General features: G+C 71.0%; 42 protein-coding genes and 1 pseudogene (2 of these 43 running past the window's edge). 17 read left to right on the top strand and 26 right to left on the bottom strand.

The genetic code is table 11. The features are described from left to right. Positions 1 to 150, top strand: a pseudogene (locus tag ACF1B9_RS17905) (DUF3291 domain-containing protein) (its annotated part extends 114 nt beyond the left edge of the window); the annotation flags it as partial. An 86-nt stretch (positions 151 to 236) separates the two neighbouring features. On the opposite strand, the gene ACF1B9_RS17900 reads toward ACF1B9_RS17905, so the two are convergent. Further along, complete coding sequence (locus tag ACF1B9_RS17900; protein ID WP_391741780.1) at positions 237 to 1358, bottom strand: ferritin-like domain-containing protein; 1122 nt, start codon at positions 1356 to 1358, stop codon at positions 237 to 239. 178 nt (positions 1359 to 1536) lie between these two features. Here ACF1B9_RS17900 and ACF1B9_RS17895 point away from each other — a divergent pair, with 178 nt between their 5' ends. From ACF1B9_RS17895 to ACF1B9_RS17875, 5 genes are all read left to right on the top strand, one after another. Beyond that, positions 1537 to 2472 (top strand): diiron oxygenase, encoded by a 936-nt coding sequence (locus ACF1B9_RS17895; RefSeq protein ID WP_391741778.1) that lies wholly within the window; start codon positions 1537 to 1539, stop codon positions 2470 to 2472. Between the two features lie 116 nt (positions 2473 to 2588). Continuing rightward, the gene (locus ACF1B9_RS17890) at positions 2589 to 3338 is read left to right on the top strand and encodes a TetR/AcrR family transcriptional regulator (protein ID WP_391741776.1); all 750 of its coding nucleotides are present in this window, start codon (positions 2589 to 2591) and stop codon (positions 3336 to 3338) included. Positions 3339 to 3355: 17 nt separating this feature from the next. Then, positions 3356 to 3622: a hypothetical protein gene (locus tag ACF1B9_RS17885; RefSeq protein ID WP_391741775.1), complete on the top strand. Its 267-nt coding sequence runs from the start codon at positions 3356 to 3358 to the stop codon at positions 3620 to 3622. A gap of 93 nt (positions 3623 to 3715) precedes the next feature. Next, positions 3716 to 6319, top strand: a complete 2604-nt coding sequence (locus ACF1B9_RS17880) for a PQQ-binding-like beta-propeller repeat protein (protein WP_391741773.1) — start codon at positions 3716 to 3718, stop codon at positions 6317 to 6319. A gap of 268 nt (positions 6320 to 6587) precedes the next feature. Next, a complete protein-coding gene (locus tag ACF1B9_RS17875; RefSeq protein ID WP_391741771.1) occupies positions 6588 to 7769 on the top strand; it encodes an NlpC/P60 family protein in 1182 nt (393 codons plus the stop codon). A gap of 411 nt (positions 7770 to 8180) precedes the next feature. Here the strand turns inward: ACF1B9_RS17875 and ACF1B9_RS17870 are convergent, their stop codons facing one another. From ACF1B9_RS17870 to ACF1B9_RS17850, 5 genes are all read right to left on the bottom strand, one after another. Further along, positions 8181 to 9419, bottom strand: a complete 1239-nt coding sequence (locus ACF1B9_RS17870; protein WP_391741769.1) for a styrene monooxygenase/indole monooxygenase family protein — start codon at positions 9417 to 9419, stop codon at positions 8181 to 8183. Positions 9420 to 9549: 130 nt separating this feature from the next. Then, entirely contained in the window at positions 9550 to 10200 is a 651-nt protein-coding gene (locus ACF1B9_RS17865; protein ID WP_391741767.1) for an ATP/GTP-binding protein, read from the bottom strand. Continuing rightward, a complete protein-coding gene (locus tag ACF1B9_RS17860; RefSeq protein WP_391741765.1) occupies positions 10181 to 10591 on the bottom strand; it encodes a DUF742 domain-containing protein in 411 nt (136 codons plus the stop codon). The genes ACF1B9_RS17865 and ACF1B9_RS17860 overlap by 20 nt, the downstream gene beginning before the upstream one ends. Beyond that, positions 10591 to 11070 (bottom strand): roadblock/LC7 domain-containing protein, encoded by a 480-nt coding sequence (locus ACF1B9_RS17855; protein WP_376272056.1) that lies wholly within the window; start codon positions 11068 to 11070, stop codon positions 10591 to 10593. Before ACF1B9_RS17855 ends, ACF1B9_RS17860 begins: the two co-directional genes overlap by 1 nt. Then, a complete protein-coding gene (locus ACF1B9_RS17850) occupies positions 11067 to 14027 on the bottom strand; it encodes a nitrate- and nitrite sensing domain-containing protein (protein WP_391741763.1) in 2961 nt (986 codons plus the stop codon). The genes ACF1B9_RS17855 and ACF1B9_RS17850 overlap by 4 nt, the downstream gene beginning before the upstream one ends. A gap of 364 nt (positions 14028 to 14391) precedes the next feature. On the opposite strand from ACF1B9_RS17850, the gene ACF1B9_RS17845 reads away from it, so the two are divergent. Beyond that, a complete protein-coding gene (locus ACF1B9_RS17845; protein ID WP_391741762.1) occupies positions 14392 to 15177 on the top strand; it encodes a hypothetical protein in 786 nt (261 codons plus the stop codon). Between the two features lie 48 nt (positions 15178 to 15225). Here ACF1B9_RS17845 and ACF1B9_RS17840 read toward each other — a convergent pair whose 3' ends face one another. Then, positions 15226 to 15723 carry a MarR family winged helix-turn-helix transcriptional regulator gene (locus tag ACF1B9_RS17840; protein ID WP_391741761.1) on the bottom strand — a complete coding sequence of 166 codons (498 nt, stop codon included), beginning with the start codon at positions 15721 to 15723 and terminating at the stop codon, positions 15226 to 15228. Positions 15724 to 15950: 227 nt separating this feature from the next. On the opposite strand from ACF1B9_RS17840, the gene ACF1B9_RS17835 reads away from it, so the two are divergent. Next, complete coding sequence (locus tag ACF1B9_RS17835; protein ID WP_391741760.1) at positions 15951 to 16808, top strand: lysozyme; 858 nt, start codon at positions 15951 to 15953, stop codon at positions 16806 to 16808. 226 nt (positions 16809 to 17034) lie between these two features. Then, positions 17035 to 17793: a polysaccharide deacetylase family protein gene (locus tag ACF1B9_RS17830; protein WP_391741908.1), complete on the top strand. Its 759-nt coding sequence runs from the start codon at positions 17035 to 17037 to the stop codon at positions 17791 to 17793. Between the two features lie 232 nt (positions 17794 to 18025). On the opposite strand, the gene lon is transcribed toward ACF1B9_RS17830, so the two are convergent. After that, the gene (lon, locus tag ACF1B9_RS17825) at positions 18026 to 20458 is read right to left on the bottom strand and encodes an endopeptidase La (protein ID WP_391741759.1); all 2433 of its coding nucleotides are present in this window, start codon (positions 20456 to 20458) and stop codon (positions 18026 to 18028) included. A 206-nt stretch (positions 20459 to 20664) separates the two neighbouring features. Next, complete coding sequence (locus ACF1B9_RS17820) at positions 20665 to 21537, bottom strand: rhomboid-like protein (protein WP_391741758.1); 873 nt, start codon at positions 21535 to 21537, stop codon at positions 20665 to 20667. A gap of 297 nt (positions 21538 to 21834) precedes the next feature. Here ACF1B9_RS17820 and ACF1B9_RS17815 point away from each other — a divergent pair, with 297 nt between their 5' ends. The 5 genes from ACF1B9_RS17815 (at position 21835) to ACF1B9_RS17795 (ending at position 30467) form a co-directional block, all read left to right on the top strand. Further along, complete coding sequence (locus ACF1B9_RS17815) at positions 21835 to 22530, top strand: spermidine synthase (RefSeq protein ID WP_391741757.1); 696 nt, start codon at positions 21835 to 21837, stop codon at positions 22528 to 22530. Positions 22531 to 22750: 220 nt separating this feature from the next. Next, on the top strand, positions 22751 to 23488 hold the full coding sequence (locus tag ACF1B9_RS17810) for a response regulator transcription factor (RefSeq protein WP_014154105.1): 738 nt from the start codon (positions 22751 to 22753) through the stop codon (positions 23486 to 23488). Beyond that, a complete protein-coding gene (locus tag ACF1B9_RS17805) occupies positions 23485 to 24561 on the top strand; it encodes an ATP-binding protein (protein WP_391741756.1) in 1077 nt (358 codons plus the stop codon). The genes ACF1B9_RS17810 and ACF1B9_RS17805 overlap by 4 nt, the downstream gene beginning before the upstream one ends. A 257-nt stretch (positions 24562 to 24818) precedes the next feature. After that, a complete protein-coding gene (locus ACF1B9_RS17800) occupies positions 24819 to 28649 on the top strand; it encodes a multifunctional oxoglutarate decarboxylase/oxoglutarate dehydrogenase thiamine pyrophosphate-binding subunit/dihydrolipoyllysine-residue succinyltransferase subunit (RefSeq protein ID WP_391741755.1) in 3831 nt (1276 codons plus the stop codon). Positions 28650 to 29675: 1026 nt separating this feature from the next. Then, positions 29676 to 30467, top strand: coding sequence for a BTAD domain-containing putative transcriptional regulator (locus ACF1B9_RS17795; RefSeq protein WP_391741753.1), 792 nt, complete (start codon positions 29676 to 29678; stop codon positions 30465 to 30467). 74 nt (positions 30468 to 30541) lie between these two features. On the opposite strand, the gene ACF1B9_RS17790 is transcribed toward ACF1B9_RS17795, so the two are convergent. The 16 genes from ACF1B9_RS17790 to ACF1B9_RS17715 form a co-directional block, all read right to left on the bottom strand. After that, positions 30542 to 31423, bottom strand: a complete 882-nt coding sequence (locus ACF1B9_RS17790) for an ABC transporter permease subunit (protein ID WP_391741752.1) — start codon at positions 31421 to 31423, stop codon at positions 30542 to 30544. Further along, the gene (locus ACF1B9_RS17785) at positions 31420 to 32361 is read right to left on the bottom strand and encodes an ABC transporter ATP-binding protein (protein ID WP_391741751.1); all 942 of its coding nucleotides are present in this window, start codon (positions 32359 to 32361) and stop codon (positions 31420 to 31422) included. Before ACF1B9_RS17785 ends, ACF1B9_RS17790 begins: the two co-directional genes overlap by 4 nt. Positions 32362 to 32437: 76 nt before the next feature. Next, a complete protein-coding gene (locus ACF1B9_RS17780; RefSeq protein ID WP_391741750.1) occupies positions 32438 to 32947 on the bottom strand; it encodes a multidrug transporter in 510 nt (169 codons plus the stop codon). A gap of 60 nt (positions 32948 to 33007) precedes the next feature. Next, entirely contained in the window at positions 33008 to 35155 is a 2148-nt protein-coding gene (locus ACF1B9_RS17775) for a peptidase domain-containing ABC transporter (RefSeq protein ID WP_391741749.1), read from the bottom strand. Continuing rightward, positions 35152 to 35667: a hypothetical protein gene (locus tag ACF1B9_RS17770; RefSeq protein WP_391741748.1), complete on the bottom strand. Its 516-nt coding sequence runs from the start codon at positions 35665 to 35667 to the stop codon at positions 35152 to 35154. The genes ACF1B9_RS17775 and ACF1B9_RS17770 overlap by 4 nt, the downstream gene beginning before the upstream one ends. Continuing rightward, positions 35664 to 38981: a type 2 lanthipeptide synthetase LanM family protein gene (locus tag ACF1B9_RS17765; protein WP_391741747.1), complete on the bottom strand. Its 3318-nt coding sequence runs from the start codon at positions 38979 to 38981 to the stop codon at positions 35664 to 35666. Before ACF1B9_RS17765 ends, ACF1B9_RS17770 begins: the two co-directional genes overlap by 4 nt. 91 nt (positions 38982 to 39072) lie before the next feature. Next, the gene (locus ACF1B9_RS17760; RefSeq protein ID WP_391741745.1) at positions 39073 to 39312 is read right to left on the bottom strand and encodes a mersacidin/lichenicidin family type 2 lantibiotic; all 240 of its coding nucleotides are present in this window, start codon (positions 39310 to 39312) and stop codon (positions 39073 to 39075) included. Between the two features lie 25 nt (positions 39313 to 39337). Next, positions 39338 to 39559, bottom strand: coding sequence for a mersacidin/lichenicidin family type 2 lantibiotic (locus tag ACF1B9_RS17755; RefSeq protein WP_189542286.1), 222 nt, complete (start codon positions 39557 to 39559; stop codon positions 39338 to 39340). Positions 39560 to 40267: 708 nt separating this feature from the next. Continuing rightward, positions 40268 to 43261: an FxSxx-COOH system tetratricopeptide repeat protein gene (gene fxsT, locus ACF1B9_RS17750; protein ID WP_391741744.1), complete on the bottom strand. Its 2994-nt coding sequence runs from the start codon at positions 43259 to 43261 to the stop codon at positions 40268 to 40270. Positions 43262 to 43342: 81 nt separating this feature from the next. Then, a complete protein-coding gene (locus ACF1B9_RS17745) occupies positions 43343 to 44734 on the bottom strand; it encodes an aKG-HExxH-type peptide beta-hydroxylase (RefSeq protein ID WP_391741742.1) in 1392 nt (463 codons plus the stop codon). Beyond that, entirely contained in the window at positions 44731 to 45888 is a 1158-nt protein-coding gene (locus ACF1B9_RS17740) for an FxsB family cyclophane-forming radical SAM/SPASM peptide maturase (RefSeq protein ID WP_391741907.1), read from the bottom strand. The genes ACF1B9_RS17745 and ACF1B9_RS17740 overlap by 4 nt, the downstream gene beginning before the upstream one ends. A gap of 238 nt (positions 45889 to 46126) precedes the next feature. Then, a complete protein-coding gene (gene fxsA / locus ACF1B9_RS17735; RefSeq protein WP_391741741.1) occupies positions 46127 to 46324 on the bottom strand; it encodes an FxSxx-COOH cyclophane-containing RiPP peptide in 198 nt (65 codons plus the stop codon). Positions 46325 to 46752: 428 nt separating this feature from the next. Beyond that, positions 46753 to 50118: an SAV_2336 N-terminal domain-related protein gene (locus tag ACF1B9_RS17730; protein ID WP_391795924.1), complete on the bottom strand. Its 3366-nt coding sequence runs from the start codon at positions 50116 to 50118 to the stop codon at positions 46753 to 46755. A 247-nt stretch (positions 50119 to 50365) separates the two neighbouring features. Beyond that, positions 50366 to 51397, bottom strand: a complete 1032-nt coding sequence (locus ACF1B9_RS17725; protein WP_391741739.1) for an AAA family ATPase — start codon at positions 51395 to 51397, stop codon at positions 50366 to 50368. 106 nt (positions 51398 to 51503) lie between these two features. Beyond that, entirely contained in the window at positions 51504 to 53615 is a 2112-nt protein-coding gene (locus ACF1B9_RS17720; RefSeq protein ID WP_391741738.1) for a trypsin-like peptidase domain-containing protein, read from the bottom strand. Further along, on the bottom strand, positions 53612 to 54424 hold the full coding sequence (locus ACF1B9_RS17715; RefSeq protein ID WP_391741737.1) for a CU044_2847 family protein: 813 nt from the start codon (positions 54422 to 54424) through the stop codon (positions 53612 to 53614). Before ACF1B9_RS17715 ends, ACF1B9_RS17720 begins: the two co-directional genes overlap by 4 nt. Positions 54425 to 54620: 196 nt before the next feature. On the opposite strand from ACF1B9_RS17715, the gene ACF1B9_RS17710 reads away from it, so the two are divergent. Beyond that, positions 54621 to 54803 (top strand): DUF6104 family protein, encoded by a 183-nt coding sequence (locus ACF1B9_RS17710; protein WP_003961784.1) that lies wholly within the window; start codon positions 54621 to 54623, stop codon positions 54801 to 54803. A gap of 106 nt (positions 54804 to 54909) precedes the next feature. Here ACF1B9_RS17710 and ACF1B9_RS17705 read toward each other — a convergent pair whose 3' ends face one another. Further along, positions 54910 to 55758, bottom strand: coding sequence for a hypothetical protein (locus ACF1B9_RS17705; RefSeq protein ID WP_391741736.1), 849 nt, complete (start codon positions 55756 to 55758; stop codon positions 54910 to 54912). A 161-nt stretch (positions 55759 to 55919) separates the two neighbouring features. Between ACF1B9_RS17705 and ACF1B9_RS17700 the strand changes: the two genes are divergently transcribed. Together ACF1B9_RS17700 and ACF1B9_RS17695 are read left to right on the top strand one after the other, a co-directional pair. Further along, on the top strand, positions 55920 to 56777 hold the full coding sequence (locus ACF1B9_RS17700; RefSeq protein ID WP_391741735.1) for a DUF4097 domain-containing protein: 858 nt from the start codon (positions 55920 to 55922) through the stop codon (positions 56775 to 56777). Between the two features lies 1 nt (position 56778). Beyond that, positions 56779 to 57671: the 5' portion of a helix-turn-helix transcriptional regulator gene (locus tag ACF1B9_RS17695; RefSeq protein ID WP_391741734.1), read on the top strand. The gene runs 103 nt beyond the window's last position; the window shows 893 of its 996 coding nt (coding positions 1–893); the start codon lies at positions 56779 to 56781; its stop codon lies off the right edge, out of view.

Raw genomic sequence — 57671 nt, 5'->3', positions numbered from 1 at the left:
GACCCGGTGAACGCGGTCGCCGACGCAGCGGCCGGTTTCGTCCGGCGGCGGCGGAGCGAGACCGGCAACGCCACCGACGTACCGGTCTTTGGAGACAGCCGGCTGATCGTGAACATGTCGGTGTGGCGCGACACGGACGCGCTGGCGGCGTTGGCACGCCTGTCGCCACGGGTTGACCGGGCGGGGCGGGCGGTGCCTGCCGCCCTCCGCCTCCCCCGGTGGCCGCGCCCGCCGCCTCATTGCGCCGCCGGGTCCGCCTCGGCGCCCTGCGCCATCGACTCTTCGACCTCGGCGACCCTGGCCTGCTCCTCGGCCGCGAACCGGTCGCGGTCGAGTTGCTCGGCGGTCTCCTCGTCCTGGGCCATGAGCAGGTCCAGGCTGGAGTCGCCGAGCTCGAAGACGCCCATGTCGACGTAGGCCTTCTGAAGCCGTTCACCCCACAGGCCGATGTCCTTGACGCACGGCACTATCCGGCTGAACAGCAGCTTGCGGAAGAGCTGCAGGAACGGCGACTGCTCCGAGAGGGCGTCGGCCTCCCGCCTGCCGATGCCGAAGTTCTCCAGCACCTCGACGCCCCGGAGCCGGTCCCGCATCAGGTAGCAGCCCTCGATGACGAACTCCTCGCGCTCGCGCAGTTCGGCGTCGCTCAACTGCTTGTAGTAGTCCCGCAGCGCCATCCTCCCGAAGGCGACGTGCCGGGCCTCGTCCTGCATGACGTACGCCAGGATCTGCTTGGGCAACGGCTTGTTCGTCGTGTCGCGGATCATGCCGAACGCCGCCAGTGCGAGCCCTTCGATGAGGACCTGCATGCCGAGATACGGCATGTCCCAGCGCGAGTCGCGCAGGGTGTCGCCGAGCAGCCCCTGGAGGTTGTCGTTGACCGGGTAGAGCATCCCGACCTTCTCGTGCAGGAACCGGCCGTATATCTCCGCGTGCCGGGCCTCGTCCATGACCTGGGTCGCGGAGTAGAACTTCGCGTCCAGGTCGGGCACGGACTCCACGATCCTGGCCGCGCAGACCATGGCGCCCTGCTCACCGTGGAGGAACTGGCTGAACTGCCAGGCGGTGTAGTGCTTGCGCAGCTCGCCCCGGTCCTTCTCGGTCATCTTCGCCCAGTGCGGGGTGCCGTACAGGGTGAGGGCATCGTCGGGGGTGCCGAGCGGGTCGGCGGGGTCGACCTCAAGGGACCAGTCGATGCGCTTGTTGCCGTCCCACTGCTTGTCCTTGCCCTTCTGGTAGAGGGCGAGCAGGCGTTCGCGGCCGTCGTCGTACTCCCAGCTGAAGCGGGCGGCGCCGGAGGCGGGCACCTGCCACAGCGGCGTGTCGGGGGCGGTGGTGTAGAGGTCGTGTGTCGACACGGACGGCTCCTTCGCCTTGCGTGCTCCGATAAGTTCCGCGGCGGTTGACTCAGTTGGCAGGTTCACACGTTGCTAGACACCGGGTCAACAAGTAACGCGCAAGGGATTGACGGCCTTGCTGACGAGCAGTCTCATAAGAAGTGACCGCAGGTAACCCACAGGTGAGGTGCCCTCAGCCATGACGACAGTGTCCGAACGCGACGTGCGGTTGCTCCGCGACGCACTCGGCCCGCTCCGGGACCGCGAACAGATCGCCGAGCGGCTGCTCGAATCCTCGGCCAAGCACTCGTTCGACCCGGACAAGGAACTCGACTGGGACGCGCCGACCGAGGACGGCAAATGGTTCTGGCCGCCCGAGCTCGTCTCGCTCTACGACACGCCGCTGTGGCGGAAGATGTCCGAGGAGCAGCGGATGGACCTGTCCAGGCACGAGGCGGCGTCACTGGCCTCGCTGGGCATCTGGTTCGAGATCATCCTCATGCAGCTGCTGGTCCGGCACATCTACGACAAGCCGCCGACCAGCAACCACGTCCGTTACGCGCTCACCGAGATAGCCGACGAGTGCCGGCACTCGATGATGTTCGGCCGCATGATCAAGTGGAGCCGGGCGCCCGACTATCCGGTGCCGCGCGTCTATCACAACCTCGCACGCGTACTGAAGACCGTCTCCACCACGCCCGGTTCGTTCGCGGCGACCCTGCTCGGCGAGGAGATCCTCGACTGGATGCAGCGGCTGACGTTCCCGGACGAGCGCGTCCAGACGCTGGTGCGCGGGGTGACCCGCATCCATGTCGTCGAGGAGGCCCGGCACGTCCGGTACGCCCGCGAGGAGCTGCGCCGCCAGATGGTGACCGCCCCTCGCTGGGAGCGCGAGCTCACCCGGGTGAGCTGCGGCGAAGCGGCCCGGGTCTTCAGCGTCTGCTTCATCAATCCACAGGCCTACGAGAACGTCGGCCTGGACCGGCGCGAGGCCGTCGCCCAGGTGAGGGCGAGCGGCCACCGGGCGGAGGTGATGCAGAGCGGCGCGAAGCGGCTGACGGACTTCCTCGACGACATCGGGGTGCTCAACGGGGTGGGACGCAGGCTGTGGAAGAGCTCGGGACTGCTGGCCTGAGGCGGAGGGACGTCCGCGCACTGGATGTATGCGGACGTTCCGACAGCGCGGCGAGGTGCCGCAGCTGTCGTCGTGCGCCCGCCAGGGGTGGCGGGACAGCCCTTACGCTTCGACACATGACCTCCGCCGCCACAGCCCCGCCGACCCGCGCCTACCGAAGGCTCAGCGTCGAGGAACGCCGCACCCAGCTCCTCGGTGCGGCGCTCACCCTCTTCGCACACCGGGCCCCCGACGAGGTCTCGCTCGACGAGGTGGCGACGGTCGCCGGGGTCTCCCGCCCCCTCGTCTACCGCTACTTCCCGGGCGGGCGGCAGCAGTTGTACGAGGCCGCGCTCCGGTCCGCCGCCGAGAAGCTGATCCTGTGCTTCAGCGAGCCACCCGCGGGAGCGCCGACCGAACGTGTGCAGCGGGTGCTCGACCGCTATCTCGCCTTCGTCGACGAGCACGACGCCGGGTTCAGCGCACTGCTGCGCGGCGGCAGTGTCGTCGGAACCTCCCGTACGACGGCGATCGTCGACGAGGTACGACGGGCGGCGGCCGAGCAGATCCTGCTGCACCTGGGCCGGGACGGCACGGCTCCCGGGCCCCGGCTGCGGATGATGGTGCGCACCTGGATCGCGGCCGTCGAGGCGGCGTCCCTCATCTGGCTGGACGAGGGGAAGCGGCCCGCCGCGTCCGATCTGCGCGACTGGCTGGTCGACCAGCTGATCGTGCTGCTGGCCGCCACGGCGGCGACGGACCGGGAGACCGCCTCGGCGGTCACGGAGCTGCTGCCGCTGGAGACCGCCGCGGGCCCGGCCGGACGGCTGGCGGAGCGGCTGATCCCGGTGGTCGGCGGAGCGGCCCATCTGCTGCCCGAGAACTGATCGGTCAGACTGGGACGGTGCGAAGCGAGAACACCCCCTTCACCGGCGGCCCCCTGGACGGGCGGGTCCTGCCCGTGCTCGTCGGCCCGACCGGCCATCCGCCCAAGTGGTACGAGGTACCGGTACCGGCCGCCGACGGCGGACCCGCCACCGTGCACGCGTACCGCAGGGTCCCGGCCGGTCACTCCAAGCGGCTGGGGCTCCCGCGCGGCTGGGTGTACGAGTACGCCCCCGAGGGCCGTGAGCGGCACAGCCCCAAGTGGCCCTGGTCGAAGCCGGACTGAGGAGCGCGGGCCAGCGCGGCCGTGGGGCTGCTCGGACCGGCCGGTCTAAGATCGACGCTCTGGTGCCGGGCACGGTCAGCAAGGGGGTGCGCCATGGAGGCGCTGCGTCAGGACGATCCACGCCGCATCGGTCCGTACGCCGTACTGGCGCGGTTCCGCGAGACCGCGAGCGCCGTGCAGTACGTCGCACACGACCCGGCCGACGACAGACCCGTGGTGGTGACCGCCGCCCGTCCCCGACTCGCCGCGCTGCCCGCCTTCCGGCGCCGTTTCCAGGCGGAGGCCCGCACCGCGGAGCTGCTGGCCGGCGGCTGGGTCCAGCCGCGGCTGGGCGCCTTTGCCGAAGACGCGGACGACGTCCCGCCGTGGACGGCCGTCCCCTACACCCCCGCTCTGACGCTCGCCGAGGCGATCGAGGTCACGGGTCCGCTCCCCGAGCGTGCCGTACGGATACTGGGCGCGGGCATCGCCGAGACGCTCTCCCGGGTGCACGCCACCGGAGCCGTGCTCCAGGGCCTCGCCCCCCGGACGGTGCTGCTGGCCGAGGACGGGCCGCGGCTCACCGCGTTCGGCCCGCTGGGCGCCGCAGCAACCGCCGAGGCCCGGCCCGGTGGACAGTTGTCCGTTCGGCTCGGCTATCTCACCCCGGAACAGGTCGAGGGCGAGGAACCCGGGCCGGCCTCCGATCTCTTCGTCCTGGGCCTGCTGCTGGCGTACGCGGCGACCGGCACGACCCCGCTCGCCGACGGTCCGGCCGCACAGGGCGCCGAGCGGATCGCCCGCACCGATCCCGAACTCGGCGCCGTACCGGCGCAGTTGCGCGGTCTGATCGCGCGCTGCCTGGCGAAGGACCCGGCCGACCGGCCGACTGCGGGAACGGTCGCGGCGGAACTCGCCCTGGAGGGAGCGGCGGGTTCGGCGAAGGGCGGCTGGCTGCCTGGGCGGGTGGCGGCCGCGGTGAAGGAACAGGGCGTACGAGTAGAGGAGTTGGCCGCTTCCGGTCATCCGGTCGACGCGCCGGTGCGCGGACCGGCCGACGGGGCCGTCGACGGACCCGAGGATGCCGCCCCGGGCGGTGAGCCGGCCGATGCTCCCGTCACCACGCCCTCGGACGCGACGGCCGGCCCGGCCGCCCATGGCCCCGCCTCGGCCGCGGGACCCCTCCCCGCCCAGGACACCAGTACCGCACAGCTCGGGGACATCGGGCGCCGAGCATCGAGGACCGACCGGCCCACGACCCAGCTGTCCGTTCCGCGCGAGCTCACCGGACCCGGCGCGGGGACGCCCGCCGAACCTCCCGTCGCGCTCCCCGCCGTACTCCCGCCGGTACCGCTGCCGGTCCCCGTACGTCCCGCACCCTCCCCCTCCCCCTCCTCCGCCGTCGACCGGCGTGCTCTGTTCATCGGGCTCGCCGCCGGGGCCGCGGGGCTGGTCGTCGGCGGAGGCGGGGCGCTCGCGTTCGGATCCGGGGACGGCGGCACGACGGACGACCCCAAACCCGTGCCGAGCCGCAGCGGCCCCGCCGTCGCGGGCCTGCCCCCGCAGCCGCGCTGGGTGTACACGCACCCGGCGACCGAACCGTCACCGCTCACCGCCGCCCTCTGGAACGACCGGTTGCTCGTGCTGACCGGCGAGAACGGGGCCTCCGGCGTCGATCTGCGCACCGGGCGCCGGGTCTGGGAGAGCGCCGACGCCGCCAAGGGGCAGGCCGCACTGCCGGCCGGGAAGGACCTCTGCTTCGTCGCCGGTCCGTCCGAGTTCCTGTGGCTGTCGCCGAAGGACGGCAAGGTGGCCCACCGGGTCGGCTACGCGGACCGGTTCACCGGGGTGCCGAATCTCGCGGTGGCGGAGATCGTCGGCGGCTTTGGACCGGTGGTCTGGTTCACCGGCTCCAACGAGGTCACCGTCAAGGCCCCGCCCCCGAAGAAGGGCAAGAAGCGCGGCAAGGATCAGAAGGCGGTCAGGTCCTATCTCTTCGCCTACGACATCCTGCGGCGCAAGGAGCTGTGGCGGACCGTCGTACCCACCGGACGCGGCCCCGCCGCCCCCGTCTACCGGCTGATCGCGGTCGGGCGGGACGACCTCGTCGTACGTCAGAGCCCGGCCACCCTCACCTCCGGCGACGTGAAGTCCGCCAAGGGGAAAGCCGTCTTCCGGGGCTTCGACCGGAAGACCGGGAAGCTGCTCTGGAGCAGGTCGTTCGGTGCGGTCGCGCCCGACGGTGCGGCGATGGGTGACGACCGTGGCGTCGTGTACGCGGCGGTGGGCGACGACCTCCAGGCGTTCGAACTCCCGGAGGGCAAGCCGAAGTGGACGGTGAACGGCACCACCGGGACCGCGTACGGGACCTCCGTCACCTCCGGGACCCTGCTGCACACCACCAACCGCAACCAGGAAGTAGGGGCGGTCGAGCGGGAGACGGGGCGGCTGCGCTGGCGGCGCTCGACGGAGGCGGCACCCGGCCCCGCCGCCCCCGCGGTGACGCTCAGCGCGTCCGGAAAGACGTTGCTGGCCGCGGACACGGCCCAGGTCACCGCGTTCGCGGCGGAGGACGGGCGGCGGCTGTGGAAGTTCCAGGACATCGGGTCCCAGGACCCGAAGGGGCCCACGATCACCGCGCCGTACCGGGTGCTGGTGACCGGGAGGACGGTCGTCGTCCGGCGCGACCGGATCTTCTACGCGTTCCCGGTGACCTAAGGGCTGCCCCGATCCGCTCCGGTCCGGTCCGGCTCGGTCCGAACGTGACCCGACCCGATTCGATCCGGTCCGTTCCGTTCCGTTCCGGAAGAAGGGCAGCCCCTGCCTGAAACCCCTGGGGACGCATCCGCCCACCGCCTTCCGGGCGAACTCGCGGGCCGCCACACCGCGGGGTCCTTGCATCTCCTGACACTGAGTGACCGTATTGTTACATTGCGCTCGCTTTTGGGGTATTCCCATGATTCGCCCCGTCACCGGAGGTGATGTCGTGTCAGGCAGAGTCCTGTGTGCGGTCTGCACCGCGGCCCTGGCCACGCTCCTCGTAACCCCGCGGGCAGCCGCCGCGCCGGTGGTCCCGGACCCCGCGAAGGGCGGCAGCGCGAAGCCGTCCGCCGCCCGTGCCCCGACGGCCGCGAACAAGAGCGTCGCCCAGCTGCTGACCCAGCTCCAGAAGCTGTACCAGCAGGCCGAGGAGGCGGCCGAGACGTACAACGGAACCGCGGTGGAGCTGAAGAAGCGCACGGCGGAGGCGAAGCGGCTCAACGCCTCCCTGGCCGCTGCCCGGAGCGCGCTGGCCGACAGCCACGACCAGGCGGGGCAGCTGGCCCGGGAGCAGTACCAGGGGCGGTCCGACTTCTCCTCGTACCTGCAGCTGCTGCTCGCCCGTGATCCCGAGCACTTCCTGGACCAGGAGCATGTGCTGCGGCGTGCGGCGGCCGAGCGGGCGGCGACCGTGAAGCGGCTCACCGGTGCCGAGAAACGCGCCCACGACCTGGCAACCGAATCCCGCAAGGTACTGGACCGGCAGCAGGTTCTGGCCGCGAGGCAGAGGCAGCAGCGGGACGACGTACGGTCGCGGCTCAGGACCGTCGAGGCGAAACTGGCCACGCTCTCCGCCGCGCAGCTCGCCGAGCTGTCCCGGCTGGAGCAGCAGGGCATGGCGAAGGCTCAGGGCGCCCTGGTCACCTCGGGCGCCCTGTCCTCGACCAGGCCACCGTCCGAGGCGGGCGGCGCGGCGGTGAAGTACGCGATCGGGCAGATCGGGAAGCCGTACGTGTGGGGCGCGGAGGGGCCGGACTCGTTCGACTGCTCGGGACTCACCTCGCAGGCCTGGGCGAAGGCGGGCCGGGGCATTCCCCGGACCTCGCAGGAACAGTGGCGGCAGCTGCCGAAGGTGCCGCTGAACGCGCTGCGCCCCGGTGACCTGGTGATCTACTTCCCGAAGGCCACTCATGTGGCGCTGTACATCGGCAACGGGCTGGTGGTCCAGGCGCCCCGGCCCGGCGCCCAGGTGAAGGTCTCGCCCGTGGCGTCGAATCCGCTGCTGGGCGCCGTACGGCCGGATCCGCAGAGCGAGCCGCTCTCCGCGTACCGGCTGCCGCAGCTCCCGCAGAGCGCGTCCACCGGCTCGGACTCGGGGTACAGCTCGTCGTCGGCGCCCCAGGCCTAGGGTCTTTCGTTTGCATCACGCCGGGCTCGCGTGCCCCGGCCCGCGCCCCGCTCGCCTCGGAAGCCCCTCACCTGCGAACTCTCGGCAGATGAGGGGCTCCTGACGTTCAGTGGGCCGCGTATGGCCGTCAGCCCCGAATCGGACCCTGCCGCAGGGCGCTGCGATGGCCTCTCGCGTGCGCTCCAGGCTGCTGGGCAGGAGGTGGGGTGAGCCACTTCTCCGCGTATTGCCTGAAGCCCGACCGGCCCGCTCCCGGGCCGCGATCAGGAGTGGTCTCGGCTCTCCCGCACCCGGTCGGTCACGAGGGTCGCGATCGTCTCCGCCCGTGGAAAACCTCCCGGAGGGCGTCCGAGGGCGGCCCACAGACACCGACGTTCACCAAAGTTGACCGCTGATTCGCAGGTCAGGCGCTTACGCGGCGCCCGACACCTCGGCGAGGTACGCGTTGGCCTTCTCCGGCTCGAAGAAGAAGTTCTCGAAGTCCGCCGGGTTGTTGAAGCCGTTGGCGAAGCGGTCGGCGACCGGCTGGAGCTGGCCGGCGGCGCCGATCAGGTTCAGCACGTGCTCCGGCGGTACGCCGAGCATCGCGTTGGTCCACTTCACGACGTGCTGCGTGTTCTCCCAGTGCCGGTCGAACGTGGCCTGCATCCACTCGGCGTCGAACTCGCGGTCGCCGTGCTCGATGATCGAGTTCAGGTAGGAGTTCGCGCACTTGGAGGCCGTGTTGGAGCCCTGGCCGGTGACCGGGTCGTTGGCGACGACCACGTCTCCCACGCCGAGGACCAGCCCGCCGCCGGGCAGCCGGCCGATCGGCTTGCGGACGGTCGGGGCGTAACGGCCCGCCAGGGTGCCGTTGGCGTCGGTCAGTTCGACCTTGGTGGCACGGGCGTACTCCCAGGGCAGGAAACGCTCCATGAGCTCCAGCGTCTTGGCGAGGTGCTCGGAGGGGTCCTTGATGTCCCGGAACGCGTCGACCGGGCCGCCCGGGACGCCTTCCCAGAACAGGATGTCGGCGCGGCCGGAGGTGGTCAGGGTCGGCATCACGAAGAGCTCGCCGACGCCGGGGACCAGGTTGCAGCGGACCGCGTCGAACTCGGGGTGCTCGGGGCGCGGGCCCAGGCCGTGGACGTACGCGACGGCCAGGGCGCGCTGCGGGGCGTCGAACGGCGAACGGGACGCGTCCCGGCCGAACATGGAGACCAGCTCACCCTTGCCCGCGGAGACCATCACGAGGTCGTAGGTGCGGGAGAAGTAGTCCAGGTCCGAGACGGCGGCGCCGTGGATGACGAGCTGTCCGCCGCGCTGGGCGAACGTCTCCATCCAGCCGGCCATCTTCACGCGCTGGTCGATGGACTGGGCGAAGCCGTCGAGCTTGCCGACCCAGTCGACGGCGCGCGAGGAGTCCGGCGCCGCGACCGAGACGCCGAGACCCTCGATGCGCGGGGCCTGGGACTCCCAGAAGTTGAGCTGGTAGTCGCGCTCGTACTGCAGCGCCGTGTGGAACATGCACTGCGTCGACATGACCCGGCCGGAGCGGATCTCGTCGGCGGTCCGGTTGGACATGAGGGTGACTTCGTAGCCTCTGGACTGCAGTCCGAGGGCGAGCTGGAGACCGGACTGGCCGGCTCCGACTATGAGTATCTTCCGCATCGCGGTTCTCCGTTACGTGTGACGTGCGAGCCGGGAGGGCGCTTCGGCGCGCTCCCAGGGCCTCTCGATTGGATCATGCCGGGCTCGGGTGCACCGCTCGCCGGTCCGGCCCGATCCGAACGAAAGGCCCTTACGCCGGGGTGGCGTCGAGGGCGTGACCGACGAGGGCCAGCAGCGACTCGACGACAGTGATCCTGTTACGCGCGTCCATGATCACAACTGGTACGTGCGGAGGTACGGTCAGGGCCTCCCGGACGTCCTCGGCCTCGTACCCCGGTGTGCCCTCGAAGTGGTTGACGGCGACGATGTACGGCAGTCCGCAGCTCTCGAAGTAGTCGAGCGCGGGGAAGCAGTCGGCGAGCCGCCGGGTGTCGGCGAGCACGACGGCGCCGATGGCGCCGCGCACCAGGTCGTCCCACATGAACCAGAAACGCTGCTGGCCCGGTGTGCCGAACACGTACAGCACCAGGTCGTCGTCGAGCGTGAGCCTGCCGAAGTCCATCGCGACGGTCGTGGTGACCTTGTCGGGCGTCGCGGTGAGATCGTCGGTCTCCTCGCTGGCCTGCGTCATCATCGCTTCGGTCTGCAGTGGAGTGATCTCGGAGACCGACCCCACGAAGGTCGTCTTGCCCACGCCGAACCCGCCCGCGACCACGATCTTCGTCGCGATGGGGGCCCTGGTGTGATCCAACTGCCAGGCCTGCAGCGATTCTTCGGCCTGGTCCTTGGCCCCGGGCTGGCGCGGGGCGAAGAGTGGCGACTCAGAGACGGCGGAGTCCATTGAGCACCCTTTCGAGCAGTGCGCGGTCGGGCTGGCCGGTGCCGTGACCGGTCCCGTACACGCGGATCTTTCCCTGGTCGGCCAAGTCGCTGAGCAGCACCCGGACCACACCGAGCGGCATCTTCAACAGGGCGGAGATCTCCGCGACCGTACGCATCCGGCGGCAGAGTTCGACGATGGCCTGGAGCTCCGGCATGACGCGGGTGGCCAGGTTGCCGTTGGTCAGCTCACGGCGTTCCTCGGGTGCTTCGAGCGCGGCGACGAACGTCTCGACGAGCAGGACGTGGCCGAAGCGGGTACGGCCGCCGGTGAGGGAGTACGGGCGGACCCGTGCGGGCCTTCGGTCGGACCCGCGGACGGGCAGCCTGCGGGCGGGTTCAGCAGCGGACATCACTGGGTGCTCTCCATCGATTTGCGCAGTTCACTGCGGAGTTCGGGGGTGAGTACGTGTCCGGCTCGGCCGACGAAGAGCGCCATGTGGTACGCGATGACGCTCATGTCGCAGTCCGGGGTGGCGTGCACACCGAGCAGCGAGCCGTCGCTGATCGACATGACGAAGACGCTGCCCTCGTCCATGGCGACCATGGTCTGCTTGACGCCACCGCCGTCCATCAGCTTGGCGGCGCCGGACGTGAGGCTGCCGATGCCGGAGACGATGGTCGCCAGGTCGGCGCTGGAGCCCCTGGGACCGTCCTGCCGACCGGTGACGCGGGTGGTCTGGTGGCCGGGGTCGGAGGAGAGCAGCATCAGTCCGTCGGACGAGACGACGGTGACCGAGTGGACCCCTGGCACCTCCTCCACCAAATTGCTGAGCAACCAGTGAAGGTTCCGGGCCTCGGTACTCAGCCCGAATGTGCTGGGCGCAGTCAACTGCGTGCCTCCTCGACTGTGTCCCCCGTCTCATCGGTTCGGCCGTCATTGCGGTCGGCCGGGTCACTGCGGTCGGTATGTGCGGGGCGTCCGGCGTGTACGGCGGTTCCTGGGAACGGTTGGGTCGCCGTGATCTCGGCGATTTCCGCCTCGACGTCCCGGCGGCCGTCCTTCGCGCCCTGGTGGAAGCCGCCGAGCCGACGGCGCAGGGCCTCCTTGTCCAGGCTGCCCTTGCGCTCGGAGGCGGGTGCCGTGGCGGGCTTCACGACCTTGGGGGTGCGCTTGGGCAGCCCCTTGTCCGTGATGCGTTCCTGCTGCGGCTGCGACTGCTGCTCCGGCTGCCGGGGGCCCGGCAGGGCGTCGGCGACGGGCGCGGGGGCCGGTGCGGTGTACGGCTCCGGGGCGGGCGCGGGGGCCGGTGCGGTGTGTGCTGCGGGCTCCGGGGCGGTACGGGGCTCAGCGGACTCGTCGACGGCGCGCTCATGGCGGTCGGGGCCGATGGCGTACGGGTCCGGCGTCGTGGACTCGGGGCCGTCCGCGATGTCCGGCGCCACCGGGAGCCGGACCTGCATCGTGGTCTCGGCCTCGGTCTCGGCGGCGGCCGGAGCGGGCGCGGCGTCCGCCGCCTGTCCGGGCTCGGGCCCGGCCTCGGGCTCGACAGCGACCCCGGACTCGCGGATCGTCTGCTCGGCCGCTGCGATGAGCGGGTCGCCGGACAGGGCGAGCGTACGCGTCGGCAGGGCGTTGGAGTTGGCCTCGGCGACCGACCCCGGCAGGTTCAGCGCGGGCGCCTCCCCGGGTACCGTCACCGGCGGTGGTGTGGCGGCCGGAGGTGCCTTCGGCAGCAGGACCTTGGGCAGGACGACGACGGCCGTGACCCCGCTGCCCTTGTGATCGCGCAGCTGGACCCGTACGCCGTGGCGCGCGGCCAGCAGCGAGGTGACCTGGAGGCCGAGTCCGGCCCCGGGCGCTCCCTTGTCGTCCGCCTCACCCCTGTCGAAGAGCGTCGGGTCGCCGAGCCGGGCGTTGAGCTCGCCCATCCGTACGGCCGACATCCCGATGCCCTCGTCCTGGACGGAGAGCATCACCTCGCCCGTCTCCAGCAGCCAGCCGGAGAGCTGGACAGGGGAGTCCGGCGGCGAGAAGGAGGTGGCGTTCTCCAGGAGTTCGGCGATGAGGTGGCTGAGGTCGTCGGCGGCGAAACCGGCGATCTGGGCGTGCGGCGGCAGGGACTGGATGGTGACCCGCTCGTACCGCTCGATCTCGGAGACGGCCGCACGCGCCACATCGACCAGCGGGATCGGACCCGCGTGCCCATGTCCGTGCTCGGCGCCCGCGAGCACCAGCATGTTCTCGCTGTGCCGACGCATGACCGTGGCCATGTGGTCGAGCTTGAAGAGCGTGGCCAGCCGGTCCGGGTCGTGCTCCTTCTCCTCCAGGCTCTCGATGACGCCGAGCTGACGCTCGACGAGGCCGAGGGTGCGCAGCGAGAGGTTGACGAAGGTGTGGTGGACCGTGTTCTTCAGCCGCTCCAGCTGGGCGGTCAGGTCGGAGGTCAGGACCTGGAGCTCGGCGCGCTGGACGGTGAGGGCCTCGCGTCCGGCGATCAGCTCGGCGCGCTCGTTCTGCAGGCTCTCGAAGCGGCCGTTGAACTGGTGGAGCAGTCCGTGCAGCTTGCCGTGCAGGGCGTTGATGGACCGCACGACCTGGGCGAACTCGTCGTTGCGGCCGGTGTAGCGGATCGGTTCGGCGTTGTCGGGCTCGGCGACGAGGCGGGCGGCACCGATCCGCAGGACGGCGAGCGGCTGGGTGAGGGTGCGGGCCACGGCGGTGGAGACGCCGACGGCGATCAGCAGACAGCCGCCGAGCAGCGCGATCCGCAGTTCGAGCGCCGTGACGTCGTCGTCGCGCAGTTGCTCCAGGCGCTGGACCTGCGCGGTGCCGAGGGCGGACTCGACGCCCCGCATCCGGTCGATCCGGGCGGAGAGGGCCGCAGCGACCTTCTTGCTGCTGGTCTGCTGATCGGATTCGGAGAGCTCTGGGCGGTCGGTGAGGGAGTTGAGGTACTTCTCCGCGCTGTCGACCTCGGGGCCGGTGACGGTGGACGACAGCTTGTCGCGGGCGGTGGTGCCCGCGGCCTGGTCGAAGTCGGCGAGCGAGGCGAGTTCGCCGACCCGCGCCTGCTGGGCGGCGGCGCTCAGCTCGTCACGGGTGCGGTCGTCCTTGCTGCTGCCCTGGTCCTGGGCCTGGACGGGCAGTCCGGTGACCGGGTCGATCTGCGGGGTCGTGACGGGACGGGGCACGGAGAGCGCGGCGAGCAGCAGCCCGCGGGTGGCGGAGGCCTGCTCGGTGGCCCGGCCGAGCGCGAGCGGCGCGCGGGTGGCCCCGGCGGCGCGCGGCGGGGTCTTCTCGGCGAGTTCGTCGGCGAGGTCGTGGAGCTTGGTGATGACCTCGGTGTACGCCTGATGGGCCTGCAGTGCCGAGCCCTTGCCGCTCAGCGCGTCGCGGCGCAGCGAGGGGATGGTCGAGAGATCGCGGCGCAGCGCGGCCGGGGCCGCGTCCCTGATCTCGTCCACCTGCTGATCGACGCGGGCGCTCCGGCTGCCGGAGTCGCCCTTGCCCTTCGCCGCCGGACCGGACTGCTCGTCACGGCCGGCCGCGATGTAGGCGGTCACCTCGTCACGCTCGTCCGCGAGGGCGTGGGAGAGCGCGATGGCCTGCTGGTTCAGCTCGGCGAGAGTGACCAGCCGCTGCGACTCATTCAGCTCCGAGGAAGCGCTGAGGGCCGCGGGCGCGCCCGCGGCGATGACGGTGATGCCGACCACCGCGACACCGGCGACCAGCCGGCTGCGTACGCGCACGGTGCGCCGGGTGCCCTCGCTCTCGGCGGGTACCGGTGGCGTCACCCCGGAACCGCTGTGCTTGCTGCCCTTGCTCCGAGGCCGCTTCTTCTGCACCGGTGCTCGCAATCTTGACTCGTCCGCCCTTGAAGCAGAGGTGACGCACGATCACATGTGAACGAGCGCCCCGACCCCTGTACGGCTTCTGACCATTCCAGTGCTTTTGAGAGGGGGGCGCGCATCAACCACTCCGCCACCTGAACGAGTGAACATCACTCCGGAGTTGACGAACAAGTCTCCCCCCGAGGCGCGTCCGTCACACCTGGACCTTCGGCTGGAACTTCCGCCCCGGCTTTGGCAGGATGCCCGCCCGCACGCCGCCCGGAGCCATTCCTTCCGCTCGGGACACCCGCCTGACCTGGTGGTACAGGCCAATTCTGATTCATGCAGGGCCCGTGAAGACATCGTGCAGACTGGCCGCATGCGCATCGAACTCGCCACCGTCGCCGGCAGCCCCGACCACCCGAACGAGGACTGGGCGGCCACGACCGCCCCCGCTTCGGGCCAGGGCGGGGCGCTGGTCCTGCTCGACGGGGTGACCCCACCGAGGGGTGACGACGGTTGTGTGCACTCGGTGCCCTGGTTCACCGCACGGCTCGGCGGCGCACTGGTCGAACTGTCCGGTTCGCGGCGGGATCTGACCCTCCAGGAGATCCTGGCCGAGTCCATTCGGCGCACCGCCGACACGCACCGCTCCCTGTGTGACCTTTCTCACGTGCGGACACCGCAGGCGACGGTCGTCATGGCGCGCTGGGACGAACGCGAGATCGAGCACCTCGTACTGTCTGATTCCGTCCTGCTGTTCGAGGCGCCCGACGGAAGCGTGCGCCCCCTGCTCGACGACCGGCTGGACCATCTGCCACCGGGCACGCTCGCCGTCGAGGCGATCGCCGACGCACAGGCGCGGAACAAGGAGGGCGGCTTCTTCACCGCCGCCGCGGACCCGTCCGTGGCGGCCCGTGCGGTCACCGGGCGCACCCCCGTCGGCCGGGTGCGGGCGCTCGCCGCACTGACCGACGGGGCGGCCCGCTGGACCGAGATGTTCCGCGAAGGCGACTGGGCGGACTGCCTCGGAGTGCTCCACAAGGAGGGGACGCAGGGGCTGATCGACCGCGTCCGGGCCCTGGAGGACGCGGACACGGAGCGCACGCGCCTGCGCCGCAGCAAGACCCATGACGACGCGACGGCGGTCTACGCGGTGCTGTGACGCCGTACCGGAACGGGGCGTGCCGCCGGGAGCGGGCCGGCGCGGACGTCAGCCCTCCGCGCGGGCGTTCAGGTGATGCAGCAGCCGGGCCAGTTCGGCCACCTCGGCCCGGTCCCAGTCGGCGAGCTTGCGCACATAGCGCTCGCGGCGGGCGTCGCGGACGCTGCGATAGCGGGCCAGCCCCTCGGCGGTGAGGTGGACGAGATGGGCGCGGCCGTCGGCCGGGTCGGGCTCGCGCGCCACCAGTCCGAGGTCTTCCAGGGCGCGGAGTTGACGGCTCATGGTCGCCTTGCCGACGCCGAAGTAGGCGGCCAGATCCGTGGCCCGTTGCCGTCCGGCCGACTCCAGCCGGACGAGAAGTCCGTACGCGGCGGCCTCCAGTTCGGGGTGTACCTCGCGCGCCATTTCCCCGGAGTTGGCCCGCGCCCGCCGCAGAAAGACGGCCAACTCCCGCTCCAGGGCCAGGAATGCGTGGTCCACACCACTTTCTCCGGTCGCGCCGGGTTCACTACCGCTTTCGCTCCCGTGCACGTCAACACCCCTCATAAGCTTTCCTGCCGCTGAAAGTTTCTTTCGCTGCTGGTCATCGCCGCAGCTTGGCCAGTATTTCGCAGGCGTAGACCAACGGCGGCGCCCAGGCCCCCTTCCGCAGCCCAGGTCTACGTGCGTAGCGTCATGTATGGCATGTCCACACCATGGCATGCCGACAGGGGTGCGCCCGGCGTCCCCCTGGGATCAGCGCGTCCCCCCACCAAGGCCTCGGAGGCACTCACATGCCGGTGCTCAGATCCGGATCCGGAACGTCCCGCCGCTCGCGCTTCGCGGCGGCCGGAACCCTGCTCGCAGCCCTTTCCCTCCTCCTCACCCTGCCCGGCGCGGCGAGCGCCGCGGGCACCCACGACTCCGCCGCCGCGGCCAAGAAGCCCGCACGGGGCACGGCCACGATGGGCATGGGCGTCGCCGCCCACGACGGCCAGGGCGGACTGCCGCGCGACACCCTCGCCGCCCAGACCGAAGGCGTGGACGTCGCCAGCTACCAGGGCAACGTCGACTGGCCGACCCTCTGGAACAGCGGCGTGAAGTGGGCCTACACCAAGGCCACCGAGGGCACTTACTACACGAACCCGTACTTCGCCCAGCAGTACAACGGCTCGTACAACGTCGGCATGATCCGGGGCTCGTACCACTTCGCCACCCCGAACACCACGAGCGGCGCCGTCCAGGCCAACTACTTCGTGGACCACGGGGGCGGCTGGTCCAAGGACGGCAAGACCCTGCCGGGCGCGCTCGACATCGAGTGGAACCCGTACGGCGACCAGTGCTACGGCCTGAGCCAGGCCGCCATGGTGTCCTGGATCCGTGACTTCGTGAACACCTACAAGGCGCGCACCGGACGCGACGCGGTCATCTACACCGCGACCAGCTGGTGGCAGGCCTGCACCGGGAACAACGCGAGCTTCGGCACCACCAACCCGTTGTGGGTGGCCCGGTACAACAGCACCGTCGGCGAACTCCCGGCCGGCTGGGGCTACTACACGATGTGGCAGTACACCTCGTCCGGCCCGTACGTCGGCGACCACAGCCACTTCAACGGCGCGCTCGACCGCGTACAGGCCCTCGCCAACGGCTGAGCCGACCCGCCGCTGCCGCGCGGCACACCGCTTCGCACGACCGAGCCCTCGGTGACCCACCCCATCACCGGGGGCTCCACCCTGTTCACGCCCATGGCCAGGTCGTTCGGCCCCCGAGCGGGCACCGGACACCCCTATGAATCCGGTGTATACGCCGTGTGTATAGTCCTTCTCCGCCGCACATCGCGTGCCCTGTTCAGCCACGGAGGAGTGACCCGCCTTGCCCATGAAGACGAAGTCGATCGGTGCGGGGTTGGCCGCCGCCCTTGTGACGGCACTCACCCTGACGCTCAGCGGCTGCTCCATGCAGACCACCGCACCGGCCTCGGCGCGTGGCGACGCGGGCTCCGACGTCAAGGGCTCCTTCGGCCCGGTCGACTGCCGCAAGGCCAAGTGCATAGCGCTGACCTTCGACGCGGGACCGGGCGAGGACACCCCGCACCTGCTGGACGTCCTCAAGGAGAAGAAGGTGCACGCGACCTTCTTCCTGCTGGGCAAGAACCACGTCAAGAAGCACCCCGACACCGTGCGCAGGCTCGCGGCCGAGGGGCACGAGGTGGCCAACCACACCTGGTCCCACGAGATCCTGACGGACAAGAAGCCGGCCGAGATACGCGCCGAGCTGGAGAAGACGCAGGACGCGATAGCGGAGATCACCGGCAAGAAGCCGCGGCTGATGCGCCCTCCGCAGGGCCGTACCGACGACACCGTCTCGGGTATCAGCAAGGACCTGGGGCTCTCCCAGATCCTGTGGAGCGCCACCGCCAAGGACTACTCCACCACCGACTCGGCGCTGATCAAGAAGCGCATCCTGGACCAGGCGGGCAAGGACGGCATCATCCTGCTGCACGACATCTACAAGGGGACGGTGCCCGCGGTGCCCGGCATCATCGACGCGCTGAAGAAGCAGGGCTACACCTTTGTCACCGTCCCGCAGCTGATGGCGCCCGCCGAGCCCGTCCCGGGGACGATCTACCGCCCCTGAGCCCGGCTCGTCGGCCGACGGGACCCACCGGCCGCACCCGCACCGATGCCCCTACCGGCGTCCGCCGCCGGTGAAGTCGCCGCCCGTCGCGGCCTTCGGTGCGCCGCTCGCCGTGCGGCCTGGGCGGGCCGACCCGCCGGCACACGCGGAACGGCCCGCCCACCCGTTGCCGGGGAGGCGGGCCGTCCGTACCGGTCGCGCACGTGGTGCCACGTCCGTCACGCCGTGGCGGCTACGCCGCGGCCGGGATCCTCTCCTCGGGCCTGGCCGCGGAGACCGGCGCGAGGGCGATCTCCAGCACCTGGCGGACGTCCGTCACCGGGTGGACCTCCAGGGTGTCCAGGACCTCGGCCGGGACGTCGTCCAGGTCGGCCTCGTTCCGCTTCGGGATCACCACGGTGGTGATCCCGGCCCGGTGCGCGGCCAGCAGCTTCTGCTTCAGGCCGCCGATCGGCAGCACCCGTCCGGTCAGCGAGACCTCACCCGTCATCGCCACATCCGTACGGACCAGCCGTCCGGAGAGCAGCGAGGCCAGTGCCGTCGTCATCGTGATACCGGCGCTCGGGCCGTCCTTGGGGACCGCGCCCGCGGGGAAGTGGATGTGCACGCCGCGGTCCTTCAGGTCCGCGACCGGCAATTCCAGTTCCGCGCCGTGCGACCGCAGGAAGCTCAGCGCGATCTGCGCGGACTCCTTCATCACGTCGCCGAGCTGACCGGTCAGGGTCAGTCCGGAAGCTCCGGTCTCCGGGTCGGCCAACGACGCCTCCACGAACAGCACGTCGCCACCCGCTCCGGTCACCGCGAGCCCGGTGGCCACGCCCGGCACCGAGGTCCGGCGCTCGGCCGGGTCCTGGGCGGACTCGGGGACGTGGTGCGGCCGTCCGATCAGGCCGCGAAGATCCGCTTCGGTGACCGTGAACGGAAGCTCCCGGTCGCCCAGTTCGTGCTGGGCCGCGACCTTGCGGAGCAGCCGGGCGACGGCCCGCTCCAGGTTCCGTACGCCCGCTTCACGGGTGTACTCGCCGGCCAGCTTGCGCAGCGCGGACTCGTCGAGCGTCACCTCGCCCTTCTCCAGACCGGCCCGCTCCAGCTGGCGCGGGAGCAGGTGGTCGCGGGCGATGACGACCTTCTCGTCCTCGGTGTAGCCGTCGAGCCGAACCAGTTCCATCCGGTCCAGCAGGGCTTCCGGGATGGCTTCGAGCACGTTGGCGGTGGCCAGGAACACGACGTCGCTGAGGTCGAGTTCGACCTCCAGGTAGTGGTCGCGGAAGGTGTGGTTCTGGGCCGGGTCGAGGACTTCGAGGAGGGCGGCGGCCGGGTCGCCCCGGAAGTCCGAGCCGACCTTGTCGATCTCGTCGAGCAGAACGACCGGGTTCATCGAACCGGCCTCCTTGACGGCCCGCACGATCCGCCCCGGCAGGGCGCCGACGTAGGTACGCCGGTGGCCGCGGATCTCCGCCTCGTCCCGCACACCGCCGAGCGCGACGCGGACGAACTTGCGTCCCATGGCGTGCGCGACGGACTCGCCGAGCGAGGTCTTGCCCACGCCCGGAGGACCCACCAGCGCCAGCACGGCACCGCCGCGCCGCCCGCCGACGACGCCGAGGCCGCGGTCGGAACGCCGCTTGCGGACCGCCAGGTACTCGGTGATCCGCTCCTTCACGTCCTGCAGGCCCGCGTGCTCGGCGTCGAGGATCTCCTGGGCGCCCCGGATGTCGTACGCGTCCTCGGTCCGTTCCGTCCACGGCAGTTCGAGGACGGTGTCGAGCCAGGTCCTGATCCAGGAGCCCTCGGGGCTCTGGTCGGACGAACGTTCCAGCTTGTCGACCTCCTTGAGCGCCGCCTCGCGGACGTGCTCGGGAAGATCGGCGGCCTCGACGCGCGCCCGGTAGTCGTCGGACTCGTCCGCGCCGGAACCAGGCCCCCCGTTGAGATCGGCGAGCTCCTTGCGTACGGCTTCGAGCTGGCGCCGCAGCAGGAATTCGCGCTGCTGCTTGTCGACGCCCTCCTGGACGTCCTTGGCGATGGACTCGGCGACGTCCTGCTCGGCAAGGTGCTCGCCGAGCCACTGGATGGCGAGCTTCAGCCGGGCGACCGCGTCCACGGTCTCCAGGAGCTGCACCTTCTGGGCAGTGGTGAGGAAGGGTGAGTATCCGGAATTGTCGGCGAGCGCGGAGATGTCCTCGATCTGCTGGACCCGGTCCACGACCTGCCAGGCCCCGCGCTTCTTCAGCCAGCTGGTGGCGAGTGCCTTGTACTCCTTGACCAGCTCGGCGGCGGCTCCGGGGAGCGGGTCGGGGACGACCGCGTCGACCCGGGTCCCCTCCACCCAGAGCGCGGCCCCCGGTCCGCTGGTCCCGGCCCCGATCCGTACCCGGCCACGGCCGCGGATGAGCGCGCCCGGATCTCCGTCCGAAAGCCGTCCGACCTGCTCGACCGTGCCGATGACACCGGTGCCGGTGTACGTCCCGTCGATCCGCGGCACCAGAAGCACCTCGGGTTTGCCGCCGCCCTCGCGGGCCGCGGCCTGCGCGGCCTCCACGGCGGCGCGCACATCGGTGTCGGACAGGTCCAGAGGCACCACCATCCCGGGCAGCACGACCTCGTCGTCGAGCGGCAGCACCGGCAGGGCGAGCGGAGTGACCGCGTTGGACTCGGTAGCCATGATCTCCCCTTCAGCAGTCAACTTGAGCTATGCAGACTCAATGCTCCTGAGCCGCTCGTTGTTCCCCGGGCCACGTTCGCTGTGAGCGATCAGCGGAAGGCACTCGCCCGCTACTACCGGGACCATCCGGCGCGGGTCGAGCAGACGCGGGTGGCCGCACGCACGGGCCGCACGCCCTCCCGCCGATCCGGCCGTCCTGGCGATGCTCATCGACGATCTGGCGCCCTGGCCGGCAGCCGAATACCTCGCGGTGCACGGTGAGAAGGCCCCGCGCCCTTGATCACCACGCCCCGGGCCGCGACGACCCGGCGCAACAGCGGCCAGCAGGCCACACCCAGCAGCAGCGCCAGCGGATGCCCCCAGTCGGTGAGGGGGCTGCTCAGCTCGAACAGGTCCTGCAGCAGCATCGCGCCGACGCCGCCGAGCACCACCACCCGCAGCCACGGCACGAGCAGCCCGGCGAGGGCGCCCACACTCGCCATCAGCCCGAAGCTGATGCCGTAGTCGAGCCGGTGCAGCGAGGACTCCGGCAGGTGACCGGCCACCACGGACAGCCCGACCGGGATCTCCGTGGCGAGCGTCGCCACGACATGGCCGAGCAGGAACACCCCGGCGGTGCGCCACCCCCCGATGCGACGCTCCAGGGCGGTCAGCACGAGAGCGAAGCCGATGACGTACGGCGAGGTGAGCCCGCCGACGACCCAGAGGGCACTGGCGGCCAGGACGAGCAGCGGGGTCTCGCCGAGATGCGCGACATCCGTGCTCGACGCGCGCAGGACCGCGGAGACGGTGTCCTGGTCGGCGAACTCCATGAAGAGGGACGTACCGACGAGCACCAGCAGATAGCCGAAGGTGAACGGGGTGCCGGTGGGCGTCGGCAGCAGCCGCAGCCGGCGGCGCGCCTTGCGCGCAACGCGGACCTCGTGCGCAACGCGGGCCTTGTGCGCAACGCGGGCCTTCGGGGCCTGCCGGGCCGGAGGAGGGGCACCCTCTCCCTTGCGGCGCTGACGCGGTATGGCGTCGAGCGGCGGCGCCTCGTGGTACTCCTCGCCAGCCGCTCTGTCCGTACCCTGATGCACCGCGCGAGGCCCCTTTCCGTACAAGCCCCCCAGGACAACGACCTACCCTCCGCGATCCTCCCCCACGTCGTCCATGGCGTGAGCCACATGAGGTGGCCGAAAACGGGCGCTCGCTTCGCGCCGGGCGTCGACCACACCATGCTTCCGTCCTCTTATATGCGCTTACGCTCCCCGAGAGGCATGCTCCTCGACGGCGCACCCCCCGAGGCACGGACTCGGTCATAAACGCTGGCCGCCGGCCGCGTCGACCGGACAGGATGGCGGGGACACCGTCGCCACGCACCGGAGATCCGCACCATGCCCGACGTCCACGGCCCCGACGCCCTCGCCCCTGTCACACTCGACCGCCGTGAAGGCCCGTACGGCGAGGTCGTGCTGCGGGAGCGGGGCGACGACTTCGAGATCATCGCCAACGGGTGCTTCCTGATGGACACCTCGGACGGGCGTTCCGAGCGGCTGCTGATCGACGCGGCGCTGGCCGCTCTGCCCGCCGGGCGGACGGCCCCGGCGGTACTCATCGGGGGTCTCGGGGTCGGCTTCTCTCTCGTCCGGGCCGCCGACGAGCCGCGGTGGGGGCGGATCGCCGTCGTCGAACGGGAGCAGGCGATCGTGGACTGGCACCGGGAGGGACCGCTGGCCGCGATCTCCGGGGCGGCGCTCGCCGATCCGCGGACCGCGATCCTGACGACGGATCTCGTCTCGTACCTGCACACGACTACGGACCGTTACGACGCCCTGTGCCTGGACATCGACAACGGACCGGACTGGACCGTCACCGAGGACAACACCAGCCTGTACTCCCCCGCCGGCCTGACGGACTGCCGGGAGCGGCTGACACCCGGCGGCGTTCTCGCAGTGTGGTCCGCACAACCGTCCGCCGAGTTCGAACAAGCCTTGCGGAATGCCGGATTCAGTGGGGTAAGAACCGAAGAGGTCAGTGTTGCCCGAGGTGTTCCGGACGTGGTTCATCTCGCACTTCGGACAGACCGATAGCGCCCACCGGTTGTCCGCACCCCCCGGACGCCCGGGGCCAAGCGCCACAAGGCCGACACTCCGCCACTTTCATTGCGCCGAAGCCGTTACACCCTGCGTAGCCGAGAGCGGTCCGCTGCCTTTACGCTGCTGACCGGTGACGGGATCACCCATGACATCCACAAGCGAAGACCGCGCGTCCGGGGGAATGGCCCCCGTGAGAGCGGGCAGGGGCGGGGCGATGGAACAGACACACACCACCCACAACGGTGTCGCGGCCACCCCGGGCGCGCAGCGCCGGGTGCTGGTGGTCGAGGACGACGCCACGATCGTCGATGCCATTTCCGCCAGGCTGCGGGCCGAGGGCTTTCTGGTGCAGACCGCACTCGACGGGCCCGCGGCCGTGGATGCGGCCGAGGCCTGGCAGCCCGATCTGATGGTGCTCGACATCATGCTCCCCGGCTTCGACGGACTGGAGGTCTGCCGTCGCGTGCAGGCCCAGCGGCCGGTGCCGGTGCTGATGCTGACCGCCAGGGACGACGAGACCGACATGCTGGTCGGCCTCGGGGTCGGCGCCGACGACTACATGACCAAGCCGTTCTCCATGCGTGAGCTGGCGGCCCGGGTGCACGTCCTGCTGCGCCGGGTCGAGCGCGCGGCACTGGCCGCCGTCACACCGCGCAGCGGCATACTGCGCCTCGGCGAGCTGGAGATCGATCACGCGCAGCGCCGGGTCCGGGTGCGCGCCGACGACGTCCACCTCACCCCGACCGAGTTCGACCTGCTGGTCTGCCTGGCCAACACGCCGCGCGCGGTGCTCTCCCGGGAGCAGCTGCTGGCCGAGGTCTGGGACTGGGCGGACGCCTCCGGCACCCGCACGGTCGACAGCCACATCAAGGCCCTGCGCCGGAAGATCGGTGCGGAGCGGATCCGTACCGTGCACGGTGTCGGTTATGCCCTGGAGACCCCTGCGCCATGACCCGGCCCGGTTCCGGACTGCGTCCCTTCTCGGTCAAGGCCAAGCTGGGCACGCTCGTGGTGGTGTCGGTGTTCATCACCACCGGGCTGCTGATGGTGGCCCTGCGCACCAGGACCGAGCTGCGCTTCATCACGGTGTTCTCGGTGATCGCGACCCTGCTGATCACCCAGTTCGTGGCGCACGGCCTGACAGCACCGCTGGACGAGATGACGACCGTGGCCCGGTCCATCTCGCACGGCGACTACACCAGACGGGTGAGCGGCGCCGACCGGCGTGACGAGCTCGGTGACCTGGCCCAGACGATCAACCGCATGGCGGACGACCTGGAGGCCGTGGACCGGCACCGCAAGGAGCTGGTGGCCAATGTGTCGCACGAGCTGCGGACGCCCATCGCGGCCCTGAGAGCCGTGCTGGAGAACGTCGTGGACGGGGTCTCCTCGGCCGATCCCGAGACGATGCGCACGGCGCTGAAACAGACCGAGCGGCTCGGCAGGCTGGTGGAGACGCTGCTGGACCTGTCCCGTCTGGACAGCGGGGTGGTCACGCTGAAGGCCCGCCGTTTCGAGGTGTGGCCCTATCTGTCGGGTGTGCTGAAGGAGGCGAATCTCGCCGCCTCACACCGTCGGCTGCCCTCCGGCTCCGGGAACCACACCCGCAAGGACGTGCATCTGCATCTGGACGTGTCGCCGCCCGAGCTGACCGCGCACGCGGACGCGGAACGGCTGCACCAGGTGGTGGCCAATCTGGTCGACAACGCTGTCAAGCACAGCCCGCCGCACGGCCGGGTCACGGTGCTGGCCCGGCGGGGCGCCGGGCCGGAGTCCCTGGCGCTGGAGGTACTGGACGAGGGTCCGGGCATCCCGGAGTCCGAGCGGCACCGGGTCTTCGAGCGTTTCAACCGCGGCGAGGTGCCGTCCCCGCACGGTCCCGGCAGCGACGGCGGTACGGGTCTGGGCCTGGCGATCGCCCGCTGGGCGGTGGATCTGCACGGCGGACGGATCGGTGTGGCCGAATCTGCTCGCGGCTGCCGCATCCAGGTCACTCTTCCGGGGATCCCGCAACCGCGAGGTTGACATAGGGTTCGAATCGGAAGGGCACGTTCTACACGTTCTCTTCGATGGGTACGGTCGAAGGGGTCGTAGCCGCGGTCCCGCGTACCCGGAGTGAGGCGGAACCATGCTTGTTTCCCGCCATTTCCTGCGCCGAAACCCGCCTTCCGATGTGACTTGCGCGACGAAGAGCGGCCCGGCCTGCGTGGAACGGCTGGGGAGGCGTAGCCTTGATTTCCGCTGTCCATCACCTTGTGAAGCGGAAGAGGGCGGTTGCCGCCGTGTCGTCTCAGTCCCCCAGTAACTCGAGCATCTCGACCGACCAAGCCGGCCCGGGTTCCGACCCGGCCGCGGCTTTCGGCCCCAATGAGTGGCTCGTCGACGAGATCTACCAGCAGTACCTCCAGGATCCCAATTCGGTCGATCGCGCCTGGTGGGACTTCTTCGCCGACTACAAGCCGGGTACGTCCGGCACGGCGGACAAGCCCGTTCCCGGCGCCGCAGCCGCGGGGGCTGCGGTGACCCCGGCCGCCGCCGCACCGGCAGCCGCACCCCGGGCCACCCCGGCGCAGGTCCCGGCTCCGGCCACGAAGACCACCGCACCCGCGGCCCCGGCGCCCGCACAGGCCGCTCCCGCCGCCCCTGCTCCGGCAGCCCCGGCGAAGGCCGCGCCGGCCCCGGCCGCGAAGGCCGCCGAGACCCCGGCCAAGCCCGCGGCGGCGCCGGCCACCGAGGCCCCGGCCGGCCCCGAGTACGTGACGCTGCGCGGTCCGTCGGCCGCCGTCGCGAAGAACATGAACGCCTCGCTGGAGCTGCCGACGGCCACGTCCGTCCGCGCCGTTCCGGTGAAGCTGCTCTTCGACAACCGCATCGTCATCAACAACCACCTCAAGCGCGCCCGGGGCGGGAAGATCTCCTTCACGCACCTCATCGGGTACGCGATGGTGCAGGCCCTCAAGGCCATGCCGACGATGAACCACTCCTTCGCGCTGAAGGACGGCAAGCCGACCCTGGTCAAGCCGGAGCACGTCAACCTCGGTCTGGCCATCGACCTGGTGAAGCCGAACGGCGACCGCCAGCTGGTCGTCGCGGCCATCAAGAAGGCCGAGACGCTCAACTTCTTCGAGTTCTGGCAGGCGTACGAGGACATCGTCCGCCGCGCCCGCAACGGCAAGCTCGGCATGGACGACTTCACCGGCGTCACCGCCTCGCTGACCAACCCCGGCGGCATCGGCACCGTGCACTCGGTGCCCCGCCTGATGCCCGGACAGGGCCTCATCATGGGCGTCGGCGCGATGGACTACCCGGCCGAGTTCCAGGGCACCTCCCAGGACACCCTGAACAAGCTGGGCATCTCCAAGGTCATGACGCTGACCTCGACGTACGACCACCGGGTGATCCAGGGCGCCGCCTCCGGCGAGTTCCTGCGGATCGTCGCCCAGCTCCTGCTCGGCGAGAACGAGTTCTACGACGAGATCTTCAAGTCGCTGCGCATCCCGTACGAGCCGGTCCGCTGGCTCACGGACATCGACGCCTCGCACGACAACGACGTGACCAAGGCCGCGCGGGTCTTCGAGCTGATCCACTCCTACCGGGTCCGCGGCCACGTCATGGCCGACACCGACCCGCTGGAGTACCGCCAGCGCAAGCACCCCGACCTGGACATCACCGAGCACGGCCTCACCCTGTGGGACCTGGAGCGGGACTTCGCGGTCGGCGGTTTCGCCGGCAAGTCGATGATGAAGCTCCGCGACATCCTCGGTGTGCTGCGTGAGTCGTACTGCCGCACCACCGGCATCGAGTTCATGCACATCCAGGACCCGAAGCAGCGCAAGTGGCTCCAGGACCGGGTGGAGCGCCCGCGCGCCCAGCAGCCCGAGCGCGAGGAGCAGCTGCGCATCCTGCGCCGCCTCAACGCCGCCGAGGCGTTCGAGACGTTCCTGCAGACCAAGTACGTCGGCCAGAAGCGGTTCTCGCTGGAGGGCGGCGAGTCCGTCATCCCGCTGCTCGACGCGGTCATCGACTCCGCGGCGGAGGCCCGCCTCGACGAGGTCGTCATCGGCATGGCCCACCGCGGCCGGCTGAACGTGCTGGCGAACATCGTCGGCAAGTCGTACGCGCAGATCTTCCGCGAGTTCGAGGGGAACCTCGACCCCCGGTCGATGCACGGCTCCGGCGACGTGAAGTACCACCTGGGCGCCGAGGGCACCTTCACCGGTCTGGACGGCGAGCAGATCAAGGTCTCGCTGGCCGCCAACCCCTCGCACCTGGAGGCGGTCGACCCGGTCCTGGAGGGCATCGCCCGCGCCAAGCAGGACATCATCAACAAGGGCGGCACGGACTTCACGGTCCTGCCGGTCGCGCTCCACGGCGACGCGGCCTTCGCCGGCCAGGGCGTCGTCGCCGAGACGCTCAACATGTCGCAGCTGCGCGGCTACCGCACCGGCGGCACCGTGCACGTGGTGATCAACAACCAGGTCGGCTTCACCGCCGCCCCGGAGTCCTCGCGCTCCTCGATGTACGCCACGGACGTGGCGCGCATGATCGAGGCGCCGATCATCCACGTCAACGGTGACGACCCCGAGGCCGTCGTCCGGGTCGCCCGGCTCGCCTTCGAGTTCCGGCAGGCGTTCAACAAGGACGTCGTGATCGACCTCATCTGCTACCGCCGCCGCGGTCACAACGAGGGCGACAACCCGGAGTTCACCAACCCGCAGATGTACACCCTGATCGACAAGAAGCGCTCGGTGCGCAAGCTCTACACCGAGTCCCTCATCGGTCGCGGCGACATCACGCTGGAAGAGGCCGAGCAGGCGCTCCAGGACTTCCAGGGCCAGCTGGAGAAGGTCTTCGCGGAGGTCCGTGAGGCCACCTCGCTGCCGGCTCCGACGCACACCCCCGAGGTCCAGCCCGAGTTCCCGGTCGCCGTGACCACCGCGGTCTCCCAGGAGGTCGTGAAGGTCATCGCGGAGTCCCAGGTCAACATCCCCGACCGGATCACCGTCCACCCCCGTCTGATGCCGCAGATGCAGCGCCGCGCGGCCTCGGTGGAGAACGGCACGATCGACTGGGGCATGGGCGAGACCCTGGCCATCGGTTCGCTGCTGATGGAGGGCACCCCGGTCCGGCTCGCCGGCCAGGACACCCGCCGCGGCACCTTCGGCCAGCGCCACGCGGTCCTCGTCGACCAGGTGACCGGCGAGGACTACACCCCGCTGCTCTACCTCTCCGACGACCAGGCCCGTTACAACGTCTACGACTCGCTGCTCAGCGAGTACGCGGCGATGGGCTTCGAGTACGGCTACTCGCTGGCCCGTCCGGAGTCGCTGGTCATCTGGGAGGCCCAGTTCGGTGACTTCGTCAACGGCGCGCAGACCGTCGTCGACGAGTTCATCTCCTCGGCCGAGCAGAAGTGGGGTCAGACCTCCGGCGTCACGCTGCTGCTGCCGCACGGTTACGAGGGCCAGGGCCCGGACCACTCGTCCGCCCGCCCGGAGCGCTTCCTCACGCTGTGCGCGCAGAACAACATGACGGTCGCCATGCCGACCCTGCCGTCGAACTACTTCCACCTGCTGCGGTGGCAGGTGCACAACCCGCACCACAAGCCGCTGATCGTCTTCACCCCGAAGTCGATGCTCCGCCTCAAGGCGGCCGCGTCGAAGGCCGAGGAGTTCACCACCGGCGGCTTCCGCCCGGTGATCGGCGACGACTCGGTGAACGCGGACGACGTCCGCAAGGTCGTCTTCTGCGCCGGCAAGGTCTACTACGACCTGGAGGCCGAGCGTACGAAGCGTGGCGTCACGGACACCGCGATCATCCGTCTGGAGCGCCTGTACCCGCTGCCGGGTGCCGAGCTGCAGGCCGAGATCGCCAAGTACCCGAACGCCGAGAAGTACCTCTGGACCCAGGAGGAGCCGGCCAACCAGGGCGCCTGGCCGTTCATCGCCCTGAACCTGATCGACCACCTGGACCTGGCCGTCGGCGCCGACGTCCCGCACGGTGAGCGTCTGCGCCGCATCTCGCGGCCGCACAGCTCGTCCCCCGCGGTGGGCTCCGCCAAGCGCCACCAGGCCGAGCAGGCCCAGCTGGTCGCCGAGGTCTTCGACGCCTGACCGGTCGCCGTACGCACGCCGAAGGGCCCGGTCCCGCGAGACGATCGCGGGGGCGGGCCCTTCGGCCTGTCACGGGGTGGGCCCGCCTGGTGCTGTGACCGGAAAGGTTCACCGGCTCGTGACGCCTGCACGGCACTAGTTCGTACCTGGCACTCATTTCCGGCCACCGACCACTTGGTTCGCCGTGGTCGGCCCGTCAACCGCGCAGGCCGACTGGCGCGTGTCCGTACTGGGCGGTTCCCCAGGATTTAGACCGACCGGCAAATGGAGGGCGGCGTCGGGGGGCCGGGCACGCACTCCCCCAAGGCCTTAAGGGCCAGAGGGGGGACCCCCTCCGGCGTTGTCGTCGGTCACCAACGCTCCGCGTTGCCTCCCTCCTCCGCCTTGCAGCTGCACGCACCCGGCCCCGCTCCTCAACCCACCCCCCATTTGCCGGTCGGTCTTACTGAACGGATCACATTGCATCCACAAAAGGGACACAAAGAAGGGTCTGTCCTCACAGCGCTCACACCGGTCACGCAGAACCATGGCTGACTCCGGACCCTCGTGGCAAGATTGGTGATCCACGGGGGACACGAGCAACGATAGGTATATGGCTCAATGTGCTCACCCCTGCCCTGACCAAGCAGGAGGAGATCAACGGTGACGATCCACAGCGCGCCGACCGCGGCGGAAGCCCTCACTGCACCAGGTGTCGGGGCGCCAGCAGGTCCTACGAGCGGAACCCGTGTCCACGGCGGCTGCACGGCGGACGCCATGGACCGGGGTTGTTGACCGTCGTTCGGCAGAGCGATCCGCACTCCGTGGTGTCGTCTGCCGCAGCACCTTCCTGGGGTGTGTCCACGGGACCGGGGCGGGAGAGCCGACGGCTGCCGCACCGTCCGGGCGGCCCGCGGCACGGCCTTCGGGGCTGTTCCTCTTGCCGGGCGCTCCGATACCCGGGCGGCTCACGTCCCGCGTCAGGCCTGTTGGACCGTCATGCAGTCTGGTGAGATATGCAGCGCGCGCTTCAGCATTCTCGGTCCGTTGCTCGTCCAGGGCGACACCCGGGTGATCTCGCCCGTCCGGCGCGCCGTCCTTACCGCTCTCCTGCTCCGGACCGGACGGCCGATCACCATTTCCGAGTTCGCCGAGCTGCTGTGGGACGAGCCCCCGGCGTCCGCCACGGCGAACATCCGCAGCCATCTCACGGGCCTGCGACGCGACCTCGACGGGACCCAGCGGGGACTCAGCGGAAGGTTACACACCTATCGGGGAGGCCATTGCGGGTACCGGCTCCACATCGAGCCGGACGAGCTCGACCTGACCAGGTTCGCCAAGGCGGCACGTACCGGCCGGACCCATCTCCTGTGCGGCGACCTCGACGCCGCCATCGCGTCACTGGAGGAAGCCATCACGCTGTGGCGTGGGCCGTTCGGTCAGGACCTGCCGCCGACACGCTGGTTCAGCGCGCACATCGCGGGGCTCAACAACGCCCGCTTCGACGCGTATCAGGACCTGTTCACAGCCTGCATCCTCGCTGACCACACTGCGGTGCTCGGCTATCAGATCGAAAGCACGATCGCCGAAGTGCCCTACCGCCAGCGCTTCTGGGAGCTGCTGGCGGCAGTGCACTGCATCAAGGGCGACGCCTCGAGCGCACTGGATGTGATCAAGCGCTGTCAGGCTCTGTTCGCCGATGACCTGGGCCTCGACCTGCCTCCGGGCATCGAGGCGATGAGGGCCGCGGCGCTGACCTGGGACAGCCGCAAGGCCTGGCAGCTCGTCGCGGCATCCGTACAGTTCCCCAGAGCGGAGGACGGCTCGCGCCCGTCCTGAACACACGTCAGCCTCCCCGTTCACCAGGGGAGGCTGAGTGCCGGACGGTGCGAGAGAGCGCAGAGTCGACGCCCTCACACCACATCCCGTCTGTGCAGGAGGACTGTTCCCGCAAGCCCGGCGGTCAGGCCGTACGCGACCAGGACCGCCGCGCCGGTCCACTGCGCGGGGGCTCCGGCGAAGAGTTCACCGGGGGTGGTCATGATCTGGGAGGCGACACCGGGAATGATCACTTGAGCCTTCAGCACCCAGTCCTCTTCGATCACGAATTCATGGATGGCCTTGAAGGCGAAGGCGACCACGACCGAGGTGAGGAAGTACAACGCCGTCGCGGTGACGGTGGCGATCACCTGGTTGCGGATGAGCACGCCGAGACCGAAGCCGAACACACCCCAGACGACGTACGCGGCCAGGTTCAGCAGCACCGCGGTCACCACGTCGAGACTGCCGAGCTGGAGTCCCACATCTCGGGACATCAGGAAGACGGTTCCGACCACCAGATCGACGACGGTGGACACCAGCCACAGTCCGGCGGAGGCGATGACCACGACTGCCAGCTTGGCCCCGATGACGCGGCCCCGGCGCGGGGTCGCCAGGAACGTGGCGGTCAAGGTGCGGTGCTGGTACTCATCGGTCACCAGCAGGACGGCCAGCACTCCCGCCAGAAGCAGGCCGACCGCCTGTCCGGACGTGTATACGGTCGCGGCGATATGGCCGACATCGCTCTGCGTCTCCCAGAGCCGGTGCATGGTGGCGATCTGTTCCGCCGACATGTCCTGACGGGGAGTCAGGATCGCGCTCGCCAGGTAGTCCTCGAAGGGCTGCATGAAGTTGGTGGCCTGCCAGCAGTACCACGACGCCATCAGAAGCGTCGTCCCGGCCATTGCGGCACCGGCGATCCACCAGGTGCGTACCGTCCGCAGTTTCAGCAGCTCGCTGCTGATCAGACCTGTCATCGGATCGTCGCCTCTCCGCCCGTGAGGTGCAGAAACGCGTGTTCCAGATCGCGCTTCTCCTCGGCCAGTTCGTACAGCTCTCCCCCGTGGGCTGCGGCAAGCGAGGACACCACGGCCGTTTCGAGGCCAGACACCAGCAGCACCTCTTCGCCGCCGGGAACACCGGCCGTGACGGTTGCGCCCGCGGAGGTGAGCGTCGCCTCCAGGTCCGCGGTACGCGAGACCCGGACCCGTACCCGTCGCGCCCTGCTCAGACCGCGGACGACGTCACGGGTCGCGCCCTGCGCCACCAGCCTTCCCCGGTTGATGATCACCAGGTCGTCGGCGGTCTGTTCGACCTCGGAAATGAGATGACTGGAGACGAGCACGGTGCGCCCCTCGGCGACGAAGTTCCGCAGGAGTTCACGCATCCATGCAATCCCCTCCGGGTCCAGCCCGTTGGCCGGCTCGTCGAGGACGAGCACGGCCGGGTCGCCCAGCAGCGCCTGTGCGAGATTGAGCCGTTGCCGCATACCGAGCGAGTACTCTCCGTACCGTCGCCGGGCGGCCGGCGTCAGCCCGACGAGGTCGAGCAACTCGTCGGCCCTGCGCGCGGGCAGTCCGGCCGCCGCGCACTGGACACGCAGGTGGTCGCGGCCGGTACGGCTCTTGTGCGCCCCCGATTCGTCGAGCATCGCGCCGACCGTCTTCAGCGGTTCCGCCAGTTCCTCGTACCGGTATCCGCCGATGGTCGCGGTGCCGGCGCTGGGAGCCGCCAGGCTGAGCAGCATGCGCAGCGTGGTCGTCTTGCCCGCGCCATTGGGGCCGAGGAAGCCGGTCACGCGCCGCGGGGCGACCGTGAACGACAGGTTGTCGACGGCCACCACACCCCGGTATCGCTTCGTCAGGCCCTTCACCTCGATGGCGCCCGACTCGCTGTTGGGCCCTTTTCCCGCCATGGAAGCGTTCCTCTCCTTGTTTCGGCTCGGGCCTGCACGGAGCGAACCGCGCTCCGTGCAGGCCGCCCGCAGACGGCTACCGGGCCGCCTGCGGCTTCTGGTACACGCGTATGTCCTCGTACAGGTGCGACCGGCGCAGTCGCCGGGTGCGCAGCAATCTGCGCAAGTCGGCACGGGTGTCGTGCATCAGCTGCCACTGGAAGTAGTTGACGTACTCGGCCACGGCCAGCCCGTACAGGACTGCCCCCGGCACCACGTCGATCCCTCGGGGCCTGCTCGCAAGGGCCGCCGCGACCACCACGAGACCCGCCGCCAGGCCCACCGCGCACACCGGTCGCAGCCACCGGAACACCCCCATCAGGGGTGGCCGGGACAGTCCCGCGCCCAACTGGCGCAGCTTCGCGGCCCAGTACAGCGCGCCGATGACCAGGTGCGCGGCCGCCAGCCCGTACCCGACGACGTTCGCCGCGCTCATCGGGGCGTCCGACGTCACGAACACCACCCAGCCGATCCAGACAGTGTTCGCAAGCTCCAGCACGGCCAGGTTGCGCAGCCGCGCCGTAAGTTCCGCCCGGAGGCGAGTCATGGTTGTCACCCCTTGAGCATGGTGTACCCACGCGGTCGCACCGCGGAGGCGTCCGCCGGATCAGTCATGGACGAGCTGCTGGTCGACCAGTGTGGCGTACGCTCCGCCGAGCGCGATCAGTTCCTCGTGCCGTCCGTCCTCGACGATCCGGCCCCGGTCGAGTACGAGGATGCGATCGGCATCCCGAACCGTGCTGAGGCGGTGCGCGATGACGATGCGGGTGCAGTCGAGCTCCGAGAGGTTCTCGTGCACGACCGCCTCGGTCGTGGCGTCCAGATGGCTGCTGGCCTCGTCCAGGAGGAGTACGCGCGGCCGGTGCACGACGGCACGGGCCAGGGCGATCCTTTGCCGCTGACCGCCGGACAGTCCGCTGCCGCCCTCGCCGAGGATCGTCTCGTAGCCCATCGGCATGCGCGTGATGTCGTCGTGGACGGCCGCGAGACGGGCGGCAGCGACGACGTCGTCCAGGTTCGCCTCGGGTTTCACCAGTGCGATGTTGCTCAGCACCGAACCGCTGAAGATGTCGGCGTCCTGGGTGACCACACCGCACTGGCGCCGCAGATGTCCCAGGTCGATGTCGATCAGAGGCGTCTCGCCGTAGGTGATCTCCCCGTCGGTGGGGTCGTAGAGGCCGAGGATGAGGCGCGCCAGGGTGGACTTCCCCGAGCCACTGCTGCCGACGATGGCGATCTTCTCGCCCGGGTTGACCGTGAGCGAGATGTCCGAGAGAGCCTCCGGGCCGTCCCCGGAATACCGGAAGCTGACGTCCGTCAGCTTGATCGGGTCGTCCAGGGTGACCTTCTCGTCCCCCTGGCCGACGCTCTCGGACGGCTCGTTGAGTACGTCGCGCAGCCGGTCGAGGTGGACCCGGATGGTCTGGAACGTCTTGATGCTGCGGCCCAGTTGCGCCACGGGGGACAGCGCTGCCCCGGCAAGGGCGATCAGGGCGAGCATCTCGCCGAGGGAGAGGTTGTCGCTGAACACGAGTGAGGCACCGAGAACGAGCATCAGCAGGGGTGACGCCGTTCCGAGCATGCCCAGGACGCTGTCGATCGCGTTGTCGAGCCTGCTTCTGCGGACCGATGAGGCCAGCTGTTCGGTGAACTTCTGTGACCAGCGCTCAACGACGACGTGTTCGGCTCCGGACGACTTCACCGTCTCGGCACTGGTTACCGCTTCCAGGAGGGTGCTCTGTGCCTCGCCGAGTGATTGGAGTTCGCGCTCGGTCAGGCGCTGTGCGCTCGGCGCCGAAAAGAACATGACGGCGAGCTGGACGGCGGCGATGGCCAGGATCGCGGCGACGAACAGCAGCGACTTGAATCCGATCACCACGAGGTAGATGCCCAGCAGGGCCACATCGAGGAAGACGGCGAGCAGCTGGCTGGAGACCGCATCACGCACATAGGCCATGCTCGATACGCGGACGAGGAGGTCACCGCCGGTGCGCAGTTGGAAGAACTGGTACGGCAGCGACATCAGGTGTCTGAGGAACGAGCCCATCATCGACCAGTCCATGCGGGTCTGGAGCCACAGCAGGAGCTCGGCCCGCGCCAGCGTCATCATCGCGTGGCTCACGGTGTAGGCGGCGAGGCCGGCCACCAGGATCAGGAGGGTGCTCTCCTGGCGGCCGGGCAGCACGCGGTCGACGACGTAGGCGGTCATGAAGGCCGGGAGAAGCCCGAACACGGTCAGGAGGACCGAGGCCCCGACGATGGCCGACAACACACTGACCGAGCGCGGCAGGAACGGTCTGACGAAGGACCACAGTCCGGCCTCGCCCCCGGTGCGCCGTTCGAGCACGTCGGTCGGCTCCAGTTCCAGAGCCACGCCGGTGAACGACGCGTCGAGCTCCGCATGGGTGATGCGGCGCCGCCCGGATGCGGGGTCGACGATGTCGGCGCCACTGCGGGTGATGCGTTCGATCACCACGAAGTGGTTCATCCCCCAGTGCGCGATCACTGGCATCGACAGCCCCGCAAGGGCGTGCGGTTCGGCGCGGAAGGCCTTGACCTTCATGCCGAGTTCGCGCGCGTGCCGGGCGATGGACGCGGCGCTGGCTCCGTCACGGGCCAGGACCATACGGTCGCGCAGCTCGGCGACCGTGGTGTGTCTGCCGTGGTGGGCGAGCACCATCGCCAGAGCGGCGACACCGCATTCGACCGATGTGGACTGCAGGCGTACGGGAACCCGGCGGCGTCCGATCCTCACTTGTCCCCGCCCCCGTCCAGGATGTCGAGCAGCAGCGGCCTGGTGCCCTGGTCGATGACCACCTGCGTACCGTCCTTCGTGTCGTCGAGAGCTTCACCGGCGCGCAGTTCGACGAGCAGCATGGTGATCTGGGCGCCCCCCTGGCCCGGCTGGAAATCCTTGACGCGCCCCGTCACTGTCCGGTTCACGCCCAGGCGCAGGACGACATCGGTGCCCTTCGCCGGAGGGGTGAACTTCGGGAACGCGAGGACGGCGTTGCCTTTGCCGGCCCCGGCGAGGGTTCCGGTCGGACCGACCGGAACCCTCACGAGCAGCCCCGCCAGCACGGTGCCGGCGATGATCAGTGCGCCGATCAGCGCCCACCGCCACCGCGGCGTCATGCGTTCGACGTCGAAGCCGGTTCGGGCCGGACCGCGGGGGTTGGCCCGGTAGGCGGCCACCATGCTCGGGCGGTAGACGCCCTCGGCGAGGGCACCGTCCGATGCGGCGGGTGCCGTGGTCTTGGCGTTCAACGTGCCCGTTCCTCCCCCGTCGGCCCACTCAGCGTCAGCAGGTCCGGCACCTGTGCGGGGTCGGCCTTGCGTGCCAGGCCCCAGGCGATGCCGGCGAGTCCGGTCATCAGTCCGGGGGTCTCCACACCGTTCGGGACACCGCAGAGCCAGCCGCTCTCACGGCCCTCGTGGAGCAGCGTGTTCCATACCGGAGGCACCAGCTCGGCGACCTCTGGCTCCGTGTCCGGGTTGCAGCTCGCCTCGATGAGGAGGAGGTTGCCGACGTCGCCGTGGCACAGGCTGTGGTTGCCCAGACCGGACACCGGGTCGAGGTCGAACCCGGTGGATATGGAGGCGAGCACGGCCCTGTGTCTGTCGCGTTCGATCGTTTCGGCGAGCTCCGGCGCGATTCCGATCCGCTGGAATTCGGTGCGTGCCATCGCGATGCCCGGGGCACCGTGGCACCAGGCGTTCATGACCGTCCGGCCGCCGAGGTTGGCCGGACGCAGGTCGCGCCAGGTCCGCAGACCGGGATCGTAGAGGGTCGACTCGTAACGCAGCGCGTGGTGTACGGCCTGCGCGTGCTCCGGGCGGGCGGCCACCTGGTCGAGCCGTGCGAGCGCGTACGCGATGCCGGACGCGCCGTGGGAGAACCCGGCCAGCGGCGCCTCGGGGTTGATAGGAGTGATCCAGCCCCAGCCGTCGCCCGTCTCCCGCCGGGTGGTGAGGAGCCGGTCGGCGCAGCGCACCGCGAGCTCGACGGCACCGCATCCGGGCGCGGCGGATTCCAGCGACAACAGCGACAGGATCGCCCCTGCCGATCCGGACACCACGTCCAGCAGAGGTTCTTCGTCGATGAGTTCACCGATGGCGGGCAGCAGTGCGGCGGCAGCCCTGGCGTAGTGCTGGCGACCGTGGCGGACGGCTGCGTGCGCCAGGGCGTACATCGCTCCGCCGAAGGGGCCGAAGGCGCCGATACCGAGGTCGGCGGGGCCGGGCTTCTTCTCCAGGCCGGCCAGGGTCTCGGCGACGAGCAGGGAGCGCTTGGCGACCTGGTCGAAGGCGGCCTGCGCCAGATCGCCGATCTCCGCGTCGCCGGACACGGCCGCGACCGCGTCGAGCGCGTGCGCGATGCCGGCGGTGCCGGTGTACAGGCCGATCGGGGCGGGGGCGTACTGCCAGTACTTTTCGTCCACCAGGTCGAGGCCGATCCAGCCCAGCCCGTGCTCGTCGCGGACGCACAGGCGCGAGAGCCGGCGTGCGATGCGCAGAGCCTCCTCGGCGAAGTCCCCGGAGTCCGCCGGGCTCTGCATCCGGGCACGCTGCCAGTTGGGCCAGCGCGCTTCGTCGTCGCCCATGACGGTGGCAGCGACGCTGGAACGGATGACGCGTTCCTGGAAGGCGAGATCATCGTCGCCGAGCGCGGTGAGACGCTCGCGTACGGCGGTCAGCGGAGCCGGGGTACGCGTGCCGATTCGTGCGTCGTCGAGCCCGCCGCGCAGGGCACCGGTGTCGGCGTCGACGGTGAACATGGGAATGTCCCCGAGCGACAGTTCGGCGATCTCGTCCAGGACCATCGCGTTGCGGCAGTCCGGCATCTCGGTGTGGCCACCGGCCAGTCGGGCCAGCGACCGTGCGTGGTCGAGTCCGTCGCGCAGGAAGTCCGGGTGGGTGCTCTCCAGCAGCAGGCGGCCATAGATGTGGGTGGGGCGGGCGATGAGCCGGGTCTTCACGGAGGCGAAGGCCGCGATCGGCCCGGCCTGGCTGAGGAGTTCGTCGCGTGCGGCTTCGAGGAGCCGGTAGACGTGGATGAAACCGTCCACGAACAGGTCGACGCGTCCGACCAGGTCGATCGGTTCGCCGTCGGCGGTCATCGGGTGATTGCGCTCGGCGTCCATCTCCATGCGGCGCTTGACCAACCGCATCCGGTCGGTGCCGCTGTCCTCCCAGGTGGGCACCGGCATCGGAGTGAGCTGACCGCCGTGCCCGGCCAGCCCGCTGACGTCGAGTCCGAAGGTTCCGTCCTCACCGCGTACGAGCAGTCGGTTGGGGAGGATGCCGACCGACTGGACCGAGTTGGCGAGCGTGACCGCGGCGATGTCCGTCTCGCCGTCGATCTTGACGACGGCAGCGGTCTTGTCGCTGTGCAGCAGTGCTTCCAGGTCGATGAGAACCGGGTGCTCGCCCGCGGCGAGAACGTTCTCGAAGTGGAAGTCGGTGGCATGCAGCAGATACAGCAGCGCCGTTAGCCCGCCCAGCCGCCACGCGTAGCGGTCGCCGCCTTCGGCATCCGTGGTCGCCGAGGTGTCGACGAGCTCCACCCAGCCGTGCTCACCGCGGTCGAGAATGCCTATGCGGGCGAGATCGTGCGGCGGGCGCTGCCGGTTGACCCAGTCGAGAAGGCGGTCGAACGCCACGTCCATGGCCAGCGACCGGGGTTTGAACACCAGCGAGCCGGTGTCGAAAGTGACGATCGCGACCGACCGGCCGCGGCGGTGCTTGTCACCGGCGCCGAACTCTATTCGTTCGAGGCGCTCGGGGCCGACCCTGGCGAGCATGCCCTCGCGCAGGACGGGCAGATCGGCGACGAGCGCTTCGATCAGCTCCACACGGGTGTCGATCCAGAACCGGAGCTGATGGACCAGGAGCCGGGCGAGAACCGGGTATTCGTCCCAAATGGCGAGGGCGTTGCCCTCGTCGCGCAGCAGATTCACGTAGGAGGCGAAGCGCTCCTCGGGAGTCTCGCCCGCCAGCCGGTCCTCGACGCGGGCGATGTTCAGTTCCAGGACCAGGGTCCGCTGCACCTGTCCCAGGAGGTCCGCTGCCGGGGCTGTCGCCCGCACCACGTCGAGCAGATGACCGAGATCGGCCATGACAGGGTCGGCCGAAGCCATGACCCGTTCCTCGACGAGAGCGTCGAGTTCGTGCACCGCGCCTTCAACGAGGGGCCGGATCACTTCGAGGAGGCCCATGTCGGAGTCGAGACGACGGTTGACGTCGGTGGCGGCCCTGCCCGCCGCCCACCAGCGGAGGAAGGTCTTGTGCCACTCCGGTTCATCCGTCAGCCGGGAAGCGAGGGACTCATCGGTCTCACCGAGCAGCGCGGACAGTTCGCTCGCGGTGACACCCAGCGGGGCCAGCCGCGTGTCCAGGCCGGCTCGATCGCCCTTGAGAGGCGCGAGTTCCCTCCACATGGCCAGGCGCTTCTCGCCACGGACAGTGTCGGTCCGGGACGGGCATCCGCCCGCCCTCTCGCCCAGCGTGGCCGCCCGGTGCCATGGGAGGCCTGTCCGGCCTTGCCTGCCGGTGTCGTGATCGGTTGCTTCGAGCGGCATTCTCGTCTCTCCTCCTGAGACAGGAACGCGACCGGCAGAGGCCCGAACTGACCCCCTGCCGGCCGCGTCATTTCTTCGGTAAGCTGCTGGATTACTTACAGGGCGTACCGGGGTCGCAGACGAGACCGCAAACGGTCCAGCCTGAATACCACGGCAAGCACCAGCAGCACCCGAGAGTGCCGAGGACACCGGTTCCTGCACCGTTGACCTCGGTCAGCTCCTCATCGGTGATTGCAGTGAGGCCTTCGCCCGACGGATGGGCGGGGGCCTCACTCCCGAGGGACAACCGGTACTCGGCGTCCTTCCAAGAGCGCACTACGTCCACGAACATCACTCCTTGATGTGATGGCGCCGGCTCAGCAGCAGCCGCGCGTACCCATGTTGCAACTGCCGCAGAGCGTCCCGGTGGGCGAGCACACCGTGACGGTCAGGGTGATCGTGGCGCAGGCCCACGTGGTACCGCCGGCGACGCCGTCGAGCTGATCGTCGGCCAGCTCGACCAGACCGGCAGGGTTGGCCGGAGCGTCGGCGAGAGTGGCCCGGTACTCCGGGTCCTTCCAAGCGCGAATCAGGTTCATTTGTCGTTCACCTCCCCTCGTTGCGAATGCGGACCACCGGGCGTGATCGGTGAGGAACGTCCGATCCCCGGTGGCCTGTTCGCCATCCTCCTGAACCCGGATTGGCCTGGAATACCGTGCGGTCACCGAGGCGAGCACAGACTGCGCATATGCCAGGCATGCATTCGGAGGGCACCCGTGCACACAAGGCAGCACAAGGCGGGGCGCCGGCCGTGGACTTCGAGCGGTGACGGTCTGCCCGTACTCATGGCGGTGGCCCGGCTTCTGTGCCGGGCGAAGGGGTCGACTCCGGGTGCCGGCCCGGACCGCACGTTCACGCGCATTTCACGGAACTTGGAAGACGTGCTCGCGCAGGGGCGTGCAGGCCCCCTGGGTGAGTCGGGCGCGTCGTTGTCCGCGCGTCCAGGGGAATGCCGGTGCTGCATGACCGGGCCGGCCCGGTGCTCCGCGAGCGCGGGGGCACACCGGAATCACCGGCCGCACGGTCCGCCCGGGGTCCGAACACCCCTGAGCGGCTCTCGGCCGTGGCAGGAATCGGCGTCTCGTGCGGCGCCCGGGTGCGAGCGACTCCATGACGACCGGGCTGGATCGCGCCCCGGTCGACATGGCATGGCGGTGACCGTCGCTTCCCCGACACACCAACCGACTGGCACGTCCTATGGATTGACGTGCCCGTGGACCGTGCCGGTGCGCGGGCAGCGCCCCGTCTCAGACGATCGGGGGTTCGAAGTCCCAGTACGGGCGGTTGCGCGAGCGGGCCGAGACCGTATGGACATGCTGGGCGCCGAGGGTGGTCGCCAGGTCGCCCAGCGCCTCGTTCTCGACCTTCTCGGCCCGCTGCCGCTCCCGGACGCCGCGCAGGTCCGCGGCGTGGGCGATCCGGGCGGAGAGGGTCAACGGGTGGGTCCGGCCGAGGGTCTCGGTGGCCCGGGTGATGACCGCGTCCGTCAGCGTGGCCGCGGATTCCGGGTCCCCCACCAGGTTGCGCAGCGCCGAGGCGTTGATGGCACACCCCAGGGTCCAGGGGTGGTACTCGCCGACGGCCTGTGTCAACGCGGCCAGGGCCCCTTCCAGCAGTGCGTGGGCGTGGTCGCGCTCGCCCACGTTGCGCAGGATCAGGGCGTGGTTGGCCCGCGTTCCCGCCACGAAGGGGTGGTCCTCGCCGAGCATGTTCACATAGCCGTCGACGACCTTCTCGCTTATGCCCCTGGCCTGGTCGATGTCCGCGTGCTCGCGGGCGAAGCAGCTCTGGCCGGCCGCGAACATCATGGTCAGCGGGGCGCCCTCGCCCAGCACTCGTTCGCATCGCTCCAGCACCCGGGTGAACAGGGCCGAGGCCGTGGCGCGCTCCCCCGAGCGGTAGTGGCACAGCGCGAGGTTGTACTCGGCTCCCAGGGTCTGCGGATTGTCGTGGCCCAGGACCAGCCGGTGCACCCGGACGCTCTGGTTCTGGAGCGACAGCGCGTCGCCGTAGCGGCCGAGCAGGCGCAGGTCGATGGCGTAGCTGGTCTGGGAGGACAGGGTCCAGTTGTGACGCTGGCCCAGGAACTGCCGACGGGCTTCCAGAGTTCGCTGGTTGAGCTCCAACGACTCCTCGTACCGGCCGAGCAGTCGCAGCGAAACGGCCAGGTTGTTCTGGGCGTTGAGCGTGCGTGAGTCCTGGTCGCCCAGCAGTTCACGGTAGGCGGCGAGGACCCAGCCCGACATCTCCAGTGCCTCGTCGTACCGGCCGAGGCCCCGCAGGTCGGCGGCGAGGCCTCCGGCGGCACGCAGGTGCTCCAGATCCTGTACGCCGCGTTCGGTACGCAGATGGTCCACGGCGGCGCGTTCGATCGCTTCCGTGCCGGCGTAGTCACCGACGGCCCGCAGCAGGTTGGCGTAGTGGTAGCTGAGGTCCCAGATCCTGGGGTGGTCCTCGCCGAGCAGTTCCCGCCAGGCCTTCATGGCGCGTTCGCCCAGCTTGATGCCGGCCCGGTACTCCCCGGAGAGGTACATGTAGCGCAGACAGTTGAGCACCAGGGTCTGCACCGCCGGGTCGGTGCTCTTGAGCACGTCGGCCCATTTCAGGTGCGGGGTGATCTCGGCGTAGGCGGGCCACAGCCGGGTGTCGGTGGGCCTGCCGGGGTCCGCGGCCGCGAGTGCCCGGCGGACCACGTCGATGAACTCCCGGCGGTCCCGTTCCGTCATGTCGTGACCGACGATCTGGTGGACCATGCGGTGCATGTAGAGCGACTCGCCGGACGACGCCTCGTCGACGGCCGACTCGTGGGACTCCAGCCGGACCACGGAGTACTGACGGAGCTGGCTGATCGCCTTGTTCCACAGCAGCGGGTCGTTCATCAGGCCGGAGACCTGTTCCGGCAGCTCACCGGCGGGCATTTCCTTCAGCAGCCGCACGGGGATGGAGCCGGGTGCGAAGAAGCTGCACAGGCGGAGCAGGTCGACGGACTCGGGGACGGTGTCCTTGAGCTTGTTCAGCAGTATCGACCAGGCGGTCTGGAAGGCGAGCGGAAAGTCCGCGGAGACCTTGACGACGTCCTGGTCGATGCCGCCTTCGAGGAGTTCGATGTACTCCTCGACCGACAGGTCGGAGTCGTTCAGCCAGCCCGCGGTCTGGTCGAGGAGCAGCGGGAGGTCTTCGAGCGCGTCGGCGAGCCGGTCGGCCTCGGCCGGGGTCAGGCGCGGGGCACGGCGCCTGATGAAGGCGACCGACTCGTCCCGGCTGTAGACGGGTACCTCGACGAGGTTGCTGTTGTGCTCGCCCCACTCCGGGTTGCGCGAGGTGATGAGGACGTGTCCGGGACCGGTCGGCACGAGGTCCCAGATGTGTTCGGGCTCGTCGGCACCGTCGAGGACGAGGAGCCAGTGGGAGTGCGGTTCGCCGCGGCGCAGCGCGTCCCGTACCGCGCGCAGCCGCTCGCCGTACTCGACGCCGGTGGACAGGCCCAGTTCGGGGGCGAGTTCGGCGAGCCTCTGGCGGTAGAGCGCACGCCGGTCGGCCGGCACCCACCAGACCACGTCGTACTCGGAACCGAAGCGGTAGACGTACTCCGCGGCCAGTTGGGTCTTGCCGACACCGGACATGCCGTACAGGGTCACGACTCCGGCGCCGGTTCCGGCGTCCTGAAGGGCCTGGTACGCCTTGTTGAGCAGTTCCTCACGCCCGGTGAACCGGGTGTTGCGGCGTGGTACCCCGCCCCACACCTCGGGGGTGTCGGCCGGATAGCGGGGGCCCGGCCGGGTCTCTGCGGAGGCGGGCAGCGGGTCCGTGGGCAGGCCCAGGCGGGTCAGCAGCCGCCGCTCGGCCTCGTCGGCACCGACGTTGTTCAGGTCGGCCGCGCCGAGGACGGAGGTGGCCCCGGGCAACGCCGAGGTGGTGACGGAGACGGCGGCGAAGCGGTCGGGATCAGGGGCGACGACCTCGCGCAGGGCCCTGTTCCACTCGTCGTGGCTACGGGGTCCGAGCTGGAAGTACCAGTCGCTGAGGATCACCAGGACCTGGCCCCGGGACAGGGTCAGGTCCCGCAGGGACTCCTCCAGCGGGATCTCCACCGGGGGGTCCCAGCGCTGCTGGACCACCGTCACGCCGCGCCGTTCCAGACGGTCCGCGATCCACGCCGCCCAGGCGCGGTTGAAACCGGCGGAACTGATGGTGACGGTCTGCGCCCCGGTTGCTCCAACTTGCTTACGCGTTCCGGGCATTCAACCGTCTCCCTGCCTCGATGCGAGCCTTTTCAACATACACCGGAGCATGGTCGCTCCGGCCGGTGTCGCGGGGGCTGTTCACTGTGTTCGCGAGCCGTTCCTCTGCTGCCATATCACCTTGGTGGTGGCCACGTACGCCTGCGCCCGCGCGAGATGACCCGTCGGGGGCGGACAATCATCCAGACGGTGGTAGAGCGTGATCATCTCGTTGACCAGCAACCGTCCTTCACGGGTCAGTGCCGCCGATCCCGCCAGCACGGGCAGCACGGCACCGACCTGCTCGCGGCAGCGGGCGTGCTCGGCCCACGCCAGGTCGCGGTGGGTGACACGCCGCGCGGCGAGCGCGAACCGCTGCCAGTAGTCGGCGAGCGCGAGGTGCGAGTAGGCGCCCTGGAGAAGCCCGTCGAAGGGCCGCGAGTCGGAGCGCCAGGGCGCGAAGTGACGCGGTGTCGCGTCCTCGTGGTGCAGCGGTGCGAGGGAGCCGAGGGCGGCCAGTTTGGTGTGCTGGAGTTCATGGACGAGGGTCGAGACGAAATAGGCGGGGGTGGCCGGTCTGCTGCTGAGGACGGCGCCGAACGCCTCGCGCCTGGTGCCGCTGCAGTGCGCCGCGCCCTCGCCGACGGGGCCGGAGCCGGGGGGCGGGCCGAGCGGCACCAGGCAGCGCAGTAGGACGGCCGCTTCGGTGAGACGGTGTGCGCCGCCGATACGGAGCAGGGGCCCCACCCCGGACCAGGACTCGGCCCAGGCCTTGCGTTCGTGGTCGTCGATGTGGGTGGCGGCGCTCAGTCCGTGACGCCGGAGCCCGTCCCCGTCGGTGCGGTACGGATCGACGTCGTCCAGGGGCACGGGTCCGACACCGCCGGGCACGGCGGGCAGGACGGACACGGGCAGCCAGCGCGGGTCGGCCGAGGAGGTCGTTCTGTCCGGTTGCGCGTGTGCGGTCAGGGGCGGCCCGCCCGCGACCGCACGCATCGTCAGGCAGCCGTCGGAGAAGGCGATGTCGACCGGGCCGGAGGCCGTGCGCAGGGCGCCCAGGGTGGGCAGGGACAGCAGTCCGCCGTGAGCGGCGAGGCGGGCCGTGAACGCGCTTCCGGCGCGGATCGCCGCCGCGGCGGCCAGAGCGCTGAAGTGGTCCAGGTCCGCGTGGAGTTCGGCTCGGGAACCGGCACCGGCGAGGCCGCGCAGGCAGCGCTGCGCCCAGGGGCCGGCGAGGGGGTGGAGCAGGACGGTACGCACGGCGGCCCGGTCGGCGCGTTCCGCCGTCTCCAGCAGAGCCCAGTCCTGACGGAGCCGGTCGAGCAGCCGGGGCGGGCAGACGGTCGTGGGGGCCGCCTCGGCCGCGTCGAGCACGGCGCGCAGGAGGAGGAGCCGTCGGGTGTCCTGGTCGCGTACGAGCAGGCGGAGGGTGTCGGCCCCGCCCTCGGTGCGGCCGAGTTCGTGGAGCGCGTGGTCCGGGAGTGGGGGGATCATCGGTGTTCTCCTGCGGTCGCGTCGGACAACCGGCCCGCGATGTGGCGTACCAGCCGTTCGAGATCGGCGCAGTAGACCGACGGGTTGGTGAAGCCATGGGCCGCGTGGTAGCGGTGTGCGTAGTGGCCGCCACCGCAGACGTTCAGCAGTGGGCAGGCGCGGCAGGCGTCGGCGAGCGCGGCGGCGCCTGCCTGACGGGCGGCGACACCGGGGTGGCGCAGGGCGTCGTCGAAGGTGTGGCGGAAGATGTCGAGCCCGGTGGCGGCTGCCGTGTCGTAGGCGGACTTGAGGGAGTCCACCTGTTCGATCGTCCCGTCGGTCTCGACGACGACGGCGTTGACGGGGTGGAGGCCGAGCGATTCGGTGGCGGCGGGCAGCCCCAGCAGCAGGGCGAGGCACTCCTCGAAGAGCCGCACCCGGGTCTCCCGCCGTTCGGCCCGCCACCAGCGGTCGAAGACGGTGGTGAGCCAGTCGCCGTACGGGGTCGGGCGGCCCGATCCCGGCCCTGCGGGGGTCGCCCCCGCGACGGGCAGTCCCGGTGGGGGGTTCGTCCAGTTGCCGTGCGGCAGCAGCAGGTCCAGGGCCGGCGGACGCAGGGCGAGCAGCGACTCGTACGTCTCGATCGGGTCGGTCCGGGGGTCGACCACGGTGAGGATGCCGGCGTACGCGCCGGGGTGCCGGTCGGCCAGGAGCCGGGCGCCGCGCGAGGCGGCGGGCCAGGAGGGGCGTCCGGCGCGGTCGGTGCGCCGGGTGTTGTGGGCGGCCAGACCGCCGTCGAGGCTGATGCCGACGCGTATGCCGTGCCGGGCGAGAGCGGCGACGCGCGCATCGGTGAGCAGGGTGGCGTTGGTCTGCACGGTGGCGTGGACGGTGCAGCCCGCGGGCACCAGGTCGCGTACCCGGTCGGAGAGGGCGGTCAGCCGGTCGACGCCGGCGAGGAGGGGTTCGCCGCCGTGCAGGACGAGGGAGGCGCCGCTCAGTCCGTGGGCCGCCGCGTGTTGGGCGATCCGCTCCGCCGCGCGGTCCAGAACGGCGGGTGCCGCGGCGGCCGGGCGATCGCGCCAGGTCCGGTCCGGGCCCTCGTAGAGGTAGCAGTAGCGGCAGGCCAGATTGCAGCGGCCGTGCACCTTGACGATGAACTGGCCGAAGGGCAGCGGGATCCGGCCGTCGGCGTGGGGCCCCGGGCGCCGGGGCGTGGGCGGCGTCGCCTGTCGAGACACTCCGGCACCCCCGTGCTGCACGTCCCTGGGACCGGCCCCCGTTGCCGGCCCGGAGCGAATATCCCTGGCCTGCTGTACGGGCAAACCGGTCCCGGACCACGATGTCCTGTTCAACCGGGCTCCGGACCGAAATCGTGCGGCCCCTTCCGGCGAGGCGGCCCGGCGACCCGGTTCAGAAGGCGTTGGTGAATCCCCACAGCATCTCCCGTGGTTGCTCGGCCCGGCCGCGCAGGTCCGCGACCACTTCGGAGAGCACCGGGTGGTTCAGGGTCCGCAGGGCCTCCAGATCGAGCTCCAGCAGATCCGGCAGCGCATCCGGCCCCTTCGACGGTCCGTCGTCCGGCCCGCCGTCACGTATCGACTCGCTCATCATGTCTCCCCGTACTGCCGCATCGAGCCGCCGGTGATGTGCTCGCCCTTGAGCGCATCCCGTCGAGCCCGCGTCCCTGACCCGCATGTCCCTGCCGGCACGGCACCGGCACCCGTACTGCCGACGCCCGCGCCCCGTTCACGCCTGCCGCGTTCACGAAGGGTGCCCGCGCAACCGTCGATGTCGTCGGTGCGGGCCGTGGGCACCCGTCGCTCCTGTACCGATGCCCCGCACAGCGGGGCATACGCCTGGCTGCGGGCGTCGCCGACCGGCGTCGCCCGTACGCCGGTCGCACACGCCGCGCATCACCCCGGCATCGGAGCGCCCAGGCCTCTCGTTCGGATCATGCCGGGCTCGCGTGCCCCGGCACCGTGCCTCGCCGGTCCGGCCTGACCGAACGGGAGGCCCTGGTGCTCTCCGTCGAGCAGTCAGCGCTCCAGCTCCGCCAGCCGCTCGGCGGTCGACTCGCCCGCCGCGCCGCCGCCGTCCGGCAGTTTGCGCCATTCCTGGCGGGCCGCCCGGTACGCCTCGCGTGCGGCCCGGGGGCGTCCCGCCCTTTCGTAGGTCATACCCCGCCAATGGTTGGCTGTAGCACCCAACTCGACTGCTTCTTGGCGATGTTGCGGACTCTCCAGCTCCGCTTCTGCCGTGCCTGCCGCCTCGGCAGCGTCCCGGAACGCCTCGGCCGCGTCGTCGAGCCGGGCCGGACGTCGCAGGACCCGGGAGGCGTCCAGGTGGGACAGGCCCAGTTCCAGCCAGCAGCGCGCCGCGGTCAGCGGATCGGTGGCCTCCTGGGCGGCGAGCCCGAAGAGATGCTCGGCCTCCCGCAGGTCGACCCGGTCCTCGGTGGCCCGGTGCCGCAGCATCAGCGCCCGGCCCAGCATCAGCAAACGCTCGGCCTGGCGTGTACCCCCCGTCGCCGTCTCCGTACGGCAGTCCCGCAACACCCGTACCGCGGCACCGATGTACGCGCGTCCGTCGGGCAGTCGGGCGCGGCGCAGCAGCGTGCCGCCCCACTCGGCGAGCAGATCGGCGTGGGCCTGCGAGTCGCGCGGGACACCGCGCGCGGCGCGGGCGAACCAGTCGGCCGCTTCGACGAGGGCGTCCGGGTCGCCGGTGTGTTCGTAACGCGCGACGCGCACCCGGCCCGCCCGGGTCTGGAGCAGGGCGCGCTGCCGCTGCTCCCGCACGGTCTCCAGGGCCTGCTCGATCAGCGTCGCGGCCTCGTCCGGTTCCTCGCCCGAGCCGAGCAGGGCGTCCACGAGGTCCAGCAGGATGCGCACCTCGGTTCCCATGGTGTGCCGGCCGCCGCCCTGTTCGAACGCCATCCGCAAGGAGCGTGCCGCCTGTCCGGCGTACACCCGGGACTGTTCGGCGTCGACGGTGGCCCCGGCCAGCTTCAGCAGGGTGCGGCCGTGGGCCAGCGGCAGGGCGGTGGGCCGGTTCTCCTGGTCGGGCCAGACATCGGCGAACGCCTCCAGCATGCCGTACGCGGCCTGCAGCAGAGCGGTGTCGCCGTCGAGCCTCCACTGTGCCTCCAGGGCCCGGACCCGCTCCAGGGTGAGCCGGAGCGCCTCGGCGGGTTCCAGACCGGGGTCCGAGCAGGCTGCCGTGTACTCGCGGTCGGCGCGGCGCAGCAGTTCCAGTGCGCCGCGCCGGTCACCGCGCCGCCGCCGGTCGTCCGCCGCGGCGTGCAGCACCTTGGCCAGCACGGCTCGTTCGCGCACCGCTCCGGGGTGCGCGGCGGCCCGTTCGGCGGCGTACTCCGCCTCGCGGAGCAGCTCGGCGTCCCCCTGCACCTCCCACAGCCTCAGGACGCAGCGCGAGTACTCCGCCCACAGCTCGGGGTCGGCGCCCGGCCGCTCCTCGCGCTCCGTGGCGCCCCGCAGCAGCTGCACGGCGTCGATCAGGTACTGCACCATGCTGTCCGATTCGAAATGCCGTACCAGGACGCGGGCGCTCTCCACCGCCGCGTTCGGTGTCTGGACGGAGCCGCGGTCGGCGTCCCGGCCGGTCTCCCTCACGAACTGCTCGGGCAGGGGCATGAATCGCTCCAGTACGCGGACCGCGACCTCGGCGAAGGGGTGGGGGACGCGCGACCCGCCGCTTGTGCCGCCCTCCCCGTTCTCGTCACCCTCTTCGAACTCCCCGTCAAACGCGCCGCGCCCCATGCCGCCGGTGGTGCGGGTGGCGCGCGAGGAGCCGTACCGGCCCTCGCCGAGCTGGGCGAAGGCCAGGGCCGGGAAGTTCGGCCCGCCCTTTCCGAAGCGCTGCTCGATGTACTGCGAGCAGTGCTTGAGCACGAGCAGCGCCTCGTCCCGGCCCAGCGGGCCGAGCAGCGCCTCCCGGACTCCGGGCGCGAACTCGTACCACTGGCCGCCGTCCTCGGCCCCGTCCTCGCTCCTGCTCCGTGACAGCAGCCCGCTCAGCAGCACCTCGGCAAGTTCGGACGGCCCCGAGTGGGGCAGCATCGTGCGCTGCACCAACTGCATCACCGGCAGGTACAGCGGGGCCGCCGCGAGGTAGACGGCCAGCTGTCCGGCGACCGGGGAGGCCGCCGAGCGGAAGCGGCTGACCAACTGGAGCGAGGACAGCCCGTCACCGGGACGCTGTGCGGCCGCCGCGGGCTGATCGGCCCGCACCCAGCCGACGGCTCCGGAGATCTGCCCCGCGCCGGTACCGGACAGCAGCCTCGCCCAGGCCGCCAACGCGCCCTCCACCGGCGGAAGTACGGGAATCGCCAGGGCTCCCGGATGCACGGCGGGCCCGGTACCGGCATGCTCCATGACCTTCAGGACGGCGGCTCCGCCCGGCCCCTCGCCGCGGGACAGTGAACCGTAGGTGACCGGCAGCCTGGTCCGGTTCCACATCCGCTGCGGCAGGGGCTGGAGCACGGCCGTCGGCGCCTGCCGGGCCAGCTGGTGCAGCAGGCGGTGGGCCCGGCCGCTGTGCCAGAGCGGACCTGCGCAGTCGCTGACCAGCACGGTGACACGGCGGCCGGTCGGATCGCTCAGCCGGTCCGCGGAGTTCAGCGGTGCGGCGGCCGGATCGGGGCTGCGGCTCACCGCGGCCGCGCCGTCGGGACCTTGGTGCAGATAGCGCACCTGAACGTCCCGGAAGGCGCCCAACTGGCCGAATATCTGCTGGATTTCCCCGAACATCCGGTCCCACACCAGCATCGACGACGAGGCGTCCATGACGCACTGCACCAGCGCCTCGCCTCGGGACGCGCCGCGGAAGACCGGCATGATCATCCCGCCGGACCGGGCGCTGAGCTCCGCGGTCGCCGTCTCGTCGAGGGTGCGGCGCAGCGGGGGCGCCGCCGGACGGTATCGCTGCAACGGGCGCAGGGCCCGCTGGAGTTCGAGCGGCGCGGGCAGGGCAGGGGCGGCGGGCACCCCGAGAGAGAGCGCTCTCGCCCGCCCTCCCTGGGCGACACCACGCCCGCGCCCGCCCGAGCCGTCCGGACGGGGACCGGCGGGTGGCCGCGTGCGGGGTACGGGGTAGAGGTGGATCCGCCGGTCGTCGCCCCCGAGGCCCTGCTCCTCCACCGGCTCGTCGTCGTTCGCCACGCGGGCCGGGGCCTCGTCGCGGCCGGTCACCGGCGATGTCGGCCGCTCGGCCTCCCGGTTCTCCCGTGCCCGCTCGAAGCGGAGCGGCGGCCCCGCCTCCTCGTCCTCGTCGTCCGGCGCGTCGGGATGGCGGGTCCAGCGGGCCAGCCAGAGGGCGTCGCAGAGCTGTTCGGCATCGGGGTCGAGCCCGGCCTCGCGCAGCCGGGCCACGAACACGGGCAGCAGGCCGCCGTCGTACGGCAGGGAATCCGAGTGCCGTGCCGGTCCCGACGCTGTTTCCGGTCCTGAGGCCGGTCCCGACTCCGATTCGGGCTCCGATCCCGGGGCCGGTCCCGAAGCCTGGGCCTCCTGATCCCCCGCGGTCTGGTCCGGCAGCTCGCCAAAAGGACCCGTGCCCTCGCCCGGACCGCCGTCGGGACCGGGCCCGTCATCCGGTCCGTGCCGTGCCGTGCCACCGGCCATCAGCTCATCACCTCGGCCGGTCGAGTCGCTGGATGAGCAGATCGGCGAGACGGTCGCGGCCGGCCGGCGCGGCGGCGTCGGTGAGGTAGATCGCGTTCAACAGCTGGTCGGTGGCGAGGAGTTCACTGCGGGAGCGTTCCAGGAAGTGGGCGATGAGATCGTCCCCGGAGCGTGCCGCCTCGTCGCCGAGGTGGGCACGGACGAAGGTCGCGAGCCGCTGGTGGTCGGGGCGACCGAGTTCCAGGTGGATACAGCGGCGCATCAGGGGCGCCGGGAAGTCCCGCTCGCCGTTGCTGGTGAGCACCACGAACGGGAAGGACCGGCACTGCACCCGGCCGCCCCTCACCTTCACCTTGTTGCCGTCGTCGTCGAGGACCTCCGCCTCGCCGCCGGGCAGCCGGTCGGCGATCCGTTCCAGTTCGGGGATGGCGAACTCGCCCTCCTCCAGCACGTTGAGCAGGTCGTTGGGCAGATCGATGTCGCTCTTGTCGAGCTCGTCGATGAGCAGTACGCGCGGCCGGTCCGAGGGCAGCAGCGCGGTGCCCAGCGGACCGAGCCGGATGTAACTGCCGACGCTCTCCGCCGATTCGACGCCGGTCGCCCCGGCCGCCGCGCTGTGCGCGGCGATCTGCACGTCCTGGAGCCGGGCGATCGCGTCGTAGTGGTAGAGGCCGTCCTGGAGCGTCGAGCGGCTGACGACGGGCCAGCGCAGGACCCGGCCGAGCCCCAGCTCATGGGCGACGGAGTGGGCCAGCGTGCTCTTACCGGCCCCCGGGCTGCCGGTGACCAGCAGCGGACGGCGCAGATAGAGCGCGGCATTGATCATTTCGAGCTCTTCGGCACCCGGCCGATGGAGTTCGGCGAGGTGCCGGTGCCCTCCGAGGCGACGGTCGGCCGATCCGTCCCCGCCGTGCTCGTCGGGCTCCGACGCACCACGGCCCGCGAAGTCCCGCCACGGCGGCGGGGGCGGCAACTGCTCGATGCCTTCGTGCGGTTCGCCGGCCCCTCGGTAGATGAGCCACTCGCCTGGTTCACTCATAGCGTGTTCCTCGTCGTCACTCGTCCGCCAGGGGAAGCTGTCGAACGTGCATCACGGTAGCGATCCGATGTGCACCCCGTAAGGGTCCGGCCGGCGCGGTCGTCCCTCATGGCGCCTCCAGGAACTGGTCGGAGCCGGGCAGTGGGTGGTGCGGATCGTCCCAGTAGAGGGCGACGCCGTCCGACCAGTACGTCTCCGTACGGCCCGCGCGTACCCCCTGTCTCAATTCATGGACCTTCTTCGGCAGTTGATCGGCCGTGCGGGCCCCGGAGACCGACTCGGCGGCGCGCCGGTGGAAATCCGTGCAGACGGCGGCGGGCTCGGCCGCCCGGCGCCGCCACAGGGCCACCCCGAAGCCCCCGTCGAGCACCCGTCCGAGACCGGCCGCGGTCTCCGGGTCGGGCCGGTCCCCGTACCTGCAGAGCACCGGGACGGTCTCGTACGCCAGTCCGCGCAGCTCCTCCACCACGGCTACGGGTACCCGCATTCCGTCCTCGCAGTCGACGACGGCGGCCTGCATCGGGGCCGTCATGGTCCGGTTCCAGCGCGCCTCGCGCTCCTCGGGCCCGTCGTCGGCCGGCCTCGGGCGGTGGTCCAGGCGGCGGATGACCACGGGGCGCAGCACCCCGAGCGGCCGCCCGTCGGGCGGCACGTGCCATCCGTCGACCTCCAGGTCCATGAGGGACTGCGGCACGGCGACCTGGAGCACTGCGGGGTCGTCGGGTGTGTCGCACCGCCGGAACGCCTCCGCCAGCGGCCCGGCGAGGCGGGCCGGGAGAGCCTGCGGTGCGGTGCCCCGGCTGTCCTCGGCGACGGGCAGGACGTCCCCGGTGTGCTGGACGACGCCGATCCGCCAGTCGTAGCGGTCCCGCTCCCAGCCACGCGGCTCCAGCTGCAGCAGGACGCACGGAGCGCCGCGGGTCCTGGTGGGTTCGAGTACCGGCGCCGGGGTGCGCAGATGCTCGCGGTCAGGGGTGAGGCGGCCGTTGTGCCGGAGCCCGGCGAGCTCGTGGCGGAACTTGCGGGAGAGCCGGTCCTCGGCCATCCGCTTCACCCAGTCCCACAGGGAGGCCTCGGCAAGCTGGGTGGACGGCAGGACGTAGGGGCGTTCGGCGGAGAGGGCGCTCATGCAGTAACGCAGGATCAGTTCCAGCGCGCTGTCGCCGCCGGGGGCGTCGTACAGCGTCCCCAGTCCGTCGCGCCAGCCGCGCGGCGCCGCGTGGTGCTCGGTCGGGTGGGTGTCGGGCAGCCGGTCCAGGAGGTCGAGAAGGCTGCGGGTGCTGAGCGGTGGCGGGAGTTCGGCGAGCCGGCCCAGCAGGTCGACGCGCTGCTGGGGGCTGAGTGCGAGCCCGGCTCCGGCGCCCAGTTCGCGCTGGAGGTCGGCCCACGTCCGCTCGGTACCGACCGGGCTGCCGTGCCGGTCGGCGTGGTAGCGGTCGTGGGCGTGGAACACCGCCTGGTAGGGGTCGTCGGACTCGGTGGCGACGGCCCCGGGCGGCACGGGCAGCGTACGCAGCCGTTCGACGCCGATCGAGGTGCCGCCGGTCGTGCCGTCCGACCGCGACTTGAGTACGCCGACGACCTCGCCGCGGGCCAGGTCCACCACGGGTCCGCCGGACAGGCCCGGGTACATCCGGTCGCCGTCGAGCCGCATCTGTTCGTCGTCCTCGGCCCAGTCGCCGAAGGTGCCCATCACCTGGCAGCGCCCGCTGAACCGGGTCAGCTGCCCCGATCCGCCTCCGGTCCAGCCGGTGTAGAGGACCGAGCCGCCGCCGAACATGCCCGCCGGGCGTTCGCTGACGTACACACAGGGGTGCTCGACGGGTCTCAGCAGCCGGATGAGCGCGAGGTCGGGGGCCGGCCAGCCGCCCGAGGGTGTCGGGACCCGCACCTCGCCCGGCCCGGCCGGACCGTGACGGCCCTCGGGCAGGGCGGCGACCACGATTCCCTCGACCACGGTCTCGGCGCTGCCCGGGTCCGGCTTGAACACCACGCTCACCTGACGCCCCTCCCCCTCCATCGCCACGTGCGCGCACGTGAGGACCCAGCTCGGGGCGATGAAGAAGCCGCTCCCCAGGAAGCCGCGGTCGGATCCGTCAGGGGCATACCCGGGCTCCGGGCGATGGATGCGTACGGTCGCGGCCATCACGAGGCCCGCCAGCGCACGGTACGTGCTCTCCGAGCCGCCCCCTGCGCCCCTGCCCGGCGGCTGCGTCATGAGTGGCTTCCGGTGCCCGGCCCGGCCCCGTCGGGATGCGCCGCTGCGCCGGTGGATGCGCCGGCGCCCGGGGTCCGCGCGAGGGAATCCGCATCCGGCGTCCCCGCGGATGCGCCATCGTCCGGGGTCGCCGCGGGCACGCCTGTGTCCGGGGGCGCCGGGGATGCGCCCGGGTCCGGGGTCGCCGCCGGGGGCGCCGCCGGCACGGGCGGTTGTCCGGGGGGCGAGGAGGGCGGGGGCGGCATGGGCGGGACGGGTTGTGGGCGCGGCGGGCCATACGACGCGGCCTGCGCGCCGGGAGTGGGGTGCGGGGTGGTGTGCGCGCCGGGAGTGGGGTGCGGGGTGGTGTGCTCGCCGGGAGCGGGGTGCGGCGCGGCTTGCCGGGGCGGGGGCGTCGTGGTCTGCCCCGCTGCCCGCGCCCCGCTCTGCGCCGGGATCGGCGGATCGACGGGCGGGCCTCCGCCGTTCCACGTCAGCGTGACCTTGATGCCGCCCTTGGCCTCGCCGTCCGCGAGGAGACCGACGACCTTGCCGGCCTTCGCGGTGAGCTCGATGCCGAATTCGACGCTGACCTCGTCGGGCCGCACCGCTCGCAGCGGCTCGGCGAGCGAACGCGCGACGCTGGTCACGACCGCCTGCAGGCTCTCGACCCGGGCCTGCACGCGCTCGGCGAAGTCCCCGTACCCGATGTCCGTGAATGCCGGCCCCCGGACGGGCTCGGCCAGTTCCTCCGCCCCGGAGATCCGCGCCCAGACCGGTGTGCCGTCCGGCATCTCGATGCGCGTGATACGGGCCTCGCTGTCACCCATGAAACCCCCCGTTCCCCCAACTACCCGCAGGCTAACGGCAGTACGCGGCCGATGCGAGACACATGGACCATGACGCCGGAACGGCGCCGACCGGTTCTCGGCGGGTTCGCCGTGGCTCCGTGCGGCCGTCGCGAACCGTGCCAGAGGGTGCGCTCCCGGCCGTCGCGGGGCTGTCACCAGGCATTAGGCTTGCCGCATGTACTTCACCGACCGCGGTATCGAGGAGCTGGAGAAGCGGCGAGGCGAGGAAGAGGTCACTTTCGAGTGGCTCGCCGAGCAGCTGCGCACGTTCGTCGATCTCAATCCCGACTTCGAGGTGCCGGTCGAGCGCCTCGCCACCTGGCTGGCCCGCCTGGACGACGAGGACGAGGACGAGTAATCGATCCGTTCCAACCGCGGATCGATTCGTTTTCGACCCCTGATCGGCGCGCTCCGATCCCCGATCGGCGCGCTCCGGCCCCTGATCGATCCACTCCGACCGCTGATCAGTCCGCTGCGACGATCCCGGTCCTCTCGGCCCTGAAGCGGTCGTACGCGAGGCCGAGCGCCCCGTGCGCCATCAGCAGCGCCCCGGCGAAGGCCCAGCCGCCGCTGCGGCGCCCGATTCCCCAGAGGGCGAGCGGAAATCCGGCCGCCACCTGGGCGCCGCCCAGCACGCGGGCCCTGGGACCGCGCGTCCAGGGACCGAGGCGGCTGTTCTCGACCGCGTCGAGTTGAGCCCGCACCGCCTCGCGCCGACCGGTCCAGTGGATCGCTTCGGTCTCCGACCGGCCGTCGGCCGCCGCGTACAGCCGATCTCCGGGCGTGTCCGGGTCCAGGCCGGGCGGGAGGTTCAGCCCGATCCGGGTGAGGACGGCGAGCAGCCCGCGCAGCCGGATGCGGGCATCGGCGTCGGGGTCCGGGCGGATCAGCTCTTCGAGCGCCTGGACATCCAGCACGGGGTCGAGGCCCAACCGCTCGGCGAACGTACGCATCGCCTCGTCCTCCCCGGCCGGGGTGCCGTCCGCCAGCCAGACGTAACCGACCGGGCGGCGGAATCCGTACGCCAGCGTGTGGCCGGCCCGGTCACCGTCCCACCACAGCGCGAGGACGGGCCAGGTCGAGCCGACGGCGAGCGCGGCGGCCCAGCCGGCCACGACCCGGTCGACCGGCTCCGCGTCCGCACCCCCCTCGCCACCGTCCAGCCAGGGCCTTCCCTCGGGGACGAGGACGGACCACCCGTCTCCGGCGGGCGCGAGCAGCATCCGCTCGCGCAGCAGATGGGCCACCGTCCGTACGTTCTCGGGTTCGGTACGGCACAGCAGCAGCGCCCCCACGGGGGATGTCGCGTTCATGCCCCACACGCTAGGGTAATTCGCCCCTGTTTGGCCTATTTGGCACGCCTGGGACGACCGGCGCCGTCACGACCTCCCTTGACTTCCCCGATCCGCGATATATCGTGTTCCGCAAGAGACGCGATATGTTGCGTCATACGGCGTCCCAGGAGGTCAGATCCATGCCTGTGTCGACATGGGCCATCAACGAGCCCCAGAAGCTGACCTTCGACGACCCCGTGACCTCGCTCAATGTCCGCATCGTCGGTGGCGCCGTCAATGTCGTCGGCACCGAGGAGCGGACGGCCCGGCTGGAGATCTCCTCGATCGAGGGCGCGCCGCTGATCGTGACCCAGGAGGGCGGCACTCTCACGGTCGCGTACGAGGGCCTGCCGTGGAACGACTTCCTCAATTGGTTCGACCGCAAAGGCTGGCACCGCAGCGCGGTCGTCTCACTCGCCGTGCCGGCCGGGGCGACGGTGGCGGTCGGGGTGGTCGGCGCCGGGGCCATGGTCTCCGGGATCCATGGACGTACGGACGTCCGGGGCGTCACCGGCGACACCACGCTCGTCGGGCTCGCCGGCCCGGTCCGGGCCGAGACGGTCTCCGGCAGCGTGGAGGCCCAGTCGGTCACCGGTGAGCTGCGCTTCCAAACGGTCTCGGGCGACCTGACGGTCGTCGAGGGCGCGGGCACCTCGGTACGGGCGGAATCCGTCAGCGGCAACATGGTGCTGGACCTGGACCCGACCGGGAAGCCCACGGACGTCCGGCTGACCACGGTGTCCGGCGAGGTCGCCATCCGACTGCCGCACCCGGCGGACGCGACGGTCGAGGCGAACACCGCGAGCGGCGCCGTCTCCAACGGCTTCGAGGATCTGCGCGTCAGCGGGCAGTGGGGGGCGAAGAAGATCACCGGCACGCTCGGCGCCGGGACCGGCAAGCTGCGGGCGACGACCGTCTCGGGATCGATCGCCCTGCTGCGCCGCCCGCCGGCCGAGGACGATCCGTACGATGCCGCGCCGACCGGAAAGGTGCTCTGACATGCCTCCCGTATTCGCCCACGGGCGTCTCCGCCTCTATCTGCTGAAGCTGCTCGACGAAGCCCCGCGCCACGGCTACGAGGTGATCCGACTCCTGGAGGAGCGCTTCCAGGGCCTGTACGCGCCCTCGGCGGGCACGGTCTATCCGCGCCTCGCCAAACTGGAGGCCGAGGGCCTCGTCACGCACGCCACCGAGGGCGGCCGCAAGGTCTACTCGATCACCGACGCGGGCCGCGCCGAACTGGCCGGCCGCACGGGCGAACTGGCCGATCTGGAAATGGAGATCCGGGACTCCGTCTCCGAACTGGCCGCCGAGATACGGGACGACGTGCGCGGCGCCGCGGGCAAGCTGCGCAGCGAGATGCGGGCCGCGGCGCACGAGACCCGGCACACCTCCAACCCCGCCGGTACCGGTACCGGCCGCACGGGCGACCGGGAGTCCGTCTTCGGCGACCTCGGGGACCTCGGCGACAAGGAGGCGTGGCGCGCCGCGAAGGAGGAGCTGCGCAAGGCCAAGCAGGAATGGAAGGAACAGGCCCGCCGGGCGAAGGACGAGTCCCGTCGCGCCCGCGAGGACGCGCAGCAGGCCCGCCGTCAGGCCAAGGAGGCCCAGGACAGGGCGCGCGAGCAGATGCAGAACGCGGCCCGCCAGGTCCAGGAGCACTTCGCACGGGGCGACTGGCCCTCCGGCGTACGCGAGGGGCTGGCCGAGATCACCGGCCAGCTGGGCAGCTTCGCCAGGACGGGAAGCCGGCCCCCGTACATCAAGCCGGAACCCGCCGGTGCCGACCCGGAGTGGGGCAAGGACACCGCCGCCACCGGCGACCCGGCCCGCGACCTGGACCGCCTGCTCGACCGCTTCCGCGACGACATCCGCGACGCGGCCCGCGACCG

Origin of the sequence: Streptomyces sp. NPDC014727, assembly GCF_043083485.1 — a bacterium.
Classification (GTDB): Bacteria; Actinomycetota; Actinomycetes; order Streptomycetales; family Streptomycetaceae; genus Streptomyces.
The sequence above is the reverse complement of the archived record's forward strand: the minus strand, read 5'-3'. Positions and strand labels throughout refer to the sequence as shown.

Coding starts and splice junctions, on each gene's coding strand:
- ACF1B9_RS17710 (WP_003961784.1), top strand. CDS start 54,621: ATGTACTTCACCGACCGCGGTATCGAGGAGCTGGAGAAGCGGCGAGGC.
- lon (WP_391741759.1), bottom strand. CDS start 20,458: ATGGCTACCGAGTCCAACGCGGTCACTCCGCTCGCCCTGCCGGTGCTG.
- ACF1B9_RS17720 (WP_391741738.1), bottom strand. CDS start 53,615: ATGACGCAGCCGCCGGGCAGGGGCGCAGGGGGCGGCTCGGAGAGCACG.
- ACF1B9_RS17830 (WP_391741908.1), top strand. CDS start 17,035: ATGAAGACGAAGTCGATCGGTGCGGGGTTGGCCGCCGCCCTTGTGACG.
- ACF1B9_RS17755 (WP_189542286.1), bottom strand. CDS start 39,559: ATGAACCTGATTCGCGCTTGGAAGGACCCGGAGTACCGGGCCACTCTC.
- ACF1B9_RS17880 (WP_391741773.1), top strand. CDS start 3,716: ATGGAGGCGCTGCGTCAGGACGATCCACGCCGCATCGGTCCGTACGCC.
- ACF1B9_RS17715 (WP_391741737.1), bottom strand. CDS start 54,424: ATGGGTGACAGCGAGGCCCGTATCACGCGCATCGAGATGCCGGACGGC.
- ACF1B9_RS17840 (WP_391741761.1), bottom strand. CDS start 15,723: ATGAGGGGTGTTGACGTGCACGGGAGCGAAAGCGGTAGTGAACCCGGC.
- ACF1B9_RS17705 (WP_391741736.1), bottom strand. CDS start 55,758: ATGAACGCGACATCCCCCGTGGGGGCGCTGCTGCTGTGCCGTACCGAA.
- ACF1B9_RS17790 (WP_391741752.1), bottom strand. CDS start 31,423: ATGACAGGTCTGATCAGCAGCGAGCTGCTGAAACTGCGGACGGTACGC.
- ACF1B9_RS17870 (WP_391741769.1), bottom strand. CDS start 9,419: ATGCGGAAGATACTCATAGTCGGAGCCGGCCAGTCCGGTCTCCAGCTC.
- ACF1B9_RS17815 (WP_391741757.1), top strand. CDS start 21,835: ATGCCCGACGTCCACGGCCCCGACGCCCTCGCCCCTGTCACACTCGAC.
- fxsA (WP_391741741.1), bottom strand. CDS start 46,324: ATGAGCGAGTCGATACGTGACGGCGGGCCGGACGACGGACCGTCGAAG.
- ACF1B9_RS17785 (WP_391741751.1), bottom strand. CDS start 32,361: ATGGCGGGAAAAGGGCCCAACAGCGAGTCGGGCGCCATCGAGGTGAAG.
- ACF1B9_RS17845 (WP_391741762.1), top strand. CDS start 14,392: ATGCGCATCGAACTCGCCACCGTCGCCGGCAGCCCCGACCACCCGAAC.
- ACF1B9_RS17805 (WP_391741756.1), top strand. CDS start 23,485: ATGACCCGGCCCGGTTCCGGACTGCGTCCCTTCTCGGTCAAGGCCAAG.
- ACF1B9_RS17765 (WP_391741747.1), bottom strand. CDS start 38,981: ATGCCGCTCGAAGCAACCGATCACGACACCGGCAGGCAAGGCCGGACA.
- fxsT (WP_391741744.1), bottom strand. CDS start 43,261: ATGCCCGGAACGCGTAAGCAAGTTGGAGCAACCGGGGCGCAGACCGTC.
- ACF1B9_RS17780 (WP_391741750.1), bottom strand. CDS start 32,947: ATGACTCGCCTCCGGGCGGAACTTACGGCGCGGCTGCGCAACCTGGCC.
- ACF1B9_RS17700 (WP_391741735.1), top strand. CDS start 55,920: ATGCCTGTGTCGACATGGGCCATCAACGAGCCCCAGAAGCTGACCTTC.
- ACF1B9_RS17890 (WP_391741776.1), top strand. CDS start 2,589: ATGACCTCCGCCGCCACAGCCCCGCCGACCCGCGCCTACCGAAGGCTC.
- ACF1B9_RS17895 (WP_391741778.1), top strand. CDS start 1,537: ATGACGACAGTGTCCGAACGCGACGTGCGGTTGCTCCGCGACGCACTC.
- ACF1B9_RS17760 (WP_391741745.1), bottom strand. CDS start 39,312: ATGTTCGTGGACGTAGTGCGCTCTTGGAAGGACGCCGAGTACCGGTTG.
- ACF1B9_RS17810 (WP_014154105.1), top strand. CDS start 22,751: ATGGAACAGACACACACCACCCACAACGGTGTCGCGGCCACCCCGGGC.
- ACF1B9_RS17860 (WP_391741765.1), bottom strand. CDS start 10,591: ATGTCCGCTGCTGAACCCGCCCGCAGGCTGCCCGTCCGCGGGTCCGAC.
- ACF1B9_RS17745 (WP_391741742.1), bottom strand. CDS start 44,734: ATGATCCCCCCACTCCCGGACCACGCGCTCCACGAACTCGGCCGCACC.
- ACF1B9_RS17835 (WP_391741760.1), top strand. CDS start 15,951: ATGCCGGTGCTCAGATCCGGATCCGGAACGTCCCGCCGCTCGCGCTTC.
- ACF1B9_RS17865 (WP_391741767.1), bottom strand. CDS start 10,200: ATGGACTCCGCCGTCTCTGAGTCGCCACTCTTCGCCCCGCGCCAGCCC.
- ACF1B9_RS17725 (WP_391741739.1), bottom strand. CDS start 51,397: ATGAGTGAACCAGGCGAGTGGCTCATCTACCGAGGGGCCGGCGAACCG.